Source organism: Streptomyces sp. NBC_01176 (genome assembly GCF_045039825.1).
Lineage (GTDB): Bacteria > Actinomycetota > Actinomycetes > Streptomycetales > Streptomycetaceae > Streptomyces.
In genome coordinates this window covers 9,479,970-9,536,775 of sequence record NZ_CP108600.1, presented here as the reverse complement: position 1 = coordinate 9,536,775, position 56,806 = coordinate 9,479,970, and the positions used below count along the sequence as shown (strand labels likewise).

Here is a 56,806-nt window from a genome sequence, read left to right as displayed (position 1 = left end):
GCCTGTGCGGTGGCTTTGCCGTAGAGGCGGGTGTCCGTGACCGTGACGGCCTGCTCGGCGCCCCAGGTGGCGGGGTCACCGGAGACGAACTCCCCGCCGTGCTTGGGCGGCCGCCCGCCCTTCGGGTGGGCCAGGAGGAACTTCTCCCGCGAGGGCGAAGGCCCCGAGGCAGCAGCCGCTGTGCGGGGCCCGGGGCTGCGGCTGCCTGTCATCCGGGCGCCGTGTTCAATACCTCCACATCACCAAACGCACCGGCCGTAACGGCCGGGGGCGCAGTGCCGGAGAACCATCAAGGGGTCGTCAGCTCTGGGCCAGACGTCCCGTTCTTCAGCGGGGCTCCATGGTCATCCAGCCGCCCCGCCAGCGCGACACGTTCTGCGAGCCGGTGTCACGATGCCGATGGGTGTCCCGGTACGCACCGACCGGGACACCCGAGGCCGTGCGCGACCACCACCCCCGAGCAGGCCGCGCACGGCTTCCTCGCACCCGGGCAAGCCCGCGGCCGCGGAAGTGGGCCGCCGGCTGCGCGCCAGGCCGGTGTGGTGTCCAGCGGCCGGCCACGACATGGCGGGGATCCAGGTCCGGCCGGTGCGGACGCTGTAGTTGCGCAGGCTTCTGTCGAGCGGGAAGGAAACGGCTGGTCAGACCGTGCGGGGGCCTGGTGTGGGGTCAGGCATCCCCCTAGTAGTGCTTGGTCATGTTGGTGCGGGGTCTGGCATGTCACGGTGACAGGTGGGGCAGGCGCCGGTCCAGATCACGAGGAGTATCTGCAGCTCGCGGACGACTCGGTAGAGGGTCAGGCCGGCGCCGTCTCTTTTGGGGATCGGTTCAGTCGTTGCAGGGTGCAGAAGGCGTGGGCGACCGAGACGAGGGTGACGTGGTGGTGCCAGCCTGGCCAGGTCCGGCCTTCGAAGTGGGCCAGGCCCAGGGCCTGTTTCATCTCGCGGTAGTCGTTCTCGATGCGCCAGCGGAGCTTCGCGGTGCGCACGAGGACGGGCAACGGGGTGGTCTCGGGCAGGTTGGAGAGCCAGAACTGCACGGGCTCGTCCTGGTCGGCGGGCCATTCGGCCAGCAGCCAGCGGACCGGAAGCCCGGTGCCGGCCGTGGCCTTGCGGATCTCACGCCCGGCGGGCCGGATCCGCAGGGCCACGAAGCGCGAGTACATGCGCTTGTGCCCACTGCGGCCACTGCCCGGCCGTGATCCCTCCCTCCACTGCACCGGCCGTGCGGATGATTTACCGGCCGCGATGACCAGGCTCTTCACCCTCTGGGCAGGCTCGGGGTAGGCAGGAACCGGCGGTCTGCCCCGGCCTGTGTGGGCCGGGGTGCAGGGCTGTGCGTCCTCGGGTTGCGCGGTGGTCGTGGTCGAGATGCCCACCACGTAGTCGAGACCGCGTTCTTCCAGGCCGAGCCGGAAGGCGGCGGTGTCGCCATAGCCGCCGTCGGCGATGACCTGGGGCACCTCGATGCCCCAGGACCGCGTCTCGTCGATCATGTCGAGGGCCAGCTGCCACTTCTCGACATGGCCGATCTGGGCGGGGATGGCGCACTTGTCACGGCGGGCCACCTTGGCCGGATCGGCCTTCGGCGAGGCGGGATCCCAGCTCCCGGGCAGGAACAGACGCCAGTTCACCGCCACCGAGGCTCCGTTGGAAGCAAGGTGCAGCGAGACCCCGGCCTGGCAGTTGGTGACCTTGCCCGCGGTGCCGGTGTACTGCCGGGTCACGCACGCCGACGCATCCCCGTCCTTGAGGAACCCGGTGTCATCGATGACCAGCGCGGTGGGCTTGATGACCGGCTGCATACGCCAGGCCAACCGGGCCCGCACATGCGCCGCATCCCACGGGCTGGAGGTGACGAAGTGGGCCAGGGCCTGCCGGTTACCGTCCTCGCCCAAGCGGGCAGCCATCGGCTCCACCGACTTGCGCCCGCCGTCCAGCAGCAGCCCCCGTAGATAGACCCCGCCCCACCGTCGCTGATCCGCCCGCGCGAACGGCTCGAACATCTCCGCCGCGAAGTCCTCCAGATCACACCGGACCGCAGCCAGCTCCCCACTCAGCACACCCGATCAACGACACGACCGATCAAGAAGACACGCCGTCACGGACCGCACATGACCAAGCCCTACTAGGCACTCTCCTTTCCTGTCCCACCCAGATGGTCGGGACGGGAAAGGAGAGCACTTCGGGGGATCGGATCCCTGACGGGGTGGGGCTGCGCGTCCGTACCGGCCTCCGCGCTCCGGCGGGGCACTGCCCGCCAATCCCCGGGGGACTGGCACCTGTTGACGGGTCAGGGAGCCCAGTCGAACCCGAGCACGCCGAGCTGCGCGAGCCTGTCGGCGGTGAGTTTGACTCGCCTGGATCGTGTGTTCGATAGAAAAATCCTGTGTTTCACCGGGTGCTTGTGACCGTCACCCACGGTCGAGGAGCGGGTCGACGCACGGCGCCTGGCTTCACCGAGCCGCTGCAGCGAAGGATCTGCGCGGTCTGGTCGGTGGTCGCGTGCCGGCGAGGCTTTCATGCTCGTGCTCGTGGCGGGCCTGCTTACGGGCAGGGGGAGGCGGAGTGTGACCGGGAGGCGTGGCGAGGTGCTGGAGAACTTGCCTGCGGCAGCCTGACCGGACCGCCTGCCTGTGCTGTGCGCGGGGGCGCGTGTTGTGTGCTCTGTCCGGGGGATGCCGGGTTGCTCTACCTTCCGGTATGCGACGGGCTGAGGGCAGTGGCCAGTGGCGTCGGAGGAGAAGAGGTGGCGGCGTGCGGAGCATTCTGCGGGCCGGCAAGGTGATTTCGTCCGACCCTGCTCAGGGGCTGGGGGTCATCGCCGCCTACGGCGATGAAGAACACGTTCCGTTTAAGAGGTCCTAACAAAGGCGTTCGACGTGGCGGTGGGTGATCAGGCAGGTGGCGAGGCCGAGGAAGGCCTCGTGGATGTCGTCGCGTCGCTCCCAGCGGATACGCAGTCGACGGAAGCCGTGAAGCCAGGCGATCGTTCGTTCCACGACCCAGCGGAAGATGCCCAGGCCGGAGCCGTGGGGTTGGCCTCGTTCGGCGATGACGGGGCGGATGCCGCGCTGCCACAGCAGTCGGCGGTACTTGTCGTGGTCGTAGCCGCGGTCGGCGAGGAGTGCGTCGGGTCGGTGTCTGGGGTGGCCGACGACGCCGGCCACGGCCGGGATCTTGTCGAGCAGGGGCAGGAGTTGGGTGACGTCGTTGCGGTTTCCGCCGGTCAGCGACACCGCGAGCGGGATGCCCTGGGCGTCAGTGATGACGTGGTGCTTGCTGCCCGGATGTGCGCGGTCGACCGGGCTGGGTCCGCTTTTGGGCCCCGCCGAGCGGCCCGCACGTGGGAGGAGTCGATCACCGCCCGCGACCAGTCCAGCTTCTGCGAGGCCCGCAGTTTCTTCAGCAGCACCCGGTGCAGTTGATCCCACATGCCGGCGTCGTTCCACGCGGCCAGGCGCCGCCAGCAGGTCATGCCCGAGCCGAAGCCCAGCTCCTGGGGCAGGTACTCCCACTGGATGCCGGTGTGCAGCACGAACAGGATCCCGCACAACGCCTGCCGGTCCGGCACTCGAGGTCTGCCCTCCACCAGCTTCGGTGCCGGCTCGGGCAGCAACGGCTCGATGAGCGACCACAGTTCATCCGACACGATCCACGGCCGCGACTGTCGATTCCCCACGACAAGACCAACGACCACCCAAGCCGAAAGTCACATGATCAACAGCTTCTGTTAGGACCTCTAAGGCGCAGGCAGTCAGGTTCGTGGACGTGGTCGCGGAGGGGCAGCTGGTCATCTACGCGATCGAGCGTGCGGATGCGGCCGTACGGGCCGTGGAGGAACGCCCCGCCTAGCAAGGTCCGGATCCCGGGCGGGGGCTGTCGGGACCTGAGCTTCTTGCTCGGGCACCTTGGCCCCCTGGGTTCGGCGGGACCGGACTCGGGGACCCAAGGCGGCAGGCCGTGCACGGCCTGCCGCGCTATGCAGCGGCAGCACCATACCTACAGCAACGGCACAGTGCGACAACGGGGTTGTTCCAGGTACGCGGGAGGAGGAGCCGGGCTTTCCGCGGCCTCGGCGATGTCGTCGCCCGCTTCCGTCATCAGGTCTGCCCGCGGGGGCAGCGGCCTGGTTGCGGCGTTATCGCACCGGCTATCGGTTACACGGTTGCGGAGTTTTCTGTGGTCGGCTCGTCGGCGTGTTCGCCGGTGACGAGGTAGATGACGCGTCGGGCGACGGATACGGCGTGGTCGGCGAATCGTTCGTAGTAGCGTCCCACCAGGGTGACGTCGACGGCTGTTTCGACCCCGTGGCGCCACTGTTCGTCCATCAGGTGCTGGAAGACCATGCGGTGCAGCTCGTCCATGCGGTCGTCGTCCTTCTCGAGCTGAAGGGCTGCTTCGACGTCCTGGGTGATGACGACTTCGGCGGCCTGTGCCATCAGGCGCTGGGCGAGCTGGCCCATCTCCAAGATGGTGCGGCGCAGGTCCCGAGGCACGGCCTTCTCGGGGAAGCGCATCCGGGCCAGTTTCGCCACGTGCTCGGCGAGGTCGCCGCTGCGTTCCAGGTCCGCGCTCATGCGCAGCGAGGTGACCACGGTCCGCAGGTCTGTGGCGACGGGCTGCTGTCTCGCGAGGATCGCGATCGCGCGGTTCTCCAGATCGCGCTGGAGGTCGTCGACCTTGCTCTCGGCGGAGATCACGTTCTCGGCGAGCTTCAGGTCGGCGTCCAGAAGTGCAGTGGTGGCCAGACCCATGGCCGATCCGACCAGGTTCGCCATCTCCACCAGACTGTCGCCGATCGAACCCAGTTCCTCGCGATACGCCTCACGCATTGCCCCTACACCGCCCCTTGTCGTGTCACTTGTCAGCCTCAACCGGCAGCCAGGTTCGCACACACGCTCGGCACCCGGTTCGTCGGCCGTAGCGCGTAGCCGTGCAGACCGCTGCAGACGTCCGGCAGCTGGTGTCGGTGAAGTCCGCGGCGGTGAGATTCCTGGCGGATCAACAGGACCGACAACGGCCCGCACCACCGATGAGCCCGGCCGACGTGTGGTCGGCCGGGCTTGATGTGTGCCCTCTGATAGCCGGCCAGGCATGCAGCCCTCGATGTGTAACGCGCCGCTATGCGTCCTGAAAGCGCAGTACGAATCGTCGTTGCCAGGGGGTCTCCACAGCACGGGGGTGGTAGTGCTGACGGACGAAGGCGACGGCTTGGTCTGGCGGAACTCCATCAAGGACAGCCATGCATGCCAAGGCTGTTCCTGTCCGCCCTCGCCCGCCCCAGCACGCGACCTCAACGCGTTCGTTGCCCGCCCGGGTCAACGCTTCCCGCAGCACATCCCGAGCTTGCTGGCGGTCTTTGGGAAGGCGAAAGTCAGGCCACCGCAACCATCGAGCCTCCCACTCGGTCGAGGGAGGCTGCTTACCGAGCAGGTAAACCGCGAAGGACGGCGTCGGCCCGGAGGGCAACAGATAACGCAAACCCCGGCCACGTACGAGCGCGCCTGAAGGAAACCGCAGGATCCCGTCTGTCGAGTTCCAGTCTTCACCCATGCGAGCACCCTACAGAGGGTCCCTGCCCAGTAAGTCCGTGCTCGCAGCGTTTGCCACACGCATCGCGGCTTCTCCTGTTGCAGCTCACCGGCATCCGGCGGACGTCAGCGCGGGAGATCGGGCGCCATGACTGAAAAGCCTTGGCATGTGCAGTCTGTGTGAGGTCCTCCGCATGGTGGACGTCCCCCGTCAGCAGATACGCGTTCCGAACCAGTTGCGGCCACCGTGCTCTGACGAAGTCCTGGAACCGGTCGTCTTGTTCGGCCTGCACCGACCACCCTCACTCGACCTCCAGATCACCGTTCCGGCGAATTCGGTTGCCCGATACCCGGAAGAGACGCCGACGGTCCGCGGCAGCCGTGGAGAAGGGAAACGAAAAGGGCACAATCGAACATCGCTGAGGTACGGCCGACGGACTCGCGTTGAGGGCTGACCCGCGGCGACGCGTAGGCCGCCACCGCCTGCAGAAGTACGCCGAGTGTCCGTCGAAGCGGCGCCTTGAAAATCGGCCCAGACGGACGCTACGACATAGCCGACCAACCTGCTCCGGCGGCGTCTGGCACCATTCGAGCCATGCCGGGAACTCCTCGGGGCGGGCGCGAGCCGCAGGCTGTCCAGGGCCCTCAGAAGAGCCCCGGCGAGGCGGCATGACGCTGTTCCCAACGGAGGCTGAGCAGGCAGGTGGCATATCCTCAGCGCACCTGCCATCCCTGCGGCCGGGGGGATACACGGCTGCGGCAGGCCCGAACCAATTGGGGATCCATGCTCATAAGATCTATAGGTGCCGCCTTCACCGGCGCCCTGGCGCTTGCCGCCACCGCCGTCACCGCTCCGGTCGCTCACGCGACAGAGACCGGCGTCATCATCCAGAAGCTGTCCGTGAACGGTGGCAAGCCCATCATCCTCGGCACCTCCCAGACCGAGTCGTTCACCATCTCAGTGACCGCCTCGGACGACTCGGGGATCAGCAAAGACCTCGCATTCCTCGGCATCGACCGGGAGGTCGGCAACGACTACTGGTCCTACCACGGCACCCCGAAGTGCACCGCGGTCAACGCCACCACCTCCACCTGCACACTCACCGTCAAGCTCGACCCGGGCTGGGGCGTGCCCCGCAACGCCCTCGCGGGCAAGTGGGACGTGACCGTCCAACTGCAGTCCAAGGACGGCGACTTCTACAACAACGGCGGTGCCACCAAGCACTCGGTCCTGCGGCGCTCCACACTCAACGTCAACGCCGCGCCGGAGCCAGTCGCCAAGGGCAAGCCGATCACGGTCACGGGCAAGCTGGCCCGCGCCAACTGGGACAAGCGCGTCTACGCCGGCTACACCCATCAGCCTGTGAAGCTGCAGTTCCGCAAGGCGGGCACCACGACCTACAAGACCGTCAAGACGGTCAACACCAACTCGACCGGCAACCTGTCGACGAAGGTCACGGCGGCGGCCGACGGCTACTGGCGCTGGTCCTTCGCGGGCACGTCCACCACACCGGCGGTCAACGCCGCGGGCGACTACGTCGACATGCGCTGACAGCCGAGCTCCGCCAGGCGGGCCCGCAGGGAATAGATCTGCTACGGGCCGATGGGGCCGTTTCCCGGCTGGCCACCTGGCGGAAGCAGCCACACTGCGCCACGAGATCGGGAATGGGGCGCGCCCCTAAATTCCGTAGCAGAAGTTGGCGAGCGGCTTGACCTCCAGCGAGCTCAGTGAGACCCCGAACACAGCCGCTTTCGGAGCCGGTCGGGCAGGGCGAGGGCCGGGCGACACATCGTCGCGCCGGCCCTCGCTCGGATACTCAAAAGCTTGCCGTCTCCCCGGGATCCGTTCGCGCGATGTCTCAGACGAAGGTGATGTCCCAGTGGACGCCGCCGCGCCTGGGGGTTTCGTAGACGTAATCGAGCGAGATGCCGGCGAGGTTCCCGTACCAGCGGGAGTCGTTGCCCCGCGGCTGGCCCTTGTGCTGGGTGGTCTTGATCCACCGGGTGAGGCAGGCACCCTCGTGGTGGGTGCGCAGATTCGAGCTTGTACCCGCGCGCGTGGCAGCGGGGGCCGGCTCCTGCCGCGCCACCCGGCGTGGCGCACATCCCGGAGCTGAGCGCGACGTCGTCCGCGCAGTACGGACCCTAGCGGCCGCCCCTCCGTGCTCACACGCGTCATCGCGCTTGTATCGCTTCCCGTGTGCGCCGCCGTCTTGTCTGGCGCTGCATGCGCGCGTGATCCAGCTCGTCGCCTTCACCATGATCTTCCTCCCAGGCTCTCGGCACCGAAGCCTGGTCCGCCCGGGCCAAACCCTCAGTCGTACCCGCGCACGGCAGAGGGCCCGAGACCGGGCGGGGATCGGGCCCTCAGAAACCGCGCGCCTTCCCGTGGGGCGGTGCAGCACACGATGACTCCTCAACGACAGCCGCACCCGAAAGACACGGACCGCGGTCTGCGCGCTCTGGCACGTCTTCCGCTGCGGAGTCCGCCTGTTCGGATCGATGCGGGGCGGATTACTACATCGAAGGAGGTGCTCCTGCGGGTGAGTGCGGCACGGTGCGTGAAGTGGTCCGTCCAATACCGGGGGACGGGCCCGATCGGCAGGCTGGCGACACTGATCCGCTCGTTGTTACTCGAGCGGGGTGGAAGAACACGTCTACCGGATCAAGGTGACAGATGTTCGGCCGTGCCAGCGGGCCAGGCCCCGTAGGCCACGGTCAGCCAAGACCGGCGTTCGGGCAGCATGCGTAAAGCGCACCTCAACTCGTCCTGGAAAGGGCGGCAGCGGTGCTTTGTCTTTGCTCATGCTCGAAGCGGGCCGTTTCCAGAAGCCGTCGCCAGGAGACGACCGTTGGCCGGCGCCGCAGCAAGGCCCGGCGCTCACGCTCCGTCATGCCTCCCCAAACGCCGTACTCGATGTGCTGGTCCAGGGCGTAGGAGAGGCACTCAGTGCGTACCACGCAGCCGTTACATAGTGCTTTGGCGCGGTTTTGTGTAGCGCCCGGGACGAACAGGTCGTCAGGGTCAGCCGTCCGGCACAGTGCTTGTCTACCCCAGTCGGTGCCCGTCATCATGCGATGCCGTCCTCTCCCCTGGTCTACTCCTGCGAGTTTTCCCCTCGCCTGAGCAACAGGCATATGACACTACGAGGGCCGGGTACTGTCCGAGCCTTCGGGTGCACGTAACCACCCATTCGAGTGAACGGCGCTTGTCCCCTGCGAACGGCAGCGCTAGGCAAATCCCCCGGCCCGTGTCCAGGGAACGTTCTGTGAGTTCCCCGGCCCGATTGTGCGTGTATGCCCGTCCGGACCTGAGACCGGCGCTGACCGCGTCGACACCGGGTGCCGCTGCATTAAGCAGACCGGCACGGGCTGCCAAACGCCCAGCGGAGCCCGGAGGCAGCAAGCTCGGAACATCACGCTGTCCTAGGGTCCGTCTTCAAAGATCATCGAATGGTGGATCATGGTGGGGTGATACGTCGCCATGAACTCACTGATCAGTAGTGGGAGTTACTCGCTCCGTTGATACCGCGGGCCGCGACGGGCCGTCCGCGTGTGGAGGATCGGCAGGTCATCAACGGGATGGTCTACAAGATCCGGACCGGGGTCTCCTGGCGTGACCTGCCGGATCGCTACGGGCCATGGAAGACGGTCTACACCCGCTTCCGCCGCTATGCGCTGGACGGCGTGTTCACCTGGGCCCTCCAGCAGATCCAGGCACACGCGGACGCGGCTGGCGACATCGACTGGCTCGTCCAGATCGACTCCACCATCGTCCGCGCCCACCAGCACGCCGCCGCCACCGGCCGAAAAGGGAACCGCCCACCGGACGAACCGGACGATCACGCCCTCGGCCGATCGCGAGGAGGCCTGACCACCAAAATCCATCTCGCCTGCGACGGCAAGGGCCGCCCGCTCGCGATCCTGCTGACACCCGGCCAACGCCACGACAGCATCTGCGCGCGTCCCCTCCTGGAACGCATCCGCGTCCCGCGGACCGGCCTTGGCCGGCCCCGCTCCAAACCCGACCAGGTCATCGCCGACAAGACACCCCATGCAGCTATCGGGTCAAGCAGCTGCGGTGAGTGGCGATGGTTTCGGTGGGGCGAATGCGATCGCCTCGTTGAACCTCTGGCGGGTGGTCAGGCAGTGGTGGAGCTGGCCGAGCATGCGGTTGAAAAGGTTTCGGAGAGCCGCGTAGTAGCGATCGCCGGTCTTCCTTCGGCGGTTGTAGTGGTCGTGGGCGCCGATTGAGGCAGTGAGTGCGGCGAAAGCCCAGTGCCGGCCGGTTGCGGCCAGGCGGCTGTTCTTGATCCGGCGGTGGCTGACGCGGCGGCTTTTGCCGGACTCGCGCGTCACGGGAGCACTTCCGGCGTAAGCCTTCAGATCGCGGGCTGTGTCGAACCGGGTGCGGTCGTCGCCAATTTCGGCGAGGAGCCGGGCGCCGGTCAGCGCGGCGAGACCCGGGAAGCTCGTGATGATCTCCGCGTCGGGGTGCTGCAGGAAGAGCTCCTCGGTGGCGCTCGCCAGCTCGTCGCAGGCCTTGCAGGCGGCTTCGAGCTGGGCGAGCAAGGCAAGTGTTTGGTGTCCCATCGCCGTTTCCACCAAAGCCGGCTGACGAAGCCAGGTCCGGCGGAATACCTCGAGCAGGCGGTCGGTCTCGGCCTCGATCCGGCGCTGGCGGCCGGCCCGTTTGACGGCGGCTTTGAGCTTGCTGCGGGCGAGCTTGGCGGCTTTGGCCTGTGTGGGCGCGATCGCCAGGATCGCTCGAGCCTACGAACCTGCCTGATCAGTGAGGAAGTAGCTGCCCCGGTACCCGATGCCGCTTGCAGCTTGAGGAAGCCGCGCGGGGCCAGTAGGCAGCGACTGAGTCGAGCCTGGACGTCGAGGTCTCGGTCAGGCCGCAGATGTTTCTTCCTTCGGTCGCTTCAGTCGCTTGAGTCGCGGAGGTTCAGAGGCCAGCGACTGAAAGCGCAGCGACCGGGGCGGTGGTTGGGAGCTGTGGGTCTCGTCGGTAAACATGACGCTCGGTCGCAGTCGGCGAGGTTCATCAACGCCGGTGTCCATGGTCCCCCCGGCGGCCCCAGGGCTCTCACCGCCGCCGACGCCCACGCCGTTCTCGATGTCCACGTCATCGGAGTCGTCCGCACCCTCACCGCGTTCTTGCCGCTGCTGCGCCGCTCGGACGTTTCCTGTGATCGTCAACGTCAGCAGCGGCATGGGTTCCCTCACTCTCACCTACGATCCCGGCCGGCCCGAGTCGCACGTCGTTGCGCCGCTGTACGGTTCGTCTCCCGTTATGGCGAGATCGCCTGGTCCTGGCTCCTGCCGTGCCGGCTAGTTAGGTCGCCGTACCTCTGTTGGTCTACAGGTACGGTCCCTACCAGGACGAACTGCGGCAGGACCCGCCGGATGATCGTGGGCTGGTCTTCGCAGTGAAAGGGTTCCTACTGTGCGACCCGACGCGCACGGTCTGACCGGAATGCGATCCCAGGGGTTCGCAGCAGCTCGATCTCACCGTCATCCAGGCACCTGCCGCAGCCGGCATCGTCCGGCCTGTCTGTCATACCGTCGTGGGTTTTCGCGGCCCTTGCCGCCGCGATCGCAAGGGCATCGCCATCTGGAGAAAACCACCGTAGATCCCATCAAAGGTTCAGCGGCTTTCTGGGGTGTGGTGCGGCGTCATCAGCAGGAGAGGGAAACCTTTACTCCCAGCCTCCCCGTGGCGGTAACAGCTGTTACCATGTGGATATGGCGAAAACACAGCTGGGTGCGCGGGTAAATGAGGACGTTGCGGAGCTTGCGAAGAAGCGTGCGGCCGATCTGGGACTGAGTATCGGGGACTACCTGGCCAGGCTGGTCGAGGACGATGCCAGCGGCCTGCGGGCCCGTGCGGTGGACGCGGCCGCCCGTTTCCTGGCCGATCATCAGGCTGTTTTCGACACGGCCGAAGAGGCCCAGCAGGCGTCCCGGGGAGCGCACGCAGCCTGATGAACTTGCACATTGACGTTCCCTGGATCCTGCAGGTCGCAGAAGCGGCCGGGGCTGATGATCCGGCTCCTGACGACTATGGCGTCCCCGTGTCGGCAGTCGCTCGCCACCGGGCTGAACTGTTCGAGCAGGCCATCTATGACGGCCCTTACGCCAAGGCCGCCGCCCTGGTGCACACACTGGGCCGGTGCCGCTGGCTGGAACGCTCCAACATGGCCGTCGCAGCTGCTTCGGGCGTCATGTACCTGGAGGCGGCCGGGGTTTCCGTCAAGCCTGCCCGCGAGGACGCCGTCGCCCTCAAGGACCTGCTCCTCGATCCCGGCTGCACGGCGGGGAAAATCGCCGCTCTGCTCCGGACCTGGCCCACCAACACCTGAAGCCCGCAGACACCGCCCAGCATCTCAGGGGCGCGGTAGTGGTCAGCCGAAGGCGTCGACGACCTGCCGTCCTACCCGCGGGCAGGTGCCAATCGTGGTAGGCCCTGCAGGGCCAGGCATCGTCGCAACGTTGGCTCTGCCGTGGCCTACCGTCTACGGCTCAGCGGAATTCTTTTGGCTCACCCGGCGCTCGCGCAGGATTCCAGTGTCCAGGGCGTCCGTGCAGCGCTGTGACGAGTTCATTCAGAGGGTCCTGTTGGGCAGTGGTCCGTAGGCTGACTGCTGCTGCGACTGCTGCGGCCACGGAATCGCTGCCGTTGAGGTCTGCCAGCTCTACACAGTAGAAGCAGGGCCCCCGCAACGGCGTCGACAGTCCACAGCGCTGGGAAGGCGTGCAGGACTACAAGTCCAACGGCTGCATCAAGCTTCACCCCAGCCACATTGCTCAACTGTTCAGTTACATGAACCGCCACGGGCGCGCCGCCTCTCTCACCGTGCGCTGACACGCCCCGCCGCCTGGCCTCCGCTCTGCAATGCGCAACGGCCCGATCCCGGCAGCGAGTGGGGTGAGGGCGCGGCGATCGCGTTGTCCCGCCACACCCAGGGTTCGTCTGTTGAGCAGTCCGCCCCGCACGGCGGCCCCCTGGCCTGTACAACGATGATCCAGGCTCCCCACCCACCCGAGGGCGCCTTCTGCTGTGCGCAGTCGTTTCGCCCCCCGCCAGCGACTGTGCACGGCGCCCCTTGCTGGAGATGTGATGTTCGAAGCCCTCGCCCACCCCCAGACCACATAATCATTCTGGCCGTGCGCAGCCCGTCGTCGTCCGCTCATGACGACCAGAGCTCCTGAAGCCATCCGCCATCCGGCCGGCCCTGCCCGACACGGCGCGGTCTCCTGACGGGTGCCACGATGCTGGCGGGAGCCCTGCCACGCACTGCACAGTCACCAGGGGCTCCCTTCACGTGCGCGGCCGCCGCCCCCTCGTGCGGCCGCGCACGGCATTCCTGCGCTCCTCCCCGCGCCCACCCCGCGCCGCGGGGCCTTCATGGTCTCTGCTCGTGACGGGCCTGCTCACGGACAGGGGAGGTGGTGCATGCCGGGAGGCGAGGTGTATCGAGGAGCTGGAACGCTTGCCTGAGGTGGGCCTGACCAAGCCCGGCTGCCGTGCTGTGCGCGGGGGCGCATGTTGTGTGCTCTGTTCGGAGGATGCCGGGTTGCCCTACCTTCCGGTACGCGAGGGGCTGGGGGCAGTGGTCGGTGGCGTCGGAGGAGAGGTGGCGGTGTGCGGAGCGTTCTGCGGGCTGGCAAGGTGATTTCATTCGATCCCGCGCAGGGGCAGGGGCTCATCGCTCCCTGCGGAGGTGAAGAACACGTTCCGTTCAGGGCGCAGGCCGTGAGGTTCGTGGACGTGATCGCGGAAGGACAGATGGTCATCTGCGCGATCGAGCGTGCGGATGCCGCCGTACGGGCCGTCGAGGTACGCCCCGCTTAACGTCCCCGGGCCTGGGGGATCTGCTGGGTCCTGAGCTTCCTGCGCGGGCGCCCTGGTCCCCGAGGTCCGACGGGACAAGACTCGAGGACCAAAGCGGCAGGCCGCATACCGCCGTACACGACCTGCCGCGCTGTGCAGCGGCAGCACCATATCCGCAGCAACAGCCAAGTGCGAAAACCGCGTTGCGGCAGGTACGCGGGAGGAGGAACCGGGCTTCGTGTGGCCTCGGCGATGTCGACGCTGCTTCCGCTGTCAGGTCCGCCCCGCGGGGGGAAGCGGCCTGGCTCGGTCATCGTTGCGTCGGCCGTCGGGTTACACGGTGGTGGGCTGCTCCGTGGTCGTCTCGTCGGAGTGTTCGCCGGTGACGAGGTAGATGACGCGTCGGGCGACGGATACGGCGTGGTCGGCGAATCGTTAGTAGCGTCCGACCAGGGTGACGTCGACGGCTGTTTCGACTCCGTGGTGCCACTGTTCGTCCATCAGGTGTTGGAAGACCATGCGGTGCAGTTCGTCCATGCGGTCGTCGTCCTTCTCCAACTGAAGGGCTGCTTCGATGTCCTGGGTGATGATGACTTCGGCGGCCTGTGCCATCAGGCGCTGGGCGAGCTGGCCCATCTCCAGGATGGTGCGGCGCAGGTCCCGGGGCACGGCCTTCTCGGGGAAGCGCATCCGGGCCAGTTTCGCCACGGGCTCGGCGAGGTCGCCGCTGCGTTCCAGGTCCGCGCTCATGCGCAGCGAGGTGACCACGGTGCGCAGGTCTGTGGCGACGGGCTGCTGTCTCGCGAGGATCCCGCCCGCTGACCGCTAGGTCCGCGAGAAGCCCTCGCCGAGCGTGCAATACGGCGCCCACCGCGAGCCCCTCGGCTACCGCACCATCTGCGCCACCTCCGCTACCTGCAGCCGGTACTTGCCCAGTGGAGGACCGAAGGCATCACCACACCTGGCCCTGGTCGCCGTCCACTCCCTGCGCCCGCTGGAGGTGACCCGGCTGCTGGTCGAGGGCCTCGACCTGGACCGGGACCTTCTGACGGTCCGCCGTTCCAAGCTGCCGAAGTCAGGTGTTGCGGCAGCTGTTGCTCAGGCTGTTGGCCGTGCTGGTGCCTTCCGACCGGGGTGGGGGAACGGCTTTTCAGGCCGCCTGTGCTCGGCTGCGAACTGCAGAGCGGAGAACTCTCCACCGCGCGCAGCTGCGCCCAGGTTCGGCCTCTGGGTGCGTGGCCGCCACTGCGTCGGTGGACGCCGTTGTGCAGAGCGCGACGTCGACGGTCCCCTCGGGTGCCGCGCCGCCCAAGCTGTTCGACGACATCAGCCACGAGGGTCTGCGGGCCCTGCTCCGCTGCCCTCGCCAGTGGGGCACGGCAGCCGGGGTGGCCCGTCACAGCCATGCCGGGGGCTCGTCGCGGGGGTGTTTGTCCTGGCGGCGGCCGAAGAGGGCTTGGAACAGGCCGGCTTCTACAGGGTTGCGGTGAACTGCTTGTTCATCAAGGATTCCGCCTGTTCAGGAGCTTTCGATGAGAATGAGGTTGTTTCCGTCCGGGTCACGCACAGCGAACATGGGCGGCACTGCGGGCCCCATCCGCACGACCTCTGCGTCCGCATCGACGCCGTGTGCGCGCAGCTCCGCATGGTCGGCGTCGGCGTCCCGGGTCGTAAGACGGATGCCGGACGGGACCCCCTCGGGAACGAGCGCGACAGTCGTCGTCGCCCCAGGCGGTGCCACCTCGATCCAGCGCCCGTCGCCGAAGGGTACGTCCCGGCGTACTTCGAAGCCGAGTTCTCCGACGTAGAACTCAATAGCCTTCTGCTGGTCGGTGACGCGAATCCCGACCGTGGCCACCTGTGTGATGCGGGTGGTCTTGCCCATCCCCTGCCTCCGCTTCCTTGATGTTCACCAAATAAGACGGATGCAGGCGGGGAAACTCATCGATGGCCACGAAGCTCGACCGAACAGGGCTCGTCAACACGGCGAACGTCGCCTGATGCGGCACTAGCGAGCCGGTCCCCAGGCCCCGGCCCCGGAGCCCGAACCCGGCTCGCGCGCCGCTCGGTAGGGACGAATCTGGCGCTGCTGTTCCAACGCAGGCATGGGTCATCGCGTCACGGCCGGACGGGGATAACCTGGTCATGAAGGTTCCCTTCCCACCCGGCTCGCTCCTGTACGCCGCGGGCGGGCTGATGGGCGTGTGCGTGACAGTGATGGGGGCCGCGCCGGGTTCCTGCTGGATCCGTGGCGGGGCCTGGGTGCCGGGCTCGTCCTGGGCGTGGGCGCGTTCCTTCTGCTCGTGAGGACCACAGTCTTGCTGTGCAGCCTGCAGACGCGGGTGCTCGGACCGGCCCGGGCCTGGCTGGTCGAGCGCCGGCCCCGGGCGCTGATGCTGCTGGCAGTCGGCTACGCCGGGATGCTCGCGGTCATCGCCCTGACCGGCGAACTCGGCACCGCACCCTGGCTCGTCTTCGCGCTTGCCGCGGTGGCCGGTCTGTTCCCGCCTCCGGTCGGACCGCTGATGCGATCCCTCTGGAGCGACCTTGCCGCCGACCCGCAGCAGCAGCAGTGCGCGCTCAGCCTGGACACCGTCTCTGAGTCCACTGTCTTCACGGTCGGACCCACCCTGGGCGCGGTGCTGATCGGCGTCTGGTCCGCCCCGATGTCACTCGCCGTATGCGCGGGCCTGGTGCTCATCGGTTTCCGCGCGCTGGCGCGAACGCTGCGCCGCACGTCCTCCCGACCGCACTCCCGACTGCAGTCAGCCACCGACCCCGACCAGACTAACGGGGCAACGGGACAACGCCCGTTTCGCAGGACCGGCTTCCTCGGTCTGCTGCTGGTTCTGGGCTCGGCCTGCGCCCTGGCCAACGAGGAGATCGCCGCGGTGCCGCGCTGGGGTGCCGGAACGACCGGAGCGCTGCTGACGCTGTGCTCGGCCGGCGAGGTCGCCAGCGGACTGGTGTACGGGCGCCGGATCTGGCAGGCCGCCCCGTCCCGCCGGCTGCTGGTCCTGGGCGTCGCGCTTCCGAACCGGTTCCGGGTGACAGCCACTGCGCTACGGCCGCGTCCGCGGGTGGACGCCGGGAAGCAAACTCACTTCCGTGAACACATAACGCCATGATCTGCACTTATTGTTACTTTTCATGGGTTGACGCTCGCCGTGGTGATTTTCTTGCTGGTGGGCAGGGCAGTGGAAGGGACTGCGGTCGTGAGTGGTGGGCAGAGCGGGCTTCCCCGGTTGCTGACGGCAGCGGAGACGGCGGCGCCGGTGGATGCGGTGGATGTGATCGCGGAGGATCTGCGGCGGCGTTTCGAGGCTACGAAGGTCTCTTTCCTCATCGTGGACCTGACGGGGAAGGCGGTGGCGCGGCTGTCGACCGCCCCGGCAGATGGGCAGGAGGTGGAGCGGATCCCTTTGTTCGGCAGCGTCTACGAGGAGGTGATCCGCACCCAGCGGCTGTATCAGGAGGCGACCGGTCAGGGGCAGCGGGTGATCGTGCCGGTCACCAACCGCGGAGACGCCATCGGGCTGCTGGAACTGCTTCTGCCGGACGATCCCGGCGAGGACATCCTTGATGAGGTCGGGGAAGCCGCCCATGTCCTGGCCTACATCGTGATCGCCAACGAGCGCTTCACCGACTTCTACACCTGGGGCAAGCGCTCCAGACCGCCCACCCTGGCAGCGGAGATCCAGTACCAGCTGCTCCCCCTGTCGCTGTCGTGCGAGGCCGCGCAGTTCACATTGTGCGGGAGCCTGGAGCCCTCCGAGGACCTCAGCGGCGACACCTTCGACTACACCCTGGACCGGGACACGCTGCACGTGTCGGTGACCGACCCCATGGGCCACGACATCGACGCCGCCCTGGCCGCCACGGTCCTGGTGAGTGCCCTGCGCGGCGCCCGCCGCGCCGGAGCGGACCTGGCCGAACAGGCCCACCGCGCCGACCAGGCACTGATCGAGCACGGTCAAGGGCACGCCACGGGGCAGCTGGTGCGCATCAATCTCCGCAGCGGGCGGGCCCAGCTCGTCAACGCGGGCCACCCCTGGCCGCTGCGGATGCGTGAGGGCGCTGTTGAGGTCATTACCTGCGAGGTAGACCATCCCTTCGGGCTGTCCGAGTTCGCGACCCTTCCCTACCGGGTTCAGGACCTGGATCTGCGCCGTGGTGACCGTCTGCTCATGTTCACCGACGGCATGGTCGAACGGCACGGGGAGAGGGTCGACCTGCCCGCCCTGCTGGCGCGCACCCGGGGCCTGCACCCGCGGGAAACCGCGTTGATGCTGACGTCCGCGGTCCGTGACGCTGCCGGCGGCAGGCTCGAGGACGATGCCACCGTGATGTGCCTGGACTGGCACGGCCCCCAGGAGACCCAACGACACGTCAGCTCCGGTGCGGACGCCCAACAAGCCTCAGCCGGCCGCGCAAAGCAGCAGCCGTGACCACAGTGCTCTCCCGGGCAGTGCCGGGCTGCCGCTGAGTGGCACGCGTCGCGCCTCTTCCTGGAAGCCCGACTTGCCGCCCTTCCCCCGCTGCAGACGGACCCGAATGAGACATTACGAGGTGTCTGGAGAACCGTCCCATTTCGGCTCGCCCGCCCATCCCGGCCGTAGGTCGGGCGTGGTGAGCATCGGCTCGGGCAGCGTCCAGGTCACCCTGGATCTCTTCCACCTGGCGGTGCACTGCGTCCCGCCGCCGAACGAAGGCAGGGTCGTCCGGCGTGTGGTGTGGGCTCTGGTGTGGCCTCACCACGGCTCACACCGGGTGGGCGCACTGCCTTCATCCGGCCGTTGCGCAGTCCCACCGGACTGATTGCGCAGGCCGGTGCGCATGGGCTGCGCAACGCTGTGACCTGCCATGGTCGGGCCTGTGGTCGGGGTACGGCAGTGCGCAGTCCCTGAGCGTCGCCGGGCGTGGTTGCCGTGACCGGCACGGCGATACCGACTCGAGGTCCCTGAAGTCCTGTCAACTCGACTATCTGCAAGCTGGCCTGGCTGCTGGAACGCCACGGATCCCTGGCCGCGCTGCGAAAAGCCGGACGCCGCAGGCTGGTTGAGGTGATCCGGCCCAAGGCCCCGCGCATGGCGCGGCTGATCGACGACGTCTTCGAGGCCCTCGACGAGCAGACCGTCGTGGTCCCGGGCACCGGCACACTGGACGTAGTGATCCCGTCACCGGCCCGCTCGCTCGGCGCCGTTCCCGAACAAAGGCGGGCCGCAGAAGCCCAGATCACGGCCCCACTGGAGAACCACCCTCTTTCCCAGGTCCTGACGTCGCCGCCCGGCGTCGGCGTCAGGACCGCCGCCGCACTGCTGGTCACCGTCGGCGACGGCACCAGCTTCCCCACCGCCGCCCACTCGCCTCCTACGCCGGCCTCGCCCCGACCACGAAGCCCTCGGGGACCTAGATCCAGGGCGACACGCACCCAGAGGCGGCAACCGACTGTTCCGGACGGGCTGTGGGAGATCGCGGAACCGCTGATCCCACCGTCGAAGGTGCGGCCGCAGGGCGGCGGAACGCAGGACCGCCTGATGAGACGCTGTTTGCGGCGATCATCTACGTGCTGGTCAGCGGATGCGCCTGGCGGGCTCTACCGCCGGGCTTGGGAATATCGAAGTCGACCGCGCGCATCGCCGGTTCCTGATCTGCTCGCGGGCAGGTGTGTGGGGCCGGTTGCGCGAGGAGATCCTGCACCGCCTGGACGACGCCGGCCTGCTGACACCTCCATGGCTCCTTGTTGGTCGCCTACGCCACCGTGCGCGCCATGGCCGTCCGGCCAGGTGGCATTGGTGTCCCGGGCGGTTGCCCGTACTGCGCTGCGGGCGGTCATGAGACCGGTGACGATCAATTCCGCCCGTAAAAGCCGCTTGCGAGCCCGTCGCCGACCGTCCTGGTGATCAGGGCTGTCGGACGGCCGCCTTCAGTGCCGCGAGTGTGGCGGTGGTCAGTGTCTCCAGGTAGTCGTTGTCACCGTGCTCGTCCAGGATCACCATGCGGAAGGCGAGCGGCGCGATAAGGAGATCGGTGGCGAGTTCCACGTCCAGCGTGGGGGGTAGTTCGCCCTGATCGATCGCGCTCTGCAGGATCGCGAGTGCCGCGAGCCGCCGTGGCGCGGCCACTTCCGTGTGCAGCATCTGCGCGAGGGTGTTGTCCCGGCGGGACTCCGCAAGCAGTTCGGCCCCGATCAGGGCGAGCAGTGGGTTGGCCAGCTGGCTGCGGTAGGCAGCGAGGAGTTCACGCAGATCGGTGCGCAGGTCACCGGTGGCCGGTATGCAGGGAAGTGAGTCGGCGACTTTGTCGCGTACCAGATCCATGATCATCGCCGGCTTGGAAGGCCAGCGCCGGTAGAGCGCGGCCTTGCCCACTCCGGCGCGCCGGGCCACCGCCTCCATCGACAACCGTGCGTAACCGGTCTCCGCGAGTTCGGCGAAGGCCGCCTCCGTGATCGCCTCGGTCACCCGCTCCCGCAGGACCGCCCCGCCAGTCGCCGCCCGGCCCTTCTTCTGCTGCCCTGTCATGCCTCCGAGCATATCGAACGGAACGGTTCCGTTCCGCATGTTATGTTGGAACGGAACGGGCTCGTTCCGTTCTGGTAATCGAAGGGAGCCAGTGATGAAGTTCCTCTATGACGACGAGTCCTTCTCCTTTGAGGCACTGCGGGCTGCGGGCTACGCCGCCTACGGCGGCGCCGACCTGGGTGAGGTCCTGGTCACCTGCCGGGAGATCCCCGAGGGCGACGAGGAAGCCTGGTCGGCCAGATGGGGCGTGACCGCGTCGCGCGTCGAGCGCATCGGCCGGGACGCGCTGGCCGCAGGTCACAAGATCAGCGCGTGCGAGGCGCTGCTGCGGGCATCCAACTACTACCGGTGTGCCGACTTCTACCGCCGCGAGAAGCCTGCCGCCGACGCCGAGTCCGCGCGGCTGGCCAAGGCCTCGCAGCAGGCCTTCGCCGATGCGGCCACCCTGCTCGACACCCCTGCCCGCGCCGTGCGCATTCCGTACGAGGACACCACGCTGCCCGGCTACCTGTTCTTCGTCGACGACTCAGGTGCCTCGCGTCCGAGCGTGATCTACCACGGCGGGTACGACTCCACCCTGGAGGAGAACTACCTGGCGCTGGCCGCAGGCGCCCTGCGGAGGGGGTACAACGTCCTTACCTTCGACGGGCCCGGCCAGGGCAGCAATGTCCGGGACCAAGGCCTGCACTTCCGGCCCGACTGGGAAGCCGTGGTCACCCCCGCCGTCGACTTCGCGCTCACCGTGCCCGAACTGGACGCCGATAAGCTCATTCTGATCGGCACGAGTCTCGGGGGGTACCTGGCCTCCAGAGCGGCCGCCTTCGAACACCGCATCGTGGCGTGCGTGCTGCACGACGGTGTCTACGACTTCCACGAAGTCGTCGCAGGGCTGGCCAACCGCGCCACTGCGACGCCCGGCGGCATCGAAGAGATGATGGCGCAGGACACCCAGGTGCGCTGGGTGGTGCGCAATGGCCAGTGGACCCTGGGCCTCTCCGGCCTCGAGGAGATGGTCAAGGCCACCGAGGGTTACACCATGGCCGGCATCGCCGACCGGATCACCTGCCCGACCCTCGTCCTCGACGCCGAGAATGACCAGTTCTTCAAGGGCCAGCCACAGCGCCTGGTCGACGAAATGACCTGCCAGAAGAAACTGATCCTCTTCCGCGAGGACGAAGGCGCAGGCGAACACTGCCACGAAGGGGCCATTTCCCTCTTCCACCAGCGCACCTTCGACTGGCTCGACACCCTGCTCGCGCGCTGACGAGGCACGTCCCGGCTGGCCGTGCACTGCCATCGGCCCCTGCATCAGACTGGTGCGGCGATGGCAGTCCCTGAGGGCTGCAAGCGGCGAAGCCCCCTGGAAAGCCAGACCCCTGCGCCGGGCTCCAACCTGCCCCGTCGGCGGATATCACGTCAGCCACCCGACGGTGACCGCCCCCGACGACTCCTCGTCGCTCCAGCCAGGAAAGCGGGGTCGGACCCCTGGTGAGAAGTCAGACTGAGCGCGCTTACGAGTGCGTGTTCGTGATCGCGATGATCTCGTCGAGGCGGCCCAGCGCAGCCTCCAGTTCGTTGATCTTGGCCTGGATGCGGTCGCGCTCTGCGCGCAGCATGGCTCGTTGATGGGCATCGGTGTGCCCGGAGTCCCAGCACGGAAGGAGTTCCGTGATCCTTCGGCTCGTCAGGCCCGCGCCGAACATCTGCTGGAAGAAGCGCACCAGGACGATGGCGTCCTGCCGGTAGAGACGCTGGCCGGCTGGACTGCGCTCCGCGACGAGCAGCCCCTGCTGCTCGTAGTAGCGCACGGCGCGCACCGAGACTCCCGCACCCCGCGCCACCTCGCCGATGCGAATCAGCTGCTCGGTCGCAGCCTCTGTGACAGGCATTGGGATTCCTCTCACCCCGGGCTTGATGACCAACACTTGCCTCTGACGTTAGCGTCAGGTTTTAGCCTACCGGACATGGACATCAACAACTCAGTCGCCCTCGTCACCGGAGCCAACCGCGGCCTGGGCCGCGCCTTCGCTGAGCGCCTGCTCGAACGGGGCGCCCGCAAGGTCTACGCGACGGCCCGCCGACCGGAGTCCGTGGACCTGCCCGGGGCCGAGGTGCTGCTCCTCGACATCACCGATCCCGCATCCGTGAGGGCCGCCGCCGAGGCCGCCCCGGACATCACGCTGCTCATCAACAACGCGGGAATCAGTACGGGGACCGACCTGGTCACGGGCTCGCTGGACGCGGTGCGGCACGAGCTGGAGACCAACATGTTCGGCCACCTGGGAATGATCAGGGAGTTCGCGCCAGCGCTCGCCAGGAACGGCGGTGGCGCGATCGTCAACGTCCTCTCCGCCATGTCGTGGTTCGGGGGCAAGGGCGCCAATGCCTACCACCTGACCAAGGCCGCTGCCTGGGCCATGACCAACGGCGTCCGCCTGGAGCTCGCCGAGCAGGGCACGCTCGTCACAGCGGTCCACCTCGGCCTGGCCGACACCGACATGGCCGCAGGCTGGCCCGTGGCCAAGACCGCGCCGTCGGACCTGGCCGACGCGGCGCTCGACGGTGTCCAGGCGGGCTCCGCCGAGGTCCTCGCCGACCAGTGGAGCCGGGACGTCAAGTCCCGTCTGCCACTGACGCCGGAAGAGTTCAACGCCGCGATGGACCGCGCCCTGGCGGCGCTGACGGCAGCCTGAGGGGCCCTCCGGCCACCCTGGCCTGGCTACGATCCCGTCGGCGGGTCACCCTCAACAGCCTCGCTGGGCTGGACCAGGTCACCGAACTGCTGGCCCGCCACCGCGGGTGGGACCGCTTCACTCCCTTAGTCCGACCGCCCCCCTGCGTCTGCATCACGCGGTGACGCATGGACTGGCGGTGCTCCCCCTGGGAGGAATGGCGCACCGTCGGTCGGTCCATGCGGGCAGGGCGTGCTCCGTGGGGGGGGTGAGCATCCCGGCACAACGTGTTTCGATCTCCACTACCGGATCGTCCTGTTCCTGCATGTCTCGGCATGCGTCTTTGCGGGCCGCAAGTCTACGGTCTGCGTGACGGGCACCGCGTTCGGCAGGTCGTCCCGGGCAAGGTCGACGTCCGCCACCGTGGTGATGCGGGCGGGCAACTGCACGTGGCAGTACGGGCACTCGATCATCATGACGTTCAGGCGCACGGGAACTCCATTCTTCGCCGCCTGCTGAGCGGCATGCTCGCGCGATCACCCGGCCACCGCGTCAGGTCAGCCGCGGGGTATGGCGGTATACGGCGGTTGTCCCGTGCACGCCGTCGTATTCGTAGGCGACGCGCGTTTCGTGCGCGCGGAAGCCAGCGATTATGGAAAGTCGCGGTTTCCGGGAGCAACGCCGCCAGGGCGACTGGTTCGCCAACGACGAACCGATCAATCGTCCGGTAGACCGGAGTGCGGGATTTCACCCATGCAGAACGCCCCAAAGATCCGCGCGTGGGGCGAGCGTGTGCCCTGTGCACGGGGGGACCTGTGTTGGTCTCCGGCTAGCTGACTTCTCCCGAAGCCCCGGGCATGACGCACGCATGCTGCAACATTCGCTGTCCTCTCAACCGTTCGCAGGCGTCCCTTCATGCGACTCGTAGAAGGCCATGGACACGTGATCAGGCGCACACGACTGCTTCCCAGGTCGCGGCAGAGCGGGTCCGGTAGCGGATCTCCCCTCGGCGCGGCCGGACCGCCTGCTTCGGCGTCGTCCTTTCGGCCGCCCAGCCGGATCCGACGGGTCTGGGCGGTCAGTTGGTGCCAGCCGTCGTGCTGGGGGAGGTAGCGCAACCTGACCCGGGGGACTGCTGGGTGGAGGCCGAGCGCAGGAGCTGCCGAAGGGCCTCTCGGTCGTCAGGGTGCACTAAACGACGTCGGGCTTTCCTGCGTGCACGGCCACGCCGAGGGAGTGGCCCAACTCAGGTGTGCAACAGACACACTGGAGCGCAGCTGCGCGAGGGTGGCTGAAGGGTGGGGGCCCAACGCCGCCGCCACGGTTCGAGCCCCCACCGTGCGCGCATCGACAGATGGCAGCCCGGTAGGGCGCGCCGCCGTCTCCGTCATTGGTCTCCGCAGGTCGTCCGGCGGCAAAACTCCCTTATGGTCTCGGTCGGGGGAAGCAGTTCAGGCGATGGACGCCGCGCGTGCACTTCGCACGGGCTCAAGTGCCGCGCTCCAGGCAACGACACAGTCGAGCAATTCCCCCAGCAAGCGCGTCCTGGACTCGCTGGGAGCGAAGACCGTGAAGCCCTCGAAATCAGAGGTGAGGTGGAGGGAGACCTGGGTCGGCACGTCGGCGAGCCCGAGCAGTCCGCACATCTGCCGCAACTGGGCCGCCGCCCCGGAGCCACCGGCGACACCGTAGGAGACGATCCCGGCGGCTTTGTTCGCCCATCCGCCGTAGACGAAGTCGATGGCGTTCTTGATTGCGCCGGGGAGCTGCTGGTTGTACTCCGGCGTGACGAACACGAATCCGTCGAACGTGTCGATCGTGCGCACCCAGGCCTGCGCCTCAGGGCCTCCGGTTCCGCCCATGGCGGGTGCAACCGCTTGGTCGAAGAGAGGAAGTCGGAAATCGGCGAGATCGACGAGCTCGAACACGGCGTCGGCCCTCTGCGCCGCTACGTCGTGAACCCACCCGGCGACCTTCGGGCCGAGCCGCCCGGGACGCGTGCTGCCGATGATAATGCCGATCTTGGTCATGGCCGTTCTCCTGTCACGATCTTGAGGGCTACCGCAGGCCCGGGGTCGCTGCTGTGGCCGGTTGCTACGCCAGCACCCACACCGACGCGGTAGGGGCGTCGATCGTCAGGAGACGGGCCGCCGCTGGCGCTCGCTGACATAGGAGGGTGCTGATCCGTCGGATCTCGCGGGAGCATTCATACGTGGCGAGCGAAAGGCGCTGACCGAATGGACAGCACACGCGGAAACGAAGATCCACAGGCGCGTCCTGAGGACGAGCCGCTCATCCTGGAGCGGCGCAACCTCTCCAATCTCGCCTACCGGCTGCTCGGCTCGCTGACCGAGGCGGAGGACGCCGTCCAGGAGGCGTACGCCCGGTGGTTCGCGCAACCTGTCGAACGCCGGACCGCTGTCGGCAATCCCGCTGCCTGGCTGACGACCGTTGTGAGCCGGATCTGCATGGACCAGCTTCGTTCGGCGCGTGTGCGCCGAGAGCGGTACGTCGGTGAGTGGATTCCAGAGCCACTGCCGGCGCGGGCCGAGTGGAACGCTCTCTCCCACGGCTCGACGGCAAGAGATCCTGCCGATCACATCGCGTTGGACGAGTCCGTCGAGATGGCGTTCCTGGTCGTGCTCGACTCGATGACCCCGGCCGAACGTGTCGCCTTCATGCTGCACGATGTGTTCCGAGTGCCGTTCAACGAGGTCGCAGAGATCGTAGGCCGCACGCCGGGTGCCTGCCGCGAGCTAGCCTCGTCGGCTCGCCGCCGAGTAGCTGCTGCCCGCACCGGCGGTCCACGGCCGCGTCGGCGCTCCGGCATCATCAGTGAGTTCCGGCACGCCTGGCAGACCGGGGACGTGGATGCCCTCGTACGACTCCTCGACCCTTCGGTCGTCGCCATCGCCGACGGTGGCGGACGCGCCATGGCCTCACCGGCGCCGCTCCAAGGCCACCTTCAGGTCGCGGAGTTCCTGGTACACCTGGCGGGTCTAGCTCCCCGACTCGACATCCTTGAGCGGACAGTCAACGGCCAACCGGGCCTCGTCGCGGTGAACGGCAGTCAGGTACTGACCGTGTATGCGTTCGACATCGGCGAGTCCCACATCCGACGTATATGGGCTATTCGCAACCCGGACAAGCTGCGGTCATGGAGCAGATGAGGTGCACGACCTGACAACTCCCGCTGCAAGCTCGTCGATCTGCCAGGCCGTCCGCGCGCTGTGACGCCGCGCTCAAACGGCCGGACTCAGATCACAGAAGGGGAGCACCGATGTCTTTCAACGCCCACACCCTGCACCTGACCACCCGCGGCACGGACGAGGCATCCACCTGGTATCAACAGGCGTTCGGAGCCGAAGAACTCACCAGGCTGGTGGTACCCGGCGGCCGACTGATCCACCTCCAGGTCCGCATCGGAACGCTCACATTGATGCTGGCCGACGAGTTCCCTGAGATGAAATCCTTCGGACCGCAGCACTTCGGCGGCACCTACGGGGCCATCTACCTGCATGTCGACGATGTCGATGACACCTGGCAGCGGGCCGTCGGTGCCGGCGCCAACGTGATTCGCCCCCTGAGCGACACCTTCTGGGGCGAGCGAGAAGGTCAGCTACTCGACCCCTTCGGCCATCGGTGGGGCCTCACGCAACACCTCCGCGACGTTCCGCTCGCCGAGCTCCAGAAGCTTACGACCGAAGCATTCTCCAATCTCACCACAGGCTGAACGCTGTGGCGCCAGCGGAACGTACCCGGCATGGTGCCGCAGGAGCCAGCTTGGGGGCCCAATGCCGCCGTGACAGGCCGGCCCGGGGCCCACCGTGCCCTGCTCTTCCCGGGCATCGCGGCCTGCGGTGCAGTTGCTGGACGCTACCGCGCTGGAGGGCGAACTCGTCGTGTAGGAGCAGGACCGGCTCGCGTTCGAGGGGCGGTGAGTCGCCATGGTGTGGGGATCCGCATCGCCTGTTCTTGCGGGGCGGCTGTGGGCGAAACGGCGGAAGTGTCCTGCGAGTAGGTGACTGGGACAAGTCGGGCGGGAAACTCTGCGCAGGAGGCGCACCATCAACGGGACGGGGAACACGATGACCACCGCGGCGGGCACGGTCCGGGCGGCTACAGCCGCACCGAACAGTCTGCGACTGCCGGGGATCATCCTCGGGGTGGGGCTGGGCGGGTTCGTCGACGGCATCCTGCTGCACCAGCTCCTGCAGTGGCACCACATGCTCTCCAGCACCAACCACGACCGCATCGGCGTGAAGTACTACAGCCCCCACACGGTTTCCGGCCTGGAGATGAACACCCTGTGGGACGGTATCTTCCACGTCGTGTGCTGGATCGCCGTCCTTCTGGGCATGGCCGTCCTCTACGCCCGGGTCACCCACAACCGGCGGGCCATGTGGACCTCCCACGTCCTGTGGGGCTGGATCCTCGTCGGCTGGGGCCTGTTCAACCTCGTCGAGGGCGTCCTGGACCACCAGGTCCTCGGCATTCACCACGTCCGCGGCGGCCTCCACCAGGCATGGTGGGACACCGCCTTCCTCGTCTTCGGTGCCCTGCTCGTGACCGGCGGCTGCCTCCTCCAGCCCGGCGGCCGGCCCTTCGCCCTCGGCGCCCAGCGGCCCAGGGACGGCGCCTGATGGACGGCATCCACCACCACGGCGACGGCGGCAGCGACGTACCGGCAGTAGTCCTGACCGTCCTGGTGCTGCTCACCGCGGTCGGCGGCTACTTCCTTGCCGTGCGCCGTACCCGGCGCCGCAACCCCGCCCGGGGTTGGAACCCCTGGCGCGCCACCTCGTTCCTCACCGGACTGGCCCTGCTCGCCGTCGCCCTGCTGCCCCCGCTGGGGCCGGCTGCCCACACCGACTTCCGCGGGCACATGACCCAGCACATGCTCATCGGCATGTACGCGCCGCTGGCCCTCGTCCTGTCCGCGCCGGTCACCCTCCTCCTGCTCGCCCTGCCGCCCACCCGAGCCCGCCGCGTCACGGCCCTGCTGCACAGCTCGCCCGCCCGGGCGCTGGCGCACCCCGGGACCGCCATACTGCTCAGCACCGGGACCCTGGTGTGAGCGTTCACGTTTTTCCCCATCTCGGGTGGTTTGAGCTTCATGTAATTCCTCATCCCGACTTCTCCTAATTGGCCATGGGTACGACGGAGTTCAGGAACGAGGGACCTGGTCACCGCGGAGGCGTGTGGGCGGCCCTGGGCCTGTGGTTCGGAAGGCCGATGGTCAGCCCGGATGGCAAGGAGAACGTTCGTCGTGGTCGACATCACCGAGATCTATGTCCACTGGTACGCGGGCCGCTCGAAGAGCGAGCTGGCAGCGTCGCTGGGGGTGGACCGCAAGACGATCAGGAAGTACCTGGAGCCGGCGGAGGCGTCCGGGATCACGCCGGGCGGGCCGCCGATGCGGGAGGCCGACTGGGCCAAGCTGATCAAGAGCTGGTTCCCCGAACTCGTCGACCGGCGGCTGAGGCAGATCACCTGGCCGGACATCGACCAGCACCGTGACTACATCAAGAACCTGCTGGGGACGGTGACGGTCTCCACGATCCACCAGCGCCTCCGGGATGAGCACAAGCTGGACGTGTCGATCTCGTCGTTCCGCCGGTGGGTGCACGCCACGCTCCCCGACGAGACGGCAAGGTCCCAGGTCACGGTCTTGCGCGATGACGTCGAGCCGGGCTCGGAGGCTCAGATCGACTACGGCCACCTGGGTCAGTGGACGAATCCGAAGACCGGTAAGCGACACCGGATCTGGGCCTTCGTGATGGTGCTGCCCTGCTCGCGGCACATGTTCGTCCGCCCGGTCCTCTATCTCCACCAACACGCCTGGACCGAAGCCCACGTCGCCGCCTTCCGCTACTTCGGAGGCGTCCCGCGCCGGCTGGTGCCGGACAACCTGCGGACCGGCGTCGACAAGCCCGATCTCTACGATCCGAAGATCAACAAGGCGTATGCCGAGCTCGCCACCCACTACGGCGCCTTGGTGGATCCGGCCCGCGCCGCCAAGCCCAAGGACAAGCCGCGGGTCGAACGCCCGATGCCCTACATCCGGGACTCGTTCTGGCGGGGGCGGGAGTTCACCTCGATCGACCACATGCAGGCCGAAGCCGTGACCTGGAGCCAGAAGGTGGCCGGCCGGCGGCAGTGCCGGCCGTTGCAGGGAGCCGCCCCGATGGCGGTGTTCGAGGCCGTCGAAGCCGAGACCCTGCTGCCGCTGCCGCCCACTCCGTTCGTGTTGGCCCGCTGGTCGACGGCGCTGGTCGGCCCGGACATCCACATCAAGGTCGGCCGCACCCTCTACTCGGTGCCCTGGAAACTGATCGGCCGCCGGGTTGACGTCCGCTCGACCGCCACGATGGTGCAGGTCTTCCTCGACGGCGACCTGGTCAAGACCCACGTGGCACTTGAGCAGGGAAAACGCACCGACAGGACCGACTACCCGCCGGAGAAGATCGCCTTCCAGATGCGCACGCCGATCTGGTGCCGGACCCAGGCATCCGAGGTCGGGGACGCCTGCCGGACCGTGGTCGACCAGCTGCTGGAGGTCAACGCGCTCTACCGGCTCCGCGCCGCCCAGGGAATCCTCGGCTTGAAGAAGAAGTACGGCGACGCGAGGCTGGAGGCCGCCTGCGCGAGGGCCATCACGGTCGGAGATCCGTCCTACCGGACCATCAAGGGCATCCTGATCGCCGGCACCGAGACCGATCCGGAGCCCGAATCGAGCGGGGACGCGGGAGCCGCGGCCTTCCTCCACGGGCCCAAGCGGCTGTTCGCCTCCGTCGCCCCGTCCGAGACGGCGGATGAACTCCACGACGACCAGGTCCACGGCGAAGCTGAGGGAAGCATCTGATGAGCGTGATGGACTCTGCCCTGCGTGAGTCGCTGAAGTCGCTGCGGCTCTCGGGGATGCTGGAAACCCTCGATGCCCGCCTGGCCCAGGCCCACGGCGGCGAACTCGGGCACCTCGACTTCCTGCAGGTCCTCTGCCAGGACGAGATCACCCGCCGCGAGACCGTCGCCTTCCAACGGCGCCTGACCCGGGCGAAGTTCGAGCAGCAGGTCACCCTGGAGGAGTTCGACTTCACCGCCTCCTCGAAGCTGCCGGCCGCCCAGATCCGCGACCTCGGAGCCCTGCGCTGGCTCCATTCGGGCGAGTCGGTCATCCTCTTCGGGCCGGTCGGGGTCGGAAAGACACACGTCGCCCAGGCCCTCGGCCACCTCGCCGTCCGCCAGGGCGCCCACGTCCGCTTCGCCAAGACCAGCCGGATCCTCGCGGACCTCGCCGGCGGCCACGCGGACCGCACCTGGGACAAGCGGATCCGTGAACTGGTACGGCCCGACGTGCTCATCCTCGACGACTTCGCCATGCGCCAGCTCGGAGCGGCCCAGGCCGACGACCTCTACGAACTGGTCAGCGAACGGCAGGGCCGGTCCCTGATCATCACCAGCAACAGGGCGCCCAGCGACTGGTATCCCCTCTTCCCGAACCCGGTAGTCGCCGAGTCGCTCCTGGACCGACTGATCAACACCAGCCACCAGGTCATCATGAACGGCCCCAGCTACCGCCCGAACAAGCGCCCCAAGAACCCCACCGACAAGCCCGACAAGCCCCCGGTCCGCTAGGACGTGGCCGACGTCTCCTCGGGGCCAAGCGCCCCGAGCTCGACTTCCTCAAAGACGCGTGACCACCAGGAGTCTTCGTCCTCGAACACATCCGGGTCACTCTGACGGGCCTGCCCGATCACGTCTTCAACGAAATCCTCGTAGTCGTCTTCGGCTTCGTTCCTGCCCGAGAAGACGAAACCCTCCCATACATCCAGGATGCGTTGCAGACCCACTACCGAGGAGTTGACCAACCCGTACTGATGGTCCACGTCACCTTCATAGCCGCGGACCATCCAGACTTCACCGCTGTCGATCAGCAGCCAGTAGGTATTGACGCCGTCCTCGAACGCGCCTAGGAACACGGCCCGGCCTTGGGGAAGATCCCGTACCGACAGCTCTCGACCGGAGTCCCTCACGAACATGCGATTGCAGTCGGCTGGCAGCCCGCGCCCGCTCAGGGCACGCGCCACTTCCTCGCCCACACCCAGGCTTGCGAGAGCAATCGAGTCATACGGAAACCACCCCATGCTCGCCAACCTGCAGCCTCCATCCGGCGCGTCTACCCAGCCCGATCCTCTCAGACCGGTAGATCGTCCACCGGGCAGGGCCTGGGGAATTGCGTGAACTTACCCCTGGGGAATAACGCGAACGTTCACACCTGGGGCTGCTGTACTTCACCCCGCTGTACAACACCGCCATGAGATACCCCGCCGGACACTGGCTCCTGCACGCACACTTCCTCGCGTCCGGATGCCTGTTCGCCTACGTCATCGCCGGTCCCGACCCCGCGCCTACCCGGCCCGGGGTACGGACCCGCCTGGTGTATCTGGGCGTTGCGATCGCCGTACATGCCCTGATCGCACAAGCCGTGTACGGCGGATTCTTCGTCGACATCCACGCTCCCGTCGTCCAGGTCCAGCAGGGCGCCGAGATCATGTACTACGGCGGAGACTTCGCCGAACTCCTCCTGGCCGCAGCACTCGTAGCGACCTGGCGCCCCGGACGCCACACCGCCGCTACCTGCATGCCTCGAGACAAGACGATCGACATGGCAGCTGCACCACACTGAGCATCCGTCGCACGAGGCACAGGGGACTTGCAGGACAGGTCTGTTCGCGGTGCCCTCAGCCGTGCGCGGCCCTCTCTCGGTGCCCGAGACACCCGATGCGCTACGAGAACCGCTGTGGCGGACCGGTTCAGAGGCAAACAGGTCTTGCTGCCGGCGGGTGAACATCGAACGGCGGCGGATGCGCATGTCGCTGAAGTGGCTGATCCGCACGGCCGCCCGGTGCGCTATCCGGGGAGGCTATACCGGCCCCGAAGACCTGCCCCGGCCAAGCTGGATGAGCGTCTTCGCACGCACAACATCAGAAAGCTGGCGGACTGTCTCAACCGGTACCTCGCACTGCTGGATCTACCCGCGCCGGAACAGCGTATCGACCCGGAGTCCTGGACCCAGCTGAAATGGCTGGACAGCGAAGACGCGACGGGAGAGACCTTCCGCTATGCAGTCGTAGGACACGGCTCCAAACGTGCTGGCCGCTCTCCCCCGGTTAGCGGATCCGGGGCGCAGTGCCTTGTCCGGGTGCGCGGTGCGGACGTACTTCACCGCGATGGGCGGGTGGATACCGAAGAGGCGGAAAAGGTGGACGGGATCAGCGGTTTGGCGGCCTCGTACAGAATGCGGTCGGCCCACACCTGGCGGGGCAGGAGTCCGGTCTGGTCGAAGGCGGCTCCCATGGTGCATCGGGCCTTGGTGGTCCGCCACATTGCAGCCGTTGCCGACAGGTGGGGCTTCCGGCTGGAGCTGACCCGCTCGCGCGGCCGCCCCGTGCGCCGCGGAACGCGGCCATGCAGGGCCGGCTCCAGCGCCGCGGCGCCGCGGCCGCCGAGGCCGCGGATTACTGACCGGCGCACTTCGTCGCGTTCGATCTGCTCAGGTTGTCCGGCGGGTAGCGACACGACCGCTGGCTCTCGGTCCCAGCGCGACAAACCGATGCGGTCCTCGTCAGCCTTCACATCGTGCTCGCCGAACATCGGTCGTGGCGGCGTGGGGCTGGTCAACTCAGTCGGCTCTAGCGCGGCGTCCGTGCCGCCGATCGTCTGATCCTTGCCAGGGCAGCATCGGGATGCGCGAATAGGGCGATACGGTCCGTGATGCACTTACCGACCGGCTCCCGCTCGGTGAATAGGTCCTGCGAACGGTCGAGCGTTACGTGAAGGACCAGGTCAAGAGCCCCCGCAAAGGCCTCGCCGCCCGCTCGGGGCGAGGTCATGCGGAGGTGGCAGCTGCAGGTACGGGCTCGAGCCCGGGTACAAGCCGCCGCGACGGACGGCATCGTCGTCGACACCCGCGCACTTCGGCTACACCGCTGCGCGCGGCACCACCGACGACGCCCGGATCCGCTACCTCAACATCGCCCCGCCCCCGCAACACGCGGCCCCACGGCAGCTGCGGGTGGGTGATAGGCGCTGTGTGGGGCGCTCAGTGCGCGATGCTGCCAATTGATCGCGCCCTGCACCGCAGATTCCTCCAGCCCGATTTCCCATTCCATCTGAGTGCTGCGCTCTGGCGGTCAGGGCTGGGCGGCCGCTTAGCTGTCAGGAAGACCGGGGAAGATCTGGTCGAGGCCAAAGACGCTCAGAAGCCGCAGGGTATAAGCAGGGACGGCAGCGACTGCAGTATCTGCCAAAGCGGCATGGGCAAGGTTCCGCGCCACGATCAGGGCGCTGAGGCCGCTGGAGTCGCAGAAGTCCGTGCCGGCCAGATCCGGGACGAGGCGCTAGCCCGGCTGGAGGTTGAGCGTGGTGAGCATGTGCCGCAGCTCGGCGGCGTTGGCGTAGTCGAGTTCCCCCATAATCTCCAGAACGGGACCGGTCGTGGCTTATCGGGTGGTGATCTTCAGCGGACTCATTCCGTATTCTTCGTCGTAGAACCCACGATGGGGACGCCGAGGGCGAGTAGGGCCGTGTCGTCGTCGAGACGGTCGCCGAAGTCGTCCAGCAGGCCGGCCAAGGCCTGGATGACGACATGCGCGGGCTTGCCGGCATGGCCGACGGCGAAGGCGCGCAGAGCCTCGTCGCCGTACAGGGTGGTGCGGTCTTCACCGGTACGGGCCTCGGTGAGGCCGTCGGTGTAGAGCACGAGGGTGTCGCCCGGGTCGAGGGTGGTGGTGGCAGTGGTGAAGCGTGCGGAGGGCAGGATGCCGACGAGGAGACCGCCGGGGGTGGGCAGAAAATCAGCCGTGCCGTCGGCACGCAGCACGAGGGCCGAGGGGTGGCCGCCCGAGGCGAGTCGGACCGCAGCCTGTCCGGTCGCGAGATCGGGTTCGATGATGCCGAATACGGCGGTGCAGTACCGAGGATCGCCGCCGGTGTACCGCTCATGGAGCACCTTGTTGAGGGTGGACAGGGCGGAGACGGGGTCAGGGTCGTGCACTGCGGCGGCGCGCAGGGTGTAGCGGGTCAGTGAGGTGACCGCAGCGGCCTGCGGGCCCTTGCCGCACACATCGCCGAGGAAGAAGCCGAAGCGCTTACCGTCGATCGGGAAGAGGTCGTAGAAGTCGCCGCCCAGCCGGTCGGGAGAGGCAGTGCGGTAGTGAGCGGCCGTTTCCACCCCGGGCACCGACGGCAGGCGGTCGGGCAGCAGCGAGTGCTGGAGCGCAGCGAGGGCGTCCTGGAGCCGGGCGCGGTCGGCCTCCGCCTGTTTGCGCGCTTCCTCGGCCGCCTTCCGGGCTCGCAGGAGTTCCTCTTCGTAGGCGCGGCGGTCCCGGGCGTCGAAGAGGGTGGTGCGAATCAGCAGCGGCTCGCCACCAGCGCCGTGTTTGACCACGGAGGAGACCAGCACCGGCATCCGGTCGCCGCCCGCCTGTTTGACCTCCAGGGCGATGCCGCCGATCTCGCCCTGCATCCGCAGCAGGGGCGCGAAGTGCGTCTCGTGGTACAGCTTGCCGCCTACCGTCAAAAGGTCGGTGAACCGCATCCGGCCCACCGCCGACTCGCGCTCCAGGCCGAGCCAGCCCAGCAGCGTGGCATTGATCTTCGCGATGGTGCCGTCCATCAGCGTGGACAGATACCCGCACGGCGCGCTCTCGTACAGCTCCTCGACGCTGTCCTCCAGCAGCGCGGCGAACGCCGCATTGGATGTTTCCTCAGCGCCTATGCCCTGCGGGTCGGGCTGCTGCCCGGTTTGGCACATCACCGCAGGTTCGCTAGGAAGCCGGTGATCGCCTCGTTGGTGGCCTCCGGCGCGGACAGATGCGGGCAGTGCCCGGTCGCATCGAGAGTGACCAGCGTCGAGCCGGGAATCGCCTGGTGGACGAAGGCTCCGACCTCGCGGGGGGCGATGACATCCTGGGTACATTCCAGCACCAGCGTCGGCACTTGCACGGTTTTCAGGGCGTCCCTCGAATCCGACAGGAACGTGGTCCGGGCGAAGACACGTGCCATGTCCGGGTCGGTGGCGCAGAAGCTGTTCGTGAGCTCCTCACCCAGCTCCGGCCGCTCCCCGTTGCCCATGATCACCGGTGCCATCGCCGCCGACCAGCCCAGATAGTTCGACTCCAGTGAGGCCAACAGCTCGTCGATGTCCTCGTCGCTGAACCCGCCGTGGTAGCCGTCATCGTTGATGTAGCGCGGCGATGGTGCGACCATCACCAGCGCCCCGATCCGTTCAGCCGCCATGTCTGCGGCCAGTACCCCGATCATCGCGCTGACCGAGTGCCCCACGAACACCGCATCCTGCAGGTCGAGCGCTTCACACACCTCAATCACGTCCCGGGCGTACCCGTGCAGCGAGGCGTAGCGGTCCTCCGAAAAGGCAGAAGGATCCGCGCGGCCCGAACCCACGTAGTCGAACAGCACCACCCGGTAGTCCTCGGCCAGCGCCGGCACCGTCAGCCGCCACATGTTCTGATCACAGCCGAACCCATGGGCCAGTACCACTGTCGGCCCCTGAGGGTTGCCGGTGACAGTCACGTTGTTCCTGTGCTCGATATCCATACCCGCCACCCTCGCAGACCGCGCCCGCCCTTCCCCTACAGCCACGAATCACCATCTCCACCCCACCCGGCTTCTTCACCGTCCGCACACACAAGCCGACGTCCCTGACACCGCGGTACACACCTTGGGCCTGGTGTTCTTGGGCAGATGGGACACCGAACCGGCTGGTCGGCCCCAGGAAAGAGTGGTCAAAGGCTCATCCCCGACAGCTTTGGGGTAGGCGCGTTCCCTGCCGGTGAGCAGCGGAGTGAAGTACGCCAGCGACTGGACGCGCGCATCTGGCGACGCTCGGCTGGTCGCAGACGGCACCTGTAGTCATCGCAAGCCCCACGGCAGGGGCCGACGTCAGCGGGGGCGGTGCCAGGCCGCAGGTTCCGCACATACGTCCGTCCGGCGGCCGCTCCCATCGTTCCGTTTCCTTGTGGTGGTTTCAACATTCGGACCTCCCCCGTGTGCACCACTCGTCTCGCCGCGCTCCCGGCGGTGACGGAGCGTGGGAGAGAGCTCGCGAGAGCCATCACTCCACGAGACTGGAAGGACGCAGCATGTCGGAACGCAATACCGTCCTGCGCAGCATCCACGACCTCGGCCTGGCCGCATGGTTCGGCGGCTCTCTCATGGGCGCCATCGGCCTCAACGGCGCCGCCGAGCAGCAGGGCGAAACCGAGCTCACGACAGCACGGATCGCCAGCTCCGGCTGGGACAAATGGACGCCGATCAACGTAGTCGCCATCGGGGCAAACCTGATCGGCGGAACAGGACTGCTGGCGGCCAACAGCGGCCGGGTGAGGCATCAGCAGGGAGTCGCGGCCTCAACCGTGGCCAAGGCGCTCCTCACCGCCGCTGGCATGGCCGCCACCGCCTATGCGGGCTTGCTGGGCAAGAAGGTCAAGCTCGTCAGCTCGAGCGATCCGCAAGACACGGAGAAGGCCGAGAAAATTCCCGTCGAGCTACGACAAGCGCAAAAGCACCTCGCTCTCGTTCAATGGGCTGTACCAGCGCTGACCGCAGGAATCGTCGCGATCAACGCACTTCACGGTGAGCAGCAGCGACCCTCACAACAGGCCAAGGGCATGCTGAAGCGAGCAGCGCATGGAACGCTCCACGGGTAGTTCCCCCTCTCGGGAGTCGGACAACGAAGCGCCTAGGTCTCAATTTCAGCGTGGGCTCTGGCCACCGGATATCCGCCGCTCTGCGGTCACGCGAATCCGCCGGCTGCGGTGCCCCCCGCGAATGGGAATCGAGGGCTGCTCCCGAGGAGGCTGCTGATGCTGCCTGGGGTGTATCGACCCCCGGCAGCTGTCATCGGGGTGCCGACGTCTGACCTCGGCTGCACGAGGTCCTCCCGCCGAGCTCCGCAGGCCAACATCAGCTGGGGCGCTGCACACAAGTCGTTCTCTCCCTCGAAAGCCGGCCACTGATCTGCTGCGGCTCAACTGCTGGAGGCAGCACTTGCGGTGACGGGAGACGAGTCTGCGGCTGCGCGTGCTGCGCGCGGACTGGATGACGCGCCGCAGGACGCGCGGCAGCTGAGGGCCCGGCCACGCCCGGCTTCGGATCCTCAGCCCTGGCCTGGCCTTCGTAATGCTCTGAGGGGCCGGACTCCTTGCTTCCATCAGCCAAGGTCAACGTTCAGTCAGCTGGGTAGTCGCTTGGACCCAGGAAACTGTCACGTAGGGCGGCGTGGAGAGCGTCGATGGCACTGGCCGCGGTGTCGGGAAGGTCCGGCAGGCCGGTGATGGTCCCAGCGAGCTGACGGAGCGTGGCGGCGTGGTTCTGAGCCCAAGCGGCTACGGAGTGGTCTGCGGCCCGCTGGTCGCGGGTGGCCTGCAGGCGCTGTTCCTTGGTAGTGCCTGGCTCTCCGGCGCGTAAGCGCAGGTAGCGGCGTTCGGCGGCCTGGCGGCTCGAGACGCCGAGGTGGGCCAGGTCGGCCCGGTTGGCGCCCTCGTCGCGGGCCGCTTCGATCGAACCGGGTCCCGGCCAGCCAACTGTTCACGTACCTGGCGCAGGAGCAGCAGGGCCGACATGGCCCGCCGCGGGTCGTCGGGTGCGGTGACTTGGCGTCCTGAGCGGTCTGCAGCGCTTGTGTGAGCGCGTCGAGCGGGCGTGGCCGCGGGCGAGGTCGGTTCCGTGCTGTCGCCGCCCATTTCGTCACCCCTTGGATGACTTCCACCTTGTCGTCGCTTGGATGACAAGCTACAGCGGCGTCAGGTGAAGCGCACAGCAACTGCTGAACTCATCCGGAGGTGTATCCCGTGTTGATGCGCACCGACCCGTTCCGTGAACTCGACCGGCTGGCCCAGCACCTGATGGGCCCGGGAACGCGGTCCCCGTCCTCCGCGATGCCGATGGACGCCTACCGAGACGGCGACAGGCCCAGGGCCCGAGGCTACGACTTATCGGCGGCCTAGCTGGTAGCGAGGAGGGGAGACGAGTGGCGAAGCGATGGAGTGGGTGTCCGCCTCGACGCCTCGCCCTCAAGGCCCAGCGCTCAATGAACGGGGCACCGCGCTGGCGCAGCTCGCCGACGCACTGCGGCAGGACCGTGATTCGCTGGCGCCGAGCGGCCGGACACCCCGGGCGCCTCTTGCCACGCGGGAGGTCGACCGATGTCACTCCCCCGAGGTGAGGTCACTCCTCCGAGGCCTCCATACTCCCGGTCCAGTTCTCGAGCCATGCGCGTACCTGGTCACAGATGGTGTCCAGGCCCGCTGCGGCCGAGTACTCGGCGGGGACCTGATCGGGGCTGTCGACGACCAGCAGGCGTGCTCGTAGGGCCGGTGTTCGTCCGGGCTCGTACCACACGCGAAGGACGAGGACTCCCGTGCGAGCGTCTGAGACAGCCATGACGCCAGCGTCGCGGACTCCTGCCACCGCGCCGTCACGGCCGGGTGCGCAGGGCGTCGAGTGCGCCTGCCATGCGACGGCGCAGCGGGAGTGGGCGCTCCAGTCCGAGTTCGGTGCGGAGGAGGTGTCGCAGTTCGTCGAAATGCCGGATGGCTTCGCCGGTGTTCCCCTCGGCGAGGTAGGTCTCGATGACCTGCCGGTGAGCGCTTGCTCGCAGCGGCTGTCCACGGAAGCCGCTGAAGCGGCCACCATTGAGCGGCCGCCCGAGCGCGGCATCCAGCTGCGCTCACATCAGACAGCACGAACGAAGCGCCGGGCCGTAACCACGGCTGGCGCGCTGGTTGGCGTTCCCGAGCAACTGGGTGATCCGCTCAGCTCCAGCAGGCGATCCGCTCGCACGCCGTGGTCGACCAGGCCATCGGCGTTCTGCTGGCCGTGGGCGAGCTGGCCACCGACCAGGGCTAGGACGTCCCCTGCGCGCGGTCTCCCAGCACACCGACATCAAACACAGGCACGTGGCGCAGCTGCTCATCGACTGGGCCCGCACTGGCAACCTGCTCGCGGACATCCGCACCGAGCTGGACCGGCAACTCACGCAGTACGCCCGCCCACCGCAACCCAGCAGCTGTGACGGGCGGTACGGCTTGGTGCCGGCGCAGCGGGAGCCCGCCGCCCGCTCGAACCTATGTCTTAACGGTTCCCTATTCTGTGCACTGGATGATCTGCACCGATCGCCCGGAACAGGAACCGCCTGACCACTTCCCCACCGGCGATCAGCGAGCCGGACCCGTCAGCGCTGGTCTGCCCCGGTGACAAGGTCGGCCCTTGCGGCACCTGCCAGCGCAAGACCCACAAGTACGGCCACGGCGGCAGTCCGCTCTGCATGGCCCCGGTGCGAGAGGCCTGGGGACCGGCCGTCCGATTCCAGAACACCCCCGGCTGACCCCTCTCGCACGTTCGGGGCGCGGCAGGGTCGTGTCCGTCTGGCCGGTACGTCCTTGAAGAGGACAGCGCGCAGGCTCCCCCGTGCCGGCGCGCACCTCGTGAGGGACCGACTCCTTGAAGCGCCCGCGGATCGGGCCCTCAGCCCTCCCCTGCCGGAGGAATTGACGGAACAGATCCCTCAGGTCCTGGGTGAAGGCTCTACGCGACGCGAGGGGCGCCGGATGAGCGAGGAAGTAGCTCCCGGCCGTTGCGAGTGCGGATCAGTGGCTCGACGCGATCACCGCCGCGGCGCGAAGGAGCAGGGGCGCAGGTCTGTTCCGTGAGCGTGCCCGTGAACCAACCCCAGACCTCGCTCGGGACGGCTGAGCATCTGCTGGCCGTGACCAATTGAGGGTGTTGAGAGACATGGGGTGGCAGTTTGAGCGTGGCGTCGGGAGGCGGCTACCCCATGTCTCCTGAGGCTGCCGCGGCGTCCCTCCGACTCGGCGGAGATCAGCCGACAGGTGGCTTCCAGGTGTCGGGGACTGGGAGCTTGGGCGCCGCGCCGACTGCGGGGTCCCGGCAGGCGGTTGCGCTCAGAAGAGGGCCCTCGGCGTCGGCCCGGTGCCCGGTCAGTCCAAAGAGACCTCGCCTGTTCCGGGACGTGTGCATTCTCCGATGCGACGAAAAAGTCGTCAGACCGACCTCTAATGGGGAGGCCACAGCCGAGTAGCCGGGCGCGCGCTCACGGCGCCTTGCCTGCCTTCGTGGTCTTCTTGTCTTTCGCTCCTTTTACCTTCTTCTTTGCCTGGCCGGGCGGGAGCGGTGACGTCTCGGTCTTCTGACGGTCGTGAGCTGTTGCACCGGGCAGACCTGCGGGGCTCGGTGTCGGGTGCGCCGTCGTGGCCGGCCCTGTATCGCTGTCTGCTGCCGGGTCCGGCCCCTCAGCGGCCGGACGGGCCTTTCGCTCCGGCTCAACGTCAGTGCGCGTGCCGTCGCTGGGGCGGGCGGTCGGGCTCTTCTCCGCAGAGGCTGTCGCGTCCTTGTCCGCCGCTGAGGTGGGAACGCTGGTGCTCTGGGTGCTGCTTGGATCACCGCCGTGCGATGCAGAGTTGTCGGAAATCACCAAAGCGACAGCCGTGACGGCCGCCAGTGCGGCGCTGGCAGCGACGGCCAGGGAGCGACGCCTCGCGGCCGCGGGGCGCGGTGATGTCTGCCCCCCGCCGTGCAGCGGTTTGCGGAGCGTGCGGTCACTTACTCTTGAAGCTCGTCCAAGGTCTGGAGCATGACTCACACCCTCTACGAATGGCCCGGTTCGAGGCTCCGCTTCAGCTGCCTCTGTCAGCGCGCGGGCGCCGTCGTAGGCCGTGGGACGGTCGCTCCCGTCCAGGGCTGTCATGGCCCGCACGATATCGGCCAGCCGTGGAGGCACGTGATCGGGTATCGCGGGCTTGCGGTGCAGCCGGGCGATCGCAGCTTCCAGGGGAGCGCCGTCGTACTCGAGCCGGCCGGTGAGGCATTCGAGGAGGACCAGGCCCAAGGCGTAGATGTCGGCGGGGCGGCCGACGGGCTGTCCAAGGACTTGCTCGGGTGAGAGGTAGGCGGCGGTGCCGGTGAGTGTGCCGGCGGCGGTGCGGGTGGTGGTGTCCAGCAGCCGGGAGATGCCGAAGTCGGTCAGGTAGGGGTGCTGAGCGGCATCGAGAAGGATGTTGGACGGTTTGACGTCCCGGTGGACGATGTTCGCTTCGTGGGCGTGCGCCAGCGCGCGAGCAAGGTGCGAGCCCAGGACGGCCGTTTCCCCAAAGGCCAGCGGGCCTTTGACGATGCGATGTTTCAGTGTCGTGCCTTCGATCAGCTGCATGACGAGGAAGACACGCTCCTGGTGCCGGCCGGCGTCATAGGCGGCCACCAGGCCCGGATGATGCAGCCGGGCCAGGATCACCGCCTCACCGTGGGAGTTCTCCTCGACGTCGAAGCCCGTATCGGGCCTGAAAACCTTGACCGCCACGGACCGCTTCAGCCGCAGATCGAACCCACGGTAAACGTCCGCGGCGCCGCCCGACCCCAGAAGACCGTCCAGACGGTAGCGGCCGTTGAGTATCTCGGCAGAGCACCGCGACGCAGCTCCCCGAGCCGACTCACGAAGACGCATTTCCCGCTCCCACCGCATTGAAGACAGAACCGTGGCGAGCCCTGGCCGACGCACCACCGCCCGCAAGTACCCCGGAGAAGCACAAGTACCCGCCATATCCGTACTGGCGGTGCCGGCCACCTGTCCCAGCAGCCCCCGAGGCAGCGGTGTCACCACCATCCCGGCGACCAGCACGTCCGCTGTCCGCGACGCCGATTTCCGGGGCCAAATAGCGCCTGCGGTCCGCCCATAGAGCTCGTAACACGATCTTTTCCAGTCGGCGGCGTTGGTGAGGTACGGGGTGCCGGTCGGATGCGGCTGGGATGATTGGTGGCATGACACTGGACTGGTCCCGTCTGAAGCATGCCTACGGCTCCGCATCCAACCTGCCGCGGCTCTTTGACGAGATCGGTGATCCCGACCTGGCTGACGAGGCGTGGGAGGACCTGTGGGCTTCTCTCTACCACCAAGGGTCGGTGTACACAGCCAGCTTTGCCGCCCTGCCCGTTCTGACGGACATCGCTGCCGGTCGCAAACCTGGCGGTCGCTGGCCGGCACTTGGGTTGGCCGGCCGCATCGTCGTCGAGGAGCAACAGCTTCACGAGCCCGGATACGTACAGACGCGCTACCCGGCTGCGATCAACGAGCTGTTCCAGCTGACCCAGAACGTCGTGGGGACAAGGCCCTTCGAGGGCGATGTAGATGACTTTCTGTACTGGCTGGAGCACCTCCTGGCATTTGAGGGGGTGCCCGTATGGAGGCGCAGTCTGCGCCGTGAGGAGCATCCCGTAGTGTGCCCCTCCTGCGCACTGAGCTTGGAGATCGACCTTTCCTACAAGGGGCCAGGCACTCGCCGTCGGGACCCGAACGCGCGCTTTCGGATTGTCGGCCGTGAGGGACCCATAGTCCACGGGGTCCGCCCGGCGGACCCCGTCGACCTGCCGCCGCTGGCGTCTCGGCTGCACGATGTGGCCGTCAGGGCCGGCCAGCCAGCAACCGCAGAGCATCTGACCCACCTGTTTGGCTCCACGACGTGTCCCGACTGTGCTTCAGACTTCTCGGTGCCGGACCAGGTCGCAGCCTTCCAGGCATAGCAGTCCAGGAGCGCGTAAAAGGATCACGCGTGGGCTTTCTTGAGTCGTCTCCAGCAGATGAGGCTGGAGGCCAACGAGACGAAGGCGTCGTGGAGTTCGGTTCGGCGTTCCCAGCGGACGGCGAGGCGCTTGAACTGGTGGAGCAGAGCGAAGGTCTGCTCGACGACGTAGCGGAGTTTGCCCAGTCCCTTGATGTTCGGGGCGCCCTTGCGGGAGATGACCGGCAGGATCCGCCGCTTGCGCAGCTCACGCCGGTTGGGGTTGGAGTCGTAGCCCTTGTCACCGAGAAGTGAGTCAGGGCGGCGCCGCGGGCGGCCCATCCTTCCGGCCACGGACGGAATGCCATCGACGAGGGCGATGGTCTGGGTGACGTCGTTAACGTTGGCCGCAGTGGTGATGACTTTGAGCGGGGTGCCGCGTCCGTCGCAGATCAGATGGTGTTTACTGCCCGTCTTTCGCCGGTCGACCGGCGACGGCCCCGTGTCGGGGCCCCCTTTTTCGCGCGGATGTGGGAGCCGTCCACGCACGCGCGGGACCAGTCCAGTTCGCCGGCCGCGTTGAGTCGGCGAGCAGGATGCAGTGCAGCTCCTCGAAGACAACGGCCTGCTGCCAGCGATCCAGGCGTCGCCAGCAGGTCTGTCCGGAGCCGAACCCCAGCTCTGGGGGCAGGAGTTGCCAGGCTATGTCGTTGTGGAGCACGTACAGGATGCCCTGCAGACACAGCCGGTCCGCTACCGGCTGCGGGCCCGGCGCCTTCTCCGGCCAGGGCGGCAGCAGCGGCCCGATCAGTGCCCACAACTCGTCATCCACGATCCACGGCCGAGTACTCACACCCTGCCGAACAGCCGAATCGTCACATCGGTCACGCCGGACCAGGGCACTTCAACAAGATCGTGTTACGAGCTCATAGCGACGGGCAATGGCGGTATCAGCGCGGGCGTGACGACCAGACCCCCGCCATGGGCGGTGGCATGAGCCCGCAGCGCCCGGCGGGCCCGAGCGCTGGCTGTGACCACCGACATCAAAACAACTCCCTGCATTCGCGGTGCGCTTCCATGACCGTCTTGATCACCACGCCGCTCGCCTCACCCTTGAAAATGCAGATCGCAGGAGCCGGAGCATGAACCTGGACCAGGTCACTGACAGGGCGCCAGGTCCTGTTCCCCGTCTGGCTCGTCCTCCGCAAGGGCAGTGCCCAGATGCCGGATCCGTCGTCATACAGGTAGGCCAGGTCTCCGTCGGTGTGGCCGGCGCGCTGCTCCAGAGTGAGCCTGTGGGGGCCGACGCTGACCTGCCGAAACGGTCGAGTCCCAGAGCCGATTAGGGGCTGAGCCGCAAGGAGCTGTTCCAATGCTCGTACGCCGCCTCCCCCTGCGCCGTCAGGGTGTCCGTGAGCACGTCGTCGACCTCGGGCAGTGCGCTCGCTCCGATCGGCGCCGCCTCGTCGATCAACCCCGCACAGGAGGACTCGTTCCGGCGGATCAGGTGCCCGGCGCGATCGCACACGCTGAGACGCAGACCCAGGTACCCCCACGCTTCTGGTACGTGTCCGTGTACAGGGCTTCTTGCTCGGATCCATCAGCGAGCACGTTGTACGTGGCGCGGCCGTGGATCAGCGCAACGTCACTGAGGATTCGGACCCTGACGTCATGTACCGCAAGATTCTTGAAAGGACGTGGCTTAGCGATGTACTCCAAAAACTCGCCACGGTTCCGCGTGACGCCCGGAGTCTGCGAGATAAAGTCTTCGGCGAGAAACTCGCTGAAGCGCTTGACATTGTTGGACTGATCGGACTGGACGTAGTCATTGTTCAGCTGCTCAAGGATCACCAGATCCTCAGAGGACGGCTTGACGTCATTCATCTCCCTGCTCCTTTCTGCGTGTTTCAATCTCCGCTAAGGTTGGATTTCCGATTCGTGGCAATGCACGTCGAATCGTAGTGAACAACTGAGGTCCGCGGATCAGGGGAAGATCGTCGCGCACTTACTGGTCCCGCGAAATAGTTGATCACTGGCGCACCGCGCCCCGTGCCGGGCGCTCTTTTTTCCTGGACCACTCTGGAGCTACCGAAATTCACTGGGTTGCGTATCGGCAATTCACTGGGCTGCGTATCGGCCGCAGAGCCTACGCTCAGAAGAGCAGCGCATGCACAGTAAGCATGCAAGAGCGTAGAGTACGTACACAGTCTTCTGATGAATTTGAGGGCAGTGCTGAAGTGCGGCGCAGACACCTTCCGTCCGGACCGCCCTCCTTCCATCTTTCCTGAGCAGAGGAGGCGGTGCAAGACCTCGCTCCCACGGTCAGACACGACTAGGAACGCGCTGCGTATGCGAAGTGGCCGGCCTTGCACCCCAGCGGCGTATCTGATCTGTCACGATGTCGGCTGGCGCGTGCGCCGAGCGGCTATGTGAATCTTCACGAGACACTTCGGGTCGTCCCCTGCAAACCGAGTGTCGGTGACGAATCCTCCTGCATCCCGAAATCATGTGGCGGGAGAAGGCCACCGATGAGGGCGACTCTGCCATGACAGCTGCGGAGTGATGCCGTGCCCAATATGTTGGTCCACAATGCAACCCAGCGGTCCACGCACACGGGACTCGTCGTGAAGGATTGAGCCTGAATCGAGGCGCGCGCAACCGGCATCGCCATGCGTACGCGACTTGTATGCGATTGGTAGAATCGTGGGTGCGGTGGGTCTGAGGGGATTGCAGGCGCCTCGTCGGGGATGTTCCAGCTGCGGGCGTCGCGAGCCTGAGTCGCCCGGACCGCCGGATCTTGTCGTGCGACGCAGCGTCGCAGGATTCATCTGGAGCTTCCCATGCGCGTATTCGTCACTGGAGCCAGCGGCAGCATCGGTTCAGTCGTGGTTCCCGAACTTATTAACGCGGGTCACGAAGTCCTCGGCCTCGTCCGTTCCGATGCCGCAGCTTCGGCCGTCTCTGCCGCGGGCGGGATGCCGCTCCGTGGGGACCTCACCGACCTTGACAGCCTCCGCGCTGGCGTCGCCCAGGCCGATGGTGTTATCAACCTGGCTTTTGGGAACGACTGGAGCAACTTGGAGCCGTGCATCGACGAGGAAGCGCGCGCCGTGCAGACCTTCGCGGCCGCACTTTCGGGCAGTGGTAAGCCGTTCGTGCATGCTGGCCTCACGCCGATGGTGCCAGGCCACGTTTCCACCGAGGAGGACCCCGACACCACCAACGGTCCGGTCGGTGGACGCGGCCACAATTCCCACGCGGTGCTGGCGCTGGCCGACCAGGGCGTTCGGTCCTCTGTCGTCCGGCTGCCGCGCTCCGTGCATCAGCGCGGGTCGCAGTACGGCTTCTGCTCGGTGCTCATCGCCGCCGCGCAGAAAACGGGCGTGTCGGCGTACGTCGGCGATGGCACGCAGCGCTGGCCGGCGGTCAACCGGCTCGACGCCGCCCGGCTGTTCCGCATCGCACTTGAGGATGCTGCGCCCGGCACGGTCCTGCACGCGGTAGCCGACACGGGCGACACAATGAGGTCGTTGGCGGAGGCTATCGGCGGGGCTCTCTCCGTGCCGGTCGAGTCGGTGTCGGCTGATGACTTCGGCGTCATCGGCCGCTTGTTCGCTCTCGACATGCCGTCATCGAGTGAACAGACTCGGAAACGGTTCGACTGGGAACCTGCCCACCCGACCCTGATCGCCGACCTAGCCGCCGGCGGCTATCCCGACCTGGGCTGAAAACCTCAGACGAGCACAAAAAGCCTAGGCTTGCGAAGTCAGAGCGGAAGAGTTCCAGGAAGGCGCCGACGCCGTCTTGTCATCTGATGGACCCGTCACCATTGGTGTCCAGCTCCACAGACATCTCGTCGACCCACGCCTGGTATCCATGGGCCCGTACATCCAGGAGGTCAGAGCCTGTCCCGGACGCTCCAGCCCTGCTCGGGACGGGCCGGGCAGACAGACCTGCGCATACCGGAAACGGAACGCCTCGCAGATGGAGCGCTTGCCCCCTGCCGCCTTCTCTCTCATGGGCGGGCCTGCGACAGGCCCGCCCGCCGTACGGACTTCTGCCCAAATCTATGCGGCACCGCGCCAGCCAACTCGCCTGATACCACGACGAAGATCCTGACGGGGTGGGTCCAGGGCTCAGGCTGCCGTGTCTGCCGGGGCGTTCGGACCGTACCGGCACACCAGCTCCGCCGACGGCTGATCCTTGATGCACCTTCCTGGCTCAGCCTGACGACTTCTCGCTCGCGCCTGGCGAGCACCGTGGCCCGGCATCGGGATTGATCGGTGCCCGTCGGGTCATGCTGGGATGAGCACGATCTTCTTACCGCCGGCCCGTCCGGCAACCACCTGGGTGAATGCAGCCGGTCCCTCGCTCAGCGGCAGGGGCTCTGGTGCGAGTTTCAAGGTGCCCGCCGCGGCCTGCTCCGCGAGCTGGACGAGTTGCGCGCCGTTGGGCTCGATGTAGAGGTCCCAGCTCGTGATGCCGCGTTCCTCCGGAGGCGCGTCCGAGGTCAGGGAGCACAGTTGGCCGCCGTCTCGCACCAAGGGCAGGGCCGCGTCCGCCGTGCCGGCAGCGATGGTGAGGGCAGCGTCGAACCCGCCGCGCACCTTGGTCGACCAGTTCGGGTCGTGGTAGTCGACGACCTCCGTCGCTCCCAGACCAGTCAGTCGCTCTGTGGCGGTGGCAGACGCGGTCGTGGTCACCTCGATGCCGTTGGCCGCGGCGAGTTGGATGGCCAGGGCTCCGGTGCCCCCGCCTCCGTTGGTGATCAGTAGCCGCTGTCCTCGGCTGAGGTCCAGCTTCTCCAAGGCCTGCAACGCGGTGAGCCCGTTGACCGGCAGAGCCGCCGCGTGCACGGCGTCCAGTTCGGGTGGGCAGGCTGCAGCGTGATCCGCGTTGATCAGAACGCGTTCGGCCCAGAAGCCGCTTCCCCCGGGCAGCGGGGCCTCGTGTGCGAGCACCCGATCGCCTACCGCGAACCCGGTGACACCCGCACCGACGGCCAGCACCTTGCCTGCGCCCTCGACTCCCAGCGCAGCCGGGGGGCGCAGCCCCACGTCCCAGCTGGCGTCGATTTCCAGTTCGTCCCACGGGCCGACCCCGGCCGCTTCAACCGCCACCAGGATCTGACCGGGCTTGGGCGATGACGGTTCTGGCAGTTCCAGCAGGACGACTTCCTTCTCGGCCGTAGATACTCCGCATGCCTTCACAGTGGATCTTTGTCCTCTCATTCAGTCCGGCCGACCAGGAGGTACGGGCCGGCAACCCTAAATCCGGCAGCGGTGTCGAACTGGACATTCCGCATGCCTTCACAGTAGATCTTTGCCCTCGCACTCAGTCCGACCGACCGGTTCCACCTTCCCGGCGCCTCAGACAGCAGCGCTGCCACCGACGGCAGGTCGTCCTCGTTCCGCGCCTCCGTCGCTCGCGGCGCCGCCTGTTCGGACGTGTTGAGGTCAAGGCCGTGTCGTGGAGGCCGCGGCGCTCGACCAGCGGTACACCGTGGATGTCGAGGCGCTGCGAGAGGTGCCGCCCGGCCCGATCGGCGTCGGCGGGATCGCGGCCTCCTTTGGCGCCGCGTGGACGTCGCCGACGCCTCCCACCCGCAGTTATTTGCCGAGCCGTGCGACGACCCTGCGGTGAAGTCGGAGAACCTGATGCCGGGCGAATGGGAGGTCTGTCGACGCCGTCGGGTCATCCGGGCCAGCAACGACCGGGGCGCCGGCCGGCGGCCCGCGGCCAACAATCGTGCGGGCCGTGATGACCCCACGGCGTCGACCGCCGGTCTGGTTGTCCGGGGTGGGCCGACCTGAAGGCGCAAGGTGTCCGCGGCCTGCGCACTTCGGCCACAGTCGTTCCCCGGTGCCGGGGCTGTTTAGACGAAGGTGAACAGCTGATCGGCTTCGAAGCGCGAAGTCGGCCTGTTGTACACCTTCGTGGGGTCGGGGTAGCCGAGGGCCATCAGCACTGTCGTGGTGTGTCCGGTTTCGCGGATCTTGAACGCCTTGTCGACGCTCGTCGGGTCGAACCCTTCGAGCGGCATGGCTTCGACGCCGAGCTCAGCGGCGGCCATCATGGTCAGACCCATTGCGAGGTAGGTCTGCTTTTCCATCCAGTGGTTGACGTCCTTGTAGCTGTACTTGCGCAGGTTGAGGAAGTCACGGGTCATGAACTCCCACAGTTCGTGCGTTGCCGGGTCGGCGAACCGCCCGTCTGCCCTCTCCTTGCTGAACACCGCGTCGAGGTGGCTGTCGGGAAGATCCGCCCTGGTGGTGAGGATGACGGTGTGTGAGGCGTTCAGGATCTTCTCGCTGTTGTCCTGGAATCGTTCGCCGAGGTTGGCCGCCAGCCGCTCCTTGCCTTCGGGCGTGGCGAGGACGTAGAAGTGGTTGGGCTGTACGTTCGTCGAGGACGGTGTCGAGCGCAGGAATCCCAGCAGTTGCTGGAGTGTCTCCTCGGGGATGGTCTTGCTGGGGTCGAAGTACCTGGTGAGGTGCTTGTTCATGAGCTTTTCGAGATTCATGGCAACCTGCCTCTGTATTGCAATCACTGGGTGAAGAGTTAGTGATTTGTGCTGTTTGGGTTAGTTCTTGCCGTGGGCAAGCAGTTCGTTGACGCGCGCGAAGCTCATGCCTGTCGTGGCCGAAGCGAGGTCGCCCGCGCGGAGCGCCTTCGTGGCCTGTTCGAGTGCGCCCATTGCGTGGGTGTAGAGCAGCGGACCGAGGCTGATGCGCTTGACCCCGACCTGCTGCAGTTCAGCGACGGTCAGCACCTTGTCCGACGGGGACACCAGGACGTTGACCGGTGTCGGGGCGACCGCGGTGACGATCGCGACGAGTGCTTCGCGGTCGGGTGGGAACGGCGCGTAGACCACATCCGCGCCCGCCTCAGCGAAGGCCGTCAGACGCCGAATGGTGTCGTCGAGATCGGGCCGTCCCTGGATGAAGTTGTCGGTGCGGCCGGTAACGACGATGCGCTCCTTGGCGGCGTCGACGGCGCTACGTACGCGACTGACTGCTTCGTCGAAGTCGCGGATTGGTTGATCGGGATCGCTGGAGGTGTCCTCGATTCCGATGCCGGCGAGGCCGGATTCCACGGCGGCCTCAACGGTCGCGGCGACGTCTTCTGGCATGTCGCCATAACCGTCTTCGAAGTCTCCGTTGACGGGCAGCCCGGTGAGGCCGCCGAGCAGCCGCGCATGCTCAAGGTGTTCTTCGCGGGTGACTTCGTGACGTCCGTCCAGGCGGCCGAGGGTGGCGGCGATCGCCGCGGACGACGTGGCGATCGCCTCGAAGCCGGCATCGGCCAGCATCAGCGCCGAGAGGCCGTCCCATGCGTTCGGCATGACGAGGCCACCGTCGCGGGTGTGCAGCGCCATGAACTTCTCATAGAGTTCGGAGCCCGGCATGTCGAGCCTTCCTGAATGATCGTTGACTCAGTGTGGGGTTTGTCTGCTGGGTGCCTGGACCGCGCCGAAGGTTCTAAAGAGCAACCGGTGGGCGGGTGTTGTTGGCGGCGGCGCGGGGCTTCCTAGAGCCACCCAGCCCTGCCCGACGAGATGACGCGCGCTGAATCCGTGGACGACATCCGTGGCCGCCACCCATGCTCGATCACGCTCTTGCGTACCGTGCCGGGCCCGCCGGATCGGGGTGCGGATTCACTGCGGCACGGTCGTATCGACCGAGTCGACAGCGGGGATGTCGAGGTCGGTCTGGTTGACGTTGTTGATGAAGTTGGTGAGCAGGAACTGCACCGCCACCGTAATGATCGCCAGGATCTGCGGGTCGGTGTACCCGGCGCCCCGGACACTCTCGAGCTCAGCGTCGCCGACCTGTCCGCGGCTCTCAACCACCTGCTGCGCGAAGCGGGCGGCCGCAGCGCGTTTGGGATCGACAGAGCTCCCGGCGCGGCCGAGTTCGATGTCGTCGCCCGACATGCCGCCGAATTTGGTCGCGACGTGGGAGTGCATCGCCAGGCAGTAACTGCAGCCGTTGGCTTGCGACACGGCCAGCGCGATGCTGTGCCGCGTCCTGGCGTCGAGAACGCGACTCAGAGTGCCTTGCAGAGTCGTGACGACCTCAAGGACGGTCGGGTTCGACGCGAGCGTCTTGAACATGCTCGGGACGAAGCCCAGCTGCGCACCAATGTTGTCGAGGGTCTGCTGTGCGCTGGTAGGCACATCCTCTGGAGGGGGAACGTTCAGTCGTGACATGGCGAGGCGACCTCCGGTCGGGGTGCGTGTCGTCGTTGTTGCGCCCAGGTCGGGCTCGAAGTGGTTCGGAGTTCCGTCGCAGGCCCTACCTGCGTGGCTGCAACCTGGCCGGTGGCGTCAGTTGCGCCTGGTGCCGTGCTTTGCGGGGGTGACTCCGTCGGCGCCGAGTCCGGAGATCTCTTCGCCACCCCAGACACCACATATGAAGGACTATACAGACCAGAAATGGCTACGCAACCCCTTCCCGGGGTGGATCGCGTCCGCCATGTTGCATGTAGGTGAGTCAATGTCGCGGCGGATCAGTAAAGGTGCAGTTCAGAGGTCTTTGGTTGCTGCGCCGCGAGCTGCTCTGGCGGGCTGGACGGGCGACTTCAAGCCACGTTTACACGGTCCGATCGCGACTCAGTCGATTGATTTTTGTGGACGTTTTAGTCCACTCTTGAGTAAGACTGGACCGAGAGGAAGGCCAGATCTCCCGGATCCACCTGTGCCCCTGTCCCGCATCCGTCTACGAGGAGGTTCTCCTTGACATGACCGCCGCAACGCAGTTGATCGACGTCAGAGTGTCGTGCCGCATCGGCATCTACTTTGATGCGCTGGCGATCCCAGCCGGCGCCCCGCAGGTCGTCCCGTCCGGCACCCATGGATCGCGGCCGGCCAGAATCATGCCGGAAGACTTCACCGAGGGGGCCGGGCAAGCCTCGGACAACGTGTGCGAAGCGCTGCGGCGGGCCGGCGCCAAGCTGAGCGGCATCAGCCAGGTCCGGTCCTGGCTCACCGACCGCGACGACATCGACGCGTACGTGAAGGTTCGCAAGGACGTCATCTCTCACCGACCGGCGTATATGCTCGTATTGGTGCCACAACTGATCCGGCCCGGTCTCCTTTTGGAGATCGAGGCCACCGCGGTTGTGACGCAGGCCGCGGCCGAGCAGCACGAGTGAGTGACATGCCCGAGGGAGGCACCGTGCCCGGAACCAGCGGTACTCGCCGCACGCCACGTGGCCTGGAGACCCGTTCACGGATCGTTGATTCGGCAGCCAAGCTGTTTTATGTCAGGGGCGTCAACGCCACCACGCTCGATGACGTCCGGGTGGCGAGCGGCACGAGTAAGTCGCAGTTGTACAACCACTTCGAGGACAAGCTCGCGCTGGTCCACGCCGTGATCGACCTGCAGTCCAAGTTCGTCCTCGCGCGCGAGGAACAGCACCTACGCGGCGTGAAGACCCTCACCGGTCTGCGCCGCTGGCGTGACGCTCTCGTCCAGGCCAACTCACTGCAGGACGGCTCATACGGATGCGCACTGGGCGCGATGTCGATTGAGCTGTCCGACAACGATGAACAGTCCCGCCAAGCGCTCAACGCATCAATCGGGGCCTGGCGGCGGATGCTCATCGAAACACTGACCCGGCTCCGCGTCCTCGGCGTACTTGCCGAGCACGCGGACCCACAACGCTTGGGTACTGGTCTGCTGGCTGCTCTGCAGGGTGGTTACGTACTCGCACAGAACGCTCACAGCTCCGAGCCGATGGCCGTCGCGCTGGACATGGCTCTGGACCACATCGCATCCTTCGCTCGCCGCTGAGCACAGGTTCGCAACACGACCCACTTCTCAGGCGGTCGCTGCCTCCTGAGGCCAGCTGGGCACATCTCCTGCGCGACACAAGAACACGCCTAACGCAAAGGGTGCCTTCGGCGAGCCGGTTGGAGTCCAGGTCGTCGGCGAGCCCGAACCTTGTGCACTCGAGGATCGCCGGCCAGGGGGCGCGGCGGCCCGGGAGATCGGTTGCCCAGGGTCAGCAACTTGGCGCCCGCGGACCAGTCCGGGGCAGCAGGTCCGCCGATCGCGAGGGTGATCGGCCTATCGGGAAGCGTGACGACCAGGTCGCTCCACCCCTGGGTGACCACTCCGCCAAGTACCGGGTAACGAAGGCTTGGTTGGCGGGCCCACGGTGCTCGAGGGGTGATTGCCCTGCTGCAGCCGCCCGTAACTCCGGTCCTGCCCCGAGGGCGACGATGCGTTCGACTGGGCGGTCCGCGACGAACAGGAGACCTTGCCCGCCACCATGCAGACGTCCAGCTGCTCGGCGAACCGGTGCCTGGAGCTGACTCCGGGCAGCGCCAGTACTGTGCCGCACAGTCTGTCCTGGAGTTTCTCGCTGCTGACGGGCGTGACAAAGGTCAGATGCGGCGGCCGTAGGTGTGCGGATCCACGGGCTGCTCGGACTTCGGAAGCCCGCCGACCACGAGACGGTAGGAGTCCATCACGAGTTCCTTCACCAGCTTCTCGTCGATGGTGCCCCCGCCTTCCACCGTGATCCAGTGCCTCTTGTTCATGTGATAGCCGGGGGTAATGTCCGCGTGCCGCTCACGCAGGGCCGCGGCGTCGTCCGGATCCGCTTTCAGGATCACGACGGGGCGACCTGGCATGTCGGTCATGAGCATGAAGACCTTGCCGCGCACTTTGTAAAGGTCCCAGTCCGGGCCGAAACGACGCTCCAGGTCGGCGCCGGGCAGCTCAACAGTGCGGTCGCCCGCGATCTTCTGCAGCTCCTGTCCGTCCAAGGTGATCAACTCCTCTATCAATCTGAGTACCTCGACCGATCGACCGACCGGTCAGGACCGAGGTGGCGTCTATCGCATGTCCGCAACGAACGGCGGCGCCAGTACGCCGGCAACAATGACGGAAGCCGACGGGGGAACGGACACATTTTCGCGGGCGGCGCGACGTGGGCCAGGTGTGTGACCCCGGAGCACCAGGTAAGCAGCCGTCTGCTCGACGAACGCCCGCGTCCTTTGTCCGGGCCGGCTCGTGTGAGCCCCTCCGGAGGTGAGCGCCCTGGGGTGGCGACTTCTTACTTCCGGCCCGGCGGAAAGGTGAGGTTCGGACGGCGCAGGGCGCCTGACGGTCGTCCTCCCAGCGCGGACGGGAAAGAAGGGCGTATTCGGGGCCGGTGCGAGCCCCCAGCGCTGCCCGGGCCGACGTCGTCGCTGCTGCATCAGCCCGCAGCGCTGAGATGTCCGCTGGCTATCAGCTGAGCTCGCAGTTTCTTACGGGCGTCGAACATCGTCTTGTAGAGCGCGTTACGGTTCGTTTCCAGCTCACTGGCGAGCGTTTCCAGGGGGACCCCGTTGACGACGGCGGTGAAGACCTGCCGCTGGCGGGCGCTCAGTGCTGTCTCGACTGCGTTGCGCGCGGCTGCGACCAGTTCTCGCGCCTGCCAGTGGCTGACGGGGTCGATACCGGAGCGGTCGGGCAGTTGCGCGCATTCGTCCAAGTCGAACCAGGTATTTGAAACACGCCAGAAATGGCGGCCCAGCTTGCTGGACACTTCAAGTACGACGAATCGGAAGGCCCACGTGGTGAACCTGGCGTCGCCACGAAATTCCTGGATTTTGTGGGTGATCCTCATCAGCGCGTCGGCAGCCGCCTGGTGGGCGAGATCGTTCAGCTCGGGCCCGGTAATTCGGTAACGAGGACCTCGGCGGAACACTTCGTCCATGGCGATCCGCACCAGCAGCGCGTGCAGCCGCGTGCAGGCCTGCTCATACTGCGACCCACGGCCGCCCTCGAGCGCGTCCACCCAGGCGGCGGACTCCGGGTCGAGCTGCCGTCGGTCTGGGGCGGGTCCCGGTGCCGGGTGGCTGCCGCTGGTTCCGGTCTGTCTATCAGGAGCCGAGCGACACGTTTTTTTAACATCCGCAGAGTGCATGGTTCTCAATCCCCAGGTCACTTCGTGCGGACAAGCCCGCACGAGACCATCTACAGAGCGTCTACGCGAAGTCACTGTTTTTCATTCGCCGCGCACGTATCCCGCGATTCACGGCCGTTTCCGGCGTAGTTCGACGAGGGGCTCACGCGCGGCGTGGGGCACGCTTTTCCGAACTGTTGCGGCTGGGTGGTGAGCGGGCTGGCCGTGGAGGCCTGCGACCCACCACGCCGGTGGCAGGCGGTCACGCCGTGCCAGGCGTGTACTACGGCAAGAGCTGTTGGTGCTCTGTGGAAGCGCGACATCACGGTGCCCACAGGGGTCCCCCTCGTTTCTGTGATTTCGGCAGCAGAGGCCCTCGACGTCGGCGCGGTAGACAGCCGGCCGGCGCTGCGCTGTCGGCGCGCGAACGGGCCCGGGACCCAGGCGAGGCTCCTTTCCGTATCTCGCGGCCCTCGGTCAACGGGCTCGCCGCGGATGCCAGGTCGTCGGCGGTGCGGGCCTCGCTCACCCTTGCCGTGGATTCCATGAACCTGTTCAGGTCCAGAGCGTCCGGTTGGACGCGCGGCAGACAGGCCCCGTCGACCGGGCTCACGGAGGGTCTCGCTGCTTCCCCGGCGCCTGCCTGAGCCTGTAGGCGTACGTGCGCATGGAGCCTGCGGCAGATGGTGGGGTGTCGTCGTCCCGCACGTCCTCCACCCGTTTCGAGGGACTTACACGCTTGCCTGCCCTGAACAACAGCGAAGCGAGCACGGCGCACTGCCTCGGCTGACCGGCTCCAGCCACGAATCTCGGTCTGTGCAGCCGGACCGGGCCGAGCACTGAGAACTGGACGCCCGCATACATGGTGCCTACCGCCTTGGGGATCCTTGTGAGGCTGACTGCTTGGCCGTCGTCCGCGAGGGACCACTGTCGCCAAACGTACCGCAGGTCGGTCCGATTTCCCGGACCAATTAGTCCTCTTTTTTATGGGCCAAACCTGCTGGCACCTCGCACTACAGGGCGGCTACGGCGCCGGGCTGGCAGCGGACGACGCCGTCCTGGCCAAGGGCGAGTAACTCTTCATGACGAGCAGGGCAGGCCCGGAGCCGTCACGGTCCTCGCCGACAGCGGTGTGTGCTCCGCAACCGTGGCTGGTAGTGGTTGGCGAACCACTCGGTGACCTCCGCTTTGGCGGGCGGCATGCACCGGCGAGCCGGCGACCGGCCCCGCGTTCCGCCCAGTCCGAAGAGCTGGGCAGAAGGCGACCTGCCGTTGCGCGGGAGCCGCCACTTTTCGTCGGCAACTGGGGTTGCATGCCGCCAATGAGGCGTGCGGACGAACACGTCCCGTCGCGCCTCCGGCCTGCCGCGAGGCAGACCGCCCCCGCCTGCGGTGGCGCACAGGGCCTTCTCGGCGCCGCCTCGTCCCGAGCGGTTTTAGCGCTCTCCAGGGCCCTCTGCAGGCGGATTGCCGTCCTCGGCAGGCACGGCATAAGTCTTGATGTGGCCGATCGCCATGTCGAGGGCGATCCTCATGGGTTGGACGTTCCGTGCCGTCTGTGCAAGGAGATAGCCGCCTTGAAGGGCGGCCATGAGGCCGGTGGCGAGCTCTTCAGTGTCCGCGTCGGCACGGAGGACTCCCGAGTCCTTCATCCGTGCGAGCCCGGCCTCGAGCAGCCCTTCCCAAGTGCCGAAGTGCCGCGCGATCGCTGTACGCGCCTCTTCGTCCTGATCGGCCAGCTCGCTTGCAAGGGAGCCGAGCGGGCAGCCGTACGCTCCGTTTCGAAGCGCGTTGTGTTCGACTACTGCGTCCCGCCAGCGCTCCAGCCCGCGGAGGGAACTGAGCCGCCGCAGTAGCTGGTGCTGGCGTTCGAGCAATTCCGCGGCCTGCAACGCGACAACGTCCCGCACCAACGCATCCTTGTCGGGGTAGTGGCGGTAGAGCTGAGATTTACTCGTTCCGCTGGCCGCCCTGACATCGTCAAGGGTCGTGAGACCCACACCCTTGACGTACATCATGTCCGCGGCGGCCCTCAAAATGCGCTCTCGAGTCGCCCGCCCGCGTTCAGTCAAGCGGGAGCCGCTTTTGTCGCTCGCCTGTTCCGCCACATTGACCAGATTACCGGTGCGAACGCTAGCAGCATTCAGAGTGGACCTCAAGGTCCCTTTTTTGGCCTCCCTCCGTCTCTCTGCCTGTCCGCCCCGGAGCCGTCGCCCCAGGCCCCGATGAGCCCACGACCGGCGGCCTAGAACCCGGCGCCCAGTCGACGCGACAACCGTGCCGCGACCATGCCGACCGCTCGCTCGAGCAGCCGAAACGGCCCGCTGGATGCAGCGACAGCACGAGACACGATCCGGTGAACAAGGGCAAGCCGGGGAACCTCGCACGGCATTCCAGGTCAGCGACTCTGCAGGCTTGGCGCCATCCGCGTTCGCGATGTTCCGAACCAGGGCTCTCGGTGACGGCGCTCCGTACAGGGGATGTGTGAGGACGCGGGCGCCGTCATGTGCGTCGGATGATCAGCACGGCCACGTCGTCGAGGTGGTCTACCACGACCGCGGCGTCGAGGATGCGGTCGGCGGTTTCCTCGGCGTTCAGCCCATCGTGGATGGCTTGGGCGGCCAGCGTTCCGGTTCGCTCCAGTCCGGCGTCCAGTGTCAGGGCCGGCCCTTCGACCACGCCGTCGGTGACCATGACCAGCGCGGCATCCTTGTCCAGTGTGAAGGTTTCTTCGGCGT

Annotated in this window: 47 protein-coding genes and 12 pseudogenes (2 of these 59 only partly in view); 26 read left to right on the top strand and 33 right to left on the bottom strand. The window is 67.2% G+C overall.

The window, feature by feature from the left end:
- From OG199_RS41525 to OG199_RS41500, 6 genes and pseudogenes are all read right to left on the bottom strand, one after another.
- A pseudogene (locus OG199_RS41525) lies at nt 1-116 on the bottom strand (transposase); its annotated part reaches 619 nt to the left of the window's first position; the annotation flags it as partial.
- Between the two features lie 680 nt (nt 117-796).
- Nucleotides 797-2,005 (bottom strand): IS701 family transposase, encoded by a 1,209-nt coding sequence (locus tag OG199_RS41520; protein ID WP_405827786.1) that lies wholly within the window; start codon nt 2,003-2,005, stop codon nt 797-799.
- 858 nt (nt 2,006-2,863) lie between these two features.
- A protein-coding gene (locus OG199_RS41515) for an IS5 family transposase (protein ID WP_405834092.1) occupies nt 2,864-3,681 on the bottom strand; the annotation gives its coding sequence in 2 pieces (ribosomal slippage) (nt 2,864-3,330 and nt 3,330-3,681; 819 coding nt in all).
- Between the two features lie 478 nt (nt 3,682-4,159).
- A complete protein-coding gene (phoU, locus tag OG199_RS41510; RefSeq protein ID WP_405834090.1) occupies nt 4,160-4,834 on the bottom strand; it encodes a phosphate signaling complex protein PhoU in 675 nt (224 codons plus the stop codon).
- Between the two features lie 289 nt (nt 4,835-5,123).
- Nucleotides 5,124-5,555, bottom strand: coding sequence for a protein-tyrosine phosphatase family protein (locus tag OG199_RS41505; protein ID WP_405834088.1), 432 nt, complete (start codon nt 5,553-5,555; stop codon nt 5,124-5,126).
- 76 nt (nt 5,556-5,631) lie between these two features.
- Nucleotides 5,632-5,826, bottom strand: a pseudogene (locus OG199_RS41500) (SigE family RNA polymerase sigma factor); the annotation flags it as partial.
- Between the two features lie 491 nt (nt 5,827-6,317).
- Between OG199_RS41500 and OG199_RS41495 the strand changes: the two are divergent.
- Nucleotides 6,318-7,085 (top strand): hypothetical protein, encoded by a 768-nt coding sequence (locus OG199_RS41495; RefSeq protein ID WP_356809492.1) that lies wholly within the window; start codon nt 6,318-6,320, stop codon nt 7,083-7,085.
- 307 nt (nt 7,086-7,392) lie between these two features.
- Here the strand turns inward: OG199_RS41495 and OG199_RS41490 are convergent, their stop codons facing one another.
- Complete coding sequence (locus tag OG199_RS41490; protein WP_356809493.1) at nt 7,393-7,623, bottom strand: hypothetical protein; 231 nt, start codon at nt 7,621-7,623, stop codon at nt 7,393-7,395.
- Between the two features lie 670 nt (nt 7,624-8,293).
- Nucleotides 8,294-8,605 (bottom strand): WhiB family transcriptional regulator, encoded by a 312-nt coding sequence (locus tag OG199_RS41485; RefSeq protein ID WP_405834841.1) that lies wholly within the window; start codon nt 8,603-8,605, stop codon nt 8,294-8,296.
- 444 nt (nt 8,606-9,049) lie between these two features.
- Here OG199_RS41485 and OG199_RS41480 point away from each other — a divergent pair.
- A pseudogene (locus tag OG199_RS41480) lies at nt 9,050-9,568 on the top strand (IS5 family transposase); the annotation flags it as partial.
- Between the two features lie 33 nt (nt 9,569-9,601).
- Here the strand turns inward: OG199_RS41480 and OG199_RS41475 are convergent.
- Nucleotides 9,602-10,126, bottom strand: a complete 525-nt coding sequence (locus tag OG199_RS41475; protein ID WP_405834086.1) for a transposase — start codon at nt 10,124-10,126, stop codon at nt 9,602-9,604.
- A gap of 459 nt (nt 10,127-10,585) precedes the next feature.
- On the opposite strand from OG199_RS41475, the pseudogene OG199_RS41470 reads away from it, so the two are divergent.
- From OG199_RS41470 to OG199_RS41460, 3 genes and pseudogenes are all read left to right on the top strand, one after another.
- A pseudogene (locus tag OG199_RS41470) lies at nt 10,586-10,826 on the top strand (short-chain dehydrogenase); the annotation flags it as partial.
- Between the two features lie 458 nt (nt 10,827-11,284).
- Nucleotides 11,285-11,524, top strand: coding sequence for a hypothetical protein (locus tag OG199_RS41465; RefSeq protein WP_356809609.1), 240 nt, complete (start codon nt 11,285-11,287; stop codon nt 11,522-11,524).
- Nucleotides 11,524-11,901, top strand: coding sequence for a fic family toxin-antitoxin system, toxin component (locus tag OG199_RS41460; RefSeq protein ID WP_329528613.1), 378 nt, complete (start codon nt 11,524-11,526; stop codon nt 11,899-11,901). The genes OG199_RS41465 and OG199_RS41460 overlap by 1 nt, the downstream gene beginning before the upstream one ends.
- Before the next feature lie 1,805 nt (nt 11,902-13,706).
- Here the strand turns inward: OG199_RS41460 and OG199_RS41455 are convergent.
- Nucleotides 13,707-14,183 (bottom strand): annotated as a pseudogene (locus tag OG199_RS41455) (phosphate signaling complex PhoU family protein); the annotation flags it as partial.
- Nucleotides 14,184-14,892: 709 nt separating this feature from the next.
- A complete protein-coding gene (locus OG199_RS41450; RefSeq protein ID WP_356809975.1) occupies nt 14,893-15,258 on the bottom strand; it encodes a VOC family protein in 366 nt (121 codons plus the stop codon).
- Between the two features lie 260 nt (nt 15,259-15,518).
- On the opposite strand from OG199_RS41450, the gene OG199_RS41445 reads away from it, so the two are divergent.
- The 5 genes and pseudogenes from OG199_RS41445 to OG199_RS41425 form a co-directional block, all read left to right on the top strand.
- Nucleotides 15,519-15,680, top strand: coding sequence for a hypothetical protein (locus OG199_RS41445; RefSeq protein ID WP_405834083.1), 162 nt, complete (start codon nt 15,519-15,521; stop codon nt 15,678-15,680).
- The gene (locus tag OG199_RS41440; protein ID WP_405834081.1) at nt 15,677-16,501 is read left to right on the top strand and encodes a hypothetical protein; all 825 of its coding nucleotides are present in this window, start codon (nt 15,677-15,679) and stop codon (nt 16,499-16,501) included. The genes OG199_RS41445 and OG199_RS41440 overlap by 4 nt, the downstream gene beginning before the upstream one ends.
- 147 nt (nt 16,502-16,648) lie before the next feature.
- Nucleotides 16,649-17,821, top strand: a complete 1,173-nt coding sequence (locus OG199_RS41435) for a PP2C family protein-serine/threonine phosphatase (protein ID WP_405834839.1) — start codon at nt 16,649-16,651, stop codon at nt 17,819-17,821.
- 543 nt (nt 17,822-18,364) lie between these two features.
- Nucleotides 18,365-18,821, top strand: a pseudogene (locus OG199_RS41430) (transposase); the annotation flags it as partial.
- Nucleotides 18,822-18,835: 14 nt separating this feature from the next.
- Nucleotides 18,836-19,148, top strand: a pseudogene (locus OG199_RS41425) (transposase); the annotation flags it as partial.
- Between the two features lie 128 nt (nt 19,149-19,276).
- On the opposite strand, the gene OG199_RS41420 reads toward OG199_RS41425, so the two are convergent.
- A complete protein-coding gene (locus OG199_RS41420; protein ID WP_356807617.1) occupies nt 19,277-19,897 on the bottom strand; it encodes a TetR/AcrR family transcriptional regulator in 621 nt (206 codons plus the stop codon).
- Between the two features lie 94 nt (nt 19,898-19,991).
- Between OG199_RS41420 and OG199_RS41415 the strand changes: the two genes are divergently transcribed.
- The gene (locus tag OG199_RS41415; RefSeq protein WP_405834078.1) at nt 19,992-21,161 is read left to right on the top strand and encodes an alpha/beta hydrolase family protein; all 1,170 of its coding nucleotides are present in this window, start codon (nt 19,992-19,994) and stop codon (nt 21,159-21,161) included.
- A gap of 247 nt (nt 21,162-21,408) precedes the next feature.
- Here OG199_RS41415 and OG199_RS41410 read toward each other — a convergent pair whose 3' ends face one another.
- Nucleotides 21,409-21,786 carry a MerR family transcriptional regulator gene (locus OG199_RS41410; protein ID WP_405834077.1) on the bottom strand — a complete coding sequence of 126 codons (378 nt, stop codon included), beginning with the start codon at nt 21,784-21,786 and terminating at the stop codon, nt 21,409-21,411.
- Nucleotides 21,787-21,861: 75 nt separating this feature from the next.
- Between OG199_RS41410 and OG199_RS41405 the strand changes: the two genes are divergently transcribed.
- On the top strand, nt 21,862-22,590 hold the full coding sequence (locus OG199_RS41405) for an SDR family oxidoreductase (protein WP_356807623.1): 729 nt from the start codon (nt 21,862-21,864) through the stop codon (nt 22,588-22,590).
- 281 nt (nt 22,591-22,871) lie between these two features.
- Here the strand turns inward: OG199_RS41405 and OG199_RS41400 are convergent, their stop codons facing one another.
- Together OG199_RS41400 and OG199_RS41395 are read right to left on the bottom strand one after the other, a co-directional pair.
- Nucleotides 22,872-23,060, bottom strand: coding sequence for a hypothetical protein (locus OG199_RS41400; protein ID WP_356807625.1), 189 nt, complete (start codon nt 23,058-23,060; stop codon nt 22,872-22,874).
- A gap of 960 nt (nt 23,061-24,020) precedes the next feature.
- The gene (locus tag OG199_RS41395) at nt 24,021-24,599 is read right to left on the bottom strand and encodes an NADPH-dependent FMN reductase (RefSeq protein WP_405834074.1); all 579 of its coding nucleotides are present in this window, start codon (nt 24,597-24,599) and stop codon (nt 24,021-24,023) included.
- A gap of 207 nt (nt 24,600-24,806) precedes the next feature.
- Between OG199_RS41395 and sigJ the strand changes: the two genes are divergently transcribed.
- The 6 genes and pseudogenes from sigJ to istB all read left to right on the top strand — a co-directional run bounded on the left by sigJ (nt 24,807) and on the right by istB (nt 30,207).
- A complete protein-coding gene (gene sigJ, locus OG199_RS41390) occupies nt 24,807-25,739 on the top strand; it encodes an RNA polymerase sigma factor SigJ (protein ID WP_405834072.1) in 933 nt (310 codons plus the stop codon).
- 110 nt (nt 25,740-25,849) lie between these two features.
- A complete protein-coding gene (locus tag OG199_RS41385; RefSeq protein WP_356807630.1) occupies nt 25,850-26,302 on the top strand; it encodes a VOC family protein in 453 nt (150 codons plus the stop codon).
- Between the two features lie 355 nt (nt 26,303-26,657).
- Entirely contained in the window at nt 26,658-27,212 is a 555-nt protein-coding gene (locus tag OG199_RS41380) for a DUF2243 domain-containing protein (RefSeq protein WP_405834070.1), read from the top strand.
- Nucleotides 27,212-27,640 (top strand): annotated as a pseudogene (locus OG199_RS41375) (cytochrome c oxidase assembly protein); the annotation flags it as partial. The gene OG199_RS41380 and the pseudogene OG199_RS41375, both read left to right, overlap by 1 nt.
- Before the next feature lie 198 nt (nt 27,641-27,838).
- Entirely contained in the window at nt 27,839-29,434 is a 1,596-nt protein-coding gene (gene istA, locus OG199_RS41370; protein ID WP_393101037.1) for an IS21 family transposase, read from the top strand.
- Nucleotides 29,434-30,207, top strand: coding sequence for an IS21-like element helper ATPase IstB (gene istB / locus OG199_RS41365; RefSeq protein ID WP_285530201.1), 774 nt, complete (start codon nt 29,434-29,436; stop codon nt 30,205-30,207). The genes istA and istB overlap by 1 nt, the downstream gene beginning before the upstream one ends.
- On the opposite strand, the gene OG199_RS41360 is transcribed toward istB, so the two are convergent.
- Nucleotides 30,204-30,716, bottom strand: a complete 513-nt coding sequence (locus OG199_RS41360; protein ID WP_393101401.1) for an SUKH-4 family immunity protein — start codon at nt 30,714-30,716, stop codon at nt 30,204-30,206. The two genes, istB and OG199_RS41360, sit on opposite strands and share 4 nt — an antisense overlap.
- 131 nt (nt 30,717-30,847) lie before the next feature.
- On the opposite strand from OG199_RS41360, the pseudogene OG199_RS41355 reads away from it, so the two are divergent.
- Nucleotides 30,848-31,258, top strand: a pseudogene (locus OG199_RS41355) (cytochrome c oxidase assembly protein); the annotation flags it as partial.
- Between the two features lie 536 nt (nt 31,259-31,794).
- On the opposite strand, the gene OG199_RS41350 reads toward OG199_RS41355, so the two are convergent.
- Nucleotides 31,795-32,226, bottom strand: coding sequence for a hypothetical protein (locus OG199_RS41350; protein WP_405834068.1), 432 nt, complete (start codon nt 32,224-32,226; stop codon nt 31,795-31,797).
- A gap of 161 nt (nt 32,227-32,387) precedes the next feature.
- On the opposite strand from OG199_RS41350, the pseudogene tpg reads away from it, so the two are divergent.
- Nucleotides 32,388-32,662 (top strand): annotated as a pseudogene (gene tpg, locus OG199_RS41345) (telomere-protecting terminal protein Tpg); the annotation flags it as partial.
- Nucleotides 32,663-33,100: 438 nt separating this feature from the next.
- On the opposite strand, the gene OG199_RS41340 reads toward tpg, so the two are convergent.
- Both OG199_RS41340 and OG199_RS41335 read right to left on the bottom strand, forming a co-directional pair.
- A complete protein-coding gene (locus tag OG199_RS41340; RefSeq protein ID WP_405834066.1) occupies nt 33,101-34,387 on the bottom strand; it encodes a PP2C family protein-serine/threonine phosphatase in 1,287 nt (428 codons plus the stop codon).
- Nucleotides 34,387-35,190 (bottom strand): alpha/beta hydrolase, encoded by an 804-nt coding sequence (locus OG199_RS41335; RefSeq protein WP_356809189.1) that lies wholly within the window; start codon nt 35,188-35,190, stop codon nt 34,387-34,389. Before OG199_RS41335 ends, OG199_RS41340 begins: the two co-directional genes overlap by 1 nt.
- A gap of 545 nt (nt 35,191-35,735) precedes the next feature.
- On the opposite strand from OG199_RS41335, the gene OG199_RS41330 reads away from it, so the two are divergent.
- Nucleotides 35,736-36,302, top strand: coding sequence for a hypothetical protein (locus OG199_RS41330; protein ID WP_356809190.1), 567 nt, complete (start codon nt 35,736-35,738; stop codon nt 36,300-36,302).
- Nucleotides 36,303-37,445: 1,143 nt separating this feature from the next.
- A pseudogene (locus OG199_RS41325) lies at nt 37,446-37,565 on the top strand (Hsp20/alpha crystallin family protein); the annotation flags it as partial.
- A gap of 256 nt (nt 37,566-37,821) precedes the next feature.
- Here the strand turns inward: OG199_RS41325 and OG199_RS41320 are convergent.
- From OG199_RS41320 to OG199_RS41310, 3 genes are all read right to left on the bottom strand, one after another.
- Nucleotides 37,822-38,037, bottom strand: a complete 216-nt coding sequence (locus tag OG199_RS41320; RefSeq protein ID WP_405834063.1) for a hypothetical protein — start codon at nt 38,035-38,037, stop codon at nt 37,822-37,824.
- 34 nt (nt 38,038-38,071) lie between these two features.
- On the bottom strand, nt 38,072-38,254 hold the full coding sequence (locus OG199_RS41315; RefSeq protein WP_405834838.1) for a BTAD domain-containing putative transcriptional regulator: 183 nt from the start codon (nt 38,252-38,254) through the stop codon (nt 38,072-38,074).
- 1,452 nt (nt 38,255-39,706) lie between these two features.
- On the bottom strand, nt 39,707-41,113 hold the full coding sequence (locus OG199_RS41310; protein ID WP_405834062.1) for a protein kinase domain-containing protein: 1,407 nt from the start codon (nt 41,111-41,113) through the stop codon (nt 39,707-39,709).
- A gap of 314 nt (nt 41,114-41,427) precedes the next feature.
- On the opposite strand from OG199_RS41310, the gene OG199_RS41305 reads away from it, so the two are divergent.
- A complete protein-coding gene (locus tag OG199_RS41305; protein WP_405834060.1) occupies nt 41,428-42,186 on the top strand; it encodes a hypothetical protein in 759 nt (252 codons plus the stop codon).
- 23 nt (nt 42,187-42,209) lie between these two features.
- Here the strand turns inward: OG199_RS41305 and OG199_RS41300 are convergent.
- The 3 genes and pseudogenes from OG199_RS41300 to OG199_RS41290 form a co-directional block, all read right to left on the bottom strand.
- Nucleotides 42,210-43,017, bottom strand: a pseudogene (locus OG199_RS41300) (IS5 family transposase).
- A gap of 489 nt (nt 43,018-43,506) precedes the next feature.
- Nucleotides 43,507-43,638 (bottom strand): hypothetical protein, encoded by a 132-nt coding sequence (locus OG199_RS41295; protein ID WP_405834059.1) that lies wholly within the window; start codon nt 43,636-43,638, stop codon nt 43,507-43,509.
- 29 nt (nt 43,639-43,667) lie between these two features.
- Nucleotides 43,668-44,048 (bottom strand): nuclear transport factor 2 family protein, encoded by a 381-nt coding sequence (locus OG199_RS41290; protein WP_356808436.1) that lies wholly within the window; start codon nt 44,046-44,048, stop codon nt 43,668-43,670.
- A 956-nt stretch (nt 44,049-45,004) separates the two neighbouring features.
- Between OG199_RS41290 and OG199_RS41285 the strand changes: the two genes are divergently transcribed.
- Nucleotides 45,005-45,892: an SDR family oxidoreductase gene (locus OG199_RS41285; RefSeq protein WP_356808438.1), complete on the top strand. Its 888-nt coding sequence runs from the start codon at nt 45,005-45,007 to the stop codon at nt 45,890-45,892.
- Between the two features lie 567 nt (nt 45,893-46,459).
- Here OG199_RS41285 and OG199_RS41280 read toward each other — a convergent pair.
- From OG199_RS41280 to OG199_RS41265, 4 genes are all read right to left on the bottom strand, one after another.
- Nucleotides 46,460-47,374, bottom strand: a complete 915-nt coding sequence (locus tag OG199_RS41280) for an NADP-dependent oxidoreductase (protein ID WP_405834057.1) — start codon at nt 47,372-47,374, stop codon at nt 46,460-46,462.
- Between the two features lie 665 nt (nt 47,375-48,039).
- Complete coding sequence (locus tag OG199_RS41275) at nt 48,040-48,687, bottom strand: nitroreductase family protein (protein ID WP_356809302.1); 648 nt, start codon at nt 48,685-48,687, stop codon at nt 48,040-48,042.
- A gap of 60 nt (nt 48,688-48,747) precedes the next feature.
- Entirely contained in the window at nt 48,748-49,572 is an 825-nt protein-coding gene (locus OG199_RS41270; protein ID WP_405834055.1) for an isocitrate lyase/phosphoenolpyruvate mutase family protein, read from the bottom strand.
- 249 nt (nt 49,573-49,821) lie between these two features.
- Nucleotides 49,822-50,376 carry a carboxymuconolactone decarboxylase family protein gene (locus OG199_RS41265; protein WP_356809300.1) on the bottom strand — a complete coding sequence of 185 codons (555 nt, stop codon included), beginning with the start codon at nt 50,374-50,376 and terminating at the stop codon, nt 49,822-49,824.
- 530 nt (nt 50,377-50,906) lie between these two features.
- On the opposite strand from OG199_RS41265, the gene OG199_RS41260 reads away from it, so the two are divergent.
- Nucleotides 50,907-51,320, top strand: coding sequence for a Rid family hydrolase (locus OG199_RS41260; RefSeq protein WP_405834053.1), 414 nt, complete (start codon nt 50,907-50,909; stop codon nt 51,318-51,320).
- A 23-nt stretch (nt 51,321-51,343) separates the two neighbouring features.
- Nucleotides 51,344-51,961, top strand: a complete 618-nt coding sequence (locus OG199_RS41255) for a TetR/AcrR family transcriptional regulator (RefSeq protein WP_405834050.1) — start codon at nt 51,344-51,346, stop codon at nt 51,959-51,961.
- 596 nt (nt 51,962-52,557) lie between these two features.
- Here OG199_RS41255 and OG199_RS41250 read toward each other — a convergent pair.
- The 4 genes from OG199_RS41250 to OG199_RS41235 form a co-directional block, all read right to left on the bottom strand.
- Entirely contained in the window at nt 52,558-52,941 is a 384-nt protein-coding gene (locus OG199_RS41250; protein ID WP_356806773.1) for an MmcQ/YjbR family DNA-binding protein, read from the bottom strand.
- Nucleotides 52,942-53,375: 434 nt separating this feature from the next.
- A complete protein-coding gene (locus OG199_RS41245) occupies nt 53,376-53,960 on the bottom strand; it encodes an RNA polymerase sigma factor (RefSeq protein ID WP_405834048.1) in 585 nt (194 codons plus the stop codon).
- Between the two features lie 1,544 nt (nt 53,961-55,504).
- Nucleotides 55,505-56,176 (bottom strand): TetR/AcrR family transcriptional regulator, encoded by a 672-nt coding sequence (locus tag OG199_RS41240; protein WP_356806776.1) that lies wholly within the window; start codon nt 56,174-56,176, stop codon nt 55,505-55,507.
- A gap of 394 nt (nt 56,177-56,570) precedes the next feature.
- Nucleotides 56,571-56,806, bottom strand: partial view of a SpoIIE family protein phosphatase gene (locus OG199_RS41235; protein WP_356806778.1) — the final stretch only. 1,729 nt of this gene lie beyond the right edge of the window; only the last 236 of its 1,965 coding nucleotides appear in the window; its start codon lies off the right edge, out of view — the gene reads right to left on this strand; it ends in the stop codon at nt 56,571-56,573.

Bases quoted from the DNA above. Each gene is read 5' to 3' on its own strand.
- istB (WP_285530201.1), top strand. From the start codon at position 29,434: ATGAGCGTGATGGACTCTGCCCTGCGTGAGTCGCTGAAGTCGCTGCGG.
- OG199_RS41260 (WP_405834053.1), top strand. From the start codon at position 50,907: ATGACCGCCGCAACGCAGTTGATCGACGTCAGAGTGTCGTGCCGCATC.
- OG199_RS41320 (WP_405834063.1), bottom strand. From the start codon at position 38,037: ATGGCTGTCTCAGACGCTCGCACGGGAGTCCTCGTCCTTCGCGTGTGG.
- OG199_RS41395 (WP_405834074.1), bottom strand. From the start codon at position 24,599: ATGACCAAGATCGGCATTATCATCGGCAGCACGCGTCCCGGGCGGCTC.
- OG199_RS41465 (WP_356809609.1), top strand. From the start codon at position 11,285: ATGGCGAAAACACAGCTGGGTGCGCGGGTAAATGAGGACGTTGCGGAG.
- sigJ (WP_405834072.1), top strand. From the start codon at position 24,807: ATGGACAGCACACGCGGAAACGAAGATCCACAGGCGCGTCCTGAGGAC.
- OG199_RS41415 (WP_405834078.1), top strand. From the start codon at position 19,992: ATGAAGTTCCTCTATGACGACGAGTCCTTCTCCTTTGAGGCACTGCGG.
- OG199_RS41385 (WP_356807630.1), top strand. From the start codon at position 25,850: ATGTCTTTCAACGCCCACACCCTGCACCTGACCACCCGCGGCACGGAC.
- OG199_RS41445 (WP_405834083.1), top strand. From the start codon at position 15,519: ATGAAGGTTCCCTTCCCACCCGGCTCGCTCCTGTACGCCGCGGGCGGG.
- OG199_RS41450 (WP_356809975.1), bottom strand. From the start codon at position 15,258: ATGGGCAAGACCACCCGCATCACACAGGTGGCCACGGTCGGGATTCGC.
- OG199_RS41340 (WP_405834066.1), bottom strand. From the start codon at position 34,387: ATGTGCCAAACCGGGCAGCAGCCCGACCCGCAGGGCATAGGCGCTGAG.
- OG199_RS41335 (WP_356809189.1), bottom strand. From the start codon at position 35,190: ATGGATATCGAGCACAGGAACAACGTGACTGTCACCGGCAACCCTCAG.
- OG199_RS41380 (WP_405834070.1), top strand. From the start codon at position 26,658: ATGACCACCGCGGCGGGCACGGTCCGGGCGGCTACAGCCGCACCGAAC.
- OG199_RS41495 (WP_356809492.1), top strand. From the start codon at position 6,318: ATGCTCATAAGATCTATAGGTGCCGCCTTCACCGGCGCCCTGGCGCTT.
- OG199_RS41330 (WP_356809190.1), top strand. From the start codon at position 35,736: ATGTCGGAACGCAATACCGTCCTGCGCAGCATCCACGACCTCGGCCTG.
- OG199_RS41420 (WP_356807617.1), bottom strand. From the start codon at position 19,897: ATGACAGGGCAGCAGAAGAAGGGCCGGGCGGCGACTGGCGGGGCGGTC.
- OG199_RS41475 (WP_405834086.1), bottom strand. From the start codon at position 10,126: ATGGGACACCAAACACTTGCCTTGCTCGCCCAGCTCGAAGCCGCCTGC.
- OG199_RS41305 (WP_405834060.1), top strand. From the start codon at position 41,428: ATGACACTGGACTGGTCCCGTCTGAAGCATGCCTACGGCTCCGCATCC.
- OG199_RS41350 (WP_405834068.1), bottom strand. From the start codon at position 32,226: ATGTTCGGCGAGCACGATGTGAAGGCTGACGAGGACCGCATCGGTTTG.
- OG199_RS41360 (WP_393101401.1), bottom strand. From the start codon at position 30,716: ATGGGGTGGTTTCCGTATGACTCGATTGCTCTCGCAAGCCTGGGTGTG.
- OG199_RS41310 (WP_405834062.1), bottom strand. From the start codon at position 41,113: ATGCGTCTTCGTGAGTCGGCTCGGGGAGCTGCGTCGCGGTGCTCTGCC.
- OG199_RS41265 (WP_356809300.1), bottom strand. From the start codon at position 50,376: ATGTCACGACTGAACGTTCCCCCTCCAGAGGATGTGCCTACCAGCGCA.
- OG199_RS41285 (WP_356808438.1), top strand. From the start codon at position 45,005: ATGCGCGTATTCGTCACTGGAGCCAGCGGCAGCATCGGTTCAGTCGTG.
- OG199_RS41410 (WP_405834077.1), bottom strand. From the start codon at position 21,786: ATGCCTGTCACAGAGGCTGCGACCGAGCAGCTGATTCGCATCGGCGAG.
- OG199_RS41460 (WP_329528613.1), top strand. From the start codon at position 11,524: ATGAACTTGCACATTGACGTTCCCTGGATCCTGCAGGTCGCAGAAGCG.
- phoU (WP_405834090.1), bottom strand. From the start codon at position 4,834: ATGCGTGAGGCGTATCGCGAGGAACTGGGTTCGATCGGCGACAGTCTG.
- OG199_RS41485 (WP_405834841.1), bottom strand. From the start codon at position 8,605: ATGACGGGCACCGACTGGGGTAGACAAGCACTGTGCCGGACGGCTGAC.
- OG199_RS41505 (WP_405834088.1), bottom strand. From the start codon at position 5,555: ATGGGTGAAGACTGGAACTCGACAGACGGGATCCTGCGGTTTCCTTCA.
- OG199_RS41520 (WP_405827786.1), bottom strand. From the start codon at position 2,005: ATGTTCGAGCCGTTCGCGCGGGCGGATCAGCGACGGTGGGGCGGGGTC.
- OG199_RS41275 (WP_356809302.1), bottom strand. From the start codon at position 48,687: ATGAATCTCGAAAAGCTCATGAACAAGCACCTCACCAGGTACTTCGAC.
- OG199_RS41270 (WP_405834055.1), bottom strand. From the start codon at position 49,572: ATGCCGGGCTCCGAACTCTATGAGAAGTTCATGGCGCTGCACACCCGC.
- OG199_RS41405 (WP_356807623.1), top strand. From the start codon at position 21,862: ATGGACATCAACAACTCAGTCGCCCTCGTCACCGGAGCCAACCGCGGC.
- OG199_RS41290 (WP_356808436.1), bottom strand. From the start codon at position 44,048: ATGAATGACGTCAAGCCGTCCTCTGAGGATCTGGTGATCCTTGAGCAG.